61 protein-coding genes, 1 tRNA gene and 1 pseudogene (2 of these 63 running past the window's edge) are annotated in these 55389 nt (G+C 76.0%); 45 read left to right on the top strand and 18 right to left on the bottom strand.

Features of this window, described 5'->3' with window-relative positions; genetic code table 11:
• The 11 genes from BLS82_RS05490 to BLS82_RS05440 all read left to right on the top strand — a co-directional run.
• Window positions 1–744, top strand: partial view of a Gfo/Idh/MocA family protein gene (locus BLS82_RS05490; RefSeq protein WP_092862189.1) — the 3' portion only. It extends 438 nt beyond the left edge of the window; 744 of the gene's 1182 nt are visible here — the last part of the coding sequence; the start codon falls outside the window, past its left edge; the stop codon is at window positions 742–744.
• Window positions 741–1745, top strand: a complete 1005-nt coding sequence (locus BLS82_RS05485) for a sugar phosphate isomerase/epimerase family protein (protein WP_092862187.1) — start codon at window positions 741–743, stop codon at window positions 1743–1745. Before BLS82_RS05490 ends, BLS82_RS05485 begins: the two co-directional genes overlap by 4 nt.
• Before the next feature lie 55 nt (window positions 1746–1800).
• Window positions 1801–2205, top strand: a complete 405-nt coding sequence (locus BLS82_RS05480) for a universal stress protein (RefSeq protein WP_092862185.1) — start codon at window positions 1801–1803, stop codon at window positions 2203–2205.
• 30 nt (window positions 2206–2235) lie between these two features.
• Window positions 2236–3270: a Gfo/Idh/MocA family protein gene (locus BLS82_RS05475; protein ID WP_092862183.1), complete on the top strand. Its 1035-nt coding sequence runs from the start codon at window positions 2236–2238 to the stop codon at window positions 3268–3270.
• Between the two features lie 153 nt (window positions 3271–3423).
• Window positions 3424–4914 (top strand): mannitol dehydrogenase family protein, encoded by a 1491-nt coding sequence (locus BLS82_RS05470; RefSeq protein ID WP_092862181.1) that lies wholly within the window; start codon window positions 3424–3426, stop codon window positions 4912–4914.
• Window positions 4915–4987: 73 nt separating this feature from the next.
• Window positions 4988–6049, top strand: a complete 1062-nt coding sequence (locus BLS82_RS05465) for a LacI family DNA-binding transcriptional regulator (protein WP_369811024.1) — start codon at window positions 4988–4990, stop codon at window positions 6047–6049.
• A gap of 73 nt (window positions 6050–6122) precedes the next feature.
• On the top strand, window positions 6123–7502 hold the full coding sequence (locus BLS82_RS05460) for an ABC transporter substrate-binding protein (RefSeq protein WP_092862177.1): 1380 nt from the start codon (window positions 6123–6125) through the stop codon (window positions 7500–7502).
• Between the two features lie 73 nt (window positions 7503–7575).
• Complete coding sequence (locus BLS82_RS05455) at window positions 7576–8547, top strand: carbohydrate ABC transporter permease (protein ID WP_092862175.1); 972 nt, start codon at window positions 7576–7578, stop codon at window positions 8545–8547.
• Entirely contained in the window at window positions 8547–9482 is a 936-nt protein-coding gene (locus BLS82_RS05450; RefSeq protein WP_092862173.1) for a carbohydrate ABC transporter permease, read from the top strand. Before BLS82_RS05455 ends, BLS82_RS05450 begins: the two co-directional genes overlap by 1 nt.
• Window positions 9483–9515: 33 nt before the next feature.
• Window positions 9516–10346: an HAD family hydrolase gene (locus BLS82_RS05445; protein ID WP_092862171.1), complete on the top strand. Its 831-nt coding sequence runs from the start codon at window positions 9516–9518 to the stop codon at window positions 10344–10346.
• Window positions 10347–10354: 8 nt separating this feature from the next.
• A complete protein-coding gene (locus tag BLS82_RS05440; protein ID WP_092862816.1) occupies window positions 10355–11194 on the top strand; it encodes an HAD family hydrolase in 840 nt (279 codons plus the stop codon).
• A gap of 358 nt (window positions 11195–11552) precedes the next feature.
• On the opposite strand, the pseudogene BLS82_RS16725 reads toward BLS82_RS05440, so the two are convergent.
• Window positions 11553–11651, bottom strand: a pseudogene (locus BLS82_RS16725) (type II toxin-antitoxin system Phd/YefM family antitoxin); the annotation flags it as partial.
• Window positions 11652–11836: 185 nt separating this feature from the next.
• Here BLS82_RS16725 and BLS82_RS16310 point away from each other — a divergent pair.
• Window positions 11837–12166, top strand: a complete 330-nt coding sequence (locus BLS82_RS16310) for a hypothetical protein (protein WP_092862169.1) — start codon at window positions 11837–11839, stop codon at window positions 12164–12166.
• Here BLS82_RS16310 and BLS82_RS05425 read toward each other — a convergent pair.
• Genes BLS82_RS05425 through BLS82_RS05410 form a run of 4 tightly spaced genes read right to left on the bottom strand, consistent with a single transcriptional unit; the run spans window position 12153 to window position 15008 of the window.
• On the bottom strand, window positions 12153–12593 hold the full coding sequence (locus BLS82_RS05425) for a hypothetical protein (protein ID WP_092862813.1): 441 nt from the start codon (window positions 12591–12593) through the stop codon (window positions 12153–12155). The genes BLS82_RS16310 and BLS82_RS05425 overlap by 14 nt on opposite strands.
• A 22-nt stretch (window positions 12594–12615) precedes the next feature.
• Window positions 12616–13209: a bacterial proteasome activator family protein gene (locus tag BLS82_RS05420; RefSeq protein WP_092862167.1), complete on the bottom strand. Its 594-nt coding sequence runs from the start codon at window positions 13207–13209 to the stop codon at window positions 12616–12618.
• A 6-nt stretch (window positions 13210–13215) separates the two neighbouring features.
• Entirely contained in the window at window positions 13216–14196 is a 981-nt protein-coding gene (locus BLS82_RS05415; RefSeq protein ID WP_092862165.1) for an NAD(P)H-quinone oxidoreductase, read from the bottom strand.
• Window positions 14197–14222: 26 nt separating this feature from the next.
• Window positions 14223–15008 carry an NTP transferase domain-containing protein gene (locus tag BLS82_RS05410; RefSeq protein WP_218123583.1) on the bottom strand — a complete coding sequence of 262 codons (786 nt, stop codon included), beginning with the start codon at window positions 15006–15008 and terminating at the stop codon, window positions 14223–14225.
• 69 nt (window positions 15009–15077) lie between these two features.
• Between BLS82_RS05410 and cysE the strand changes: the two genes are divergently transcribed.
• Window positions 15078–15707 carry a serine O-acetyltransferase gene (gene cysE / locus BLS82_RS05405; RefSeq protein WP_176818932.1) on the top strand — a complete coding sequence of 210 codons (630 nt, stop codon included), beginning with the start codon at window positions 15078–15080 and terminating at the stop codon, window positions 15705–15707.
• A gap of 110 nt (window positions 15708–15817) precedes the next feature.
• The gene (locus BLS82_RS05400; protein ID WP_092862163.1) at window positions 15818–16657 is read left to right on the top strand and encodes a helix-turn-helix transcriptional regulator; all 840 of its coding nucleotides are present in this window, start codon (window positions 15818–15820) and stop codon (window positions 16655–16657) included.
• 87 nt (window positions 16658–16744) lie between these two features.
• Here the strand turns inward: BLS82_RS05400 and BLS82_RS05395 are convergent, their stop codons facing one another.
• Window positions 16745–17740, bottom strand: coding sequence for a PAC2 family protein (locus BLS82_RS05395; protein ID WP_092862161.1), 996 nt, complete (start codon window positions 17738–17740; stop codon window positions 16745–16747).
• A gap of 116 nt (window positions 17741–17856) precedes the next feature.
• On the opposite strand from BLS82_RS05395, the gene BLS82_RS05390 reads away from it, so the two are divergent.
• A tRNA-Ser gene (locus tag BLS82_RS05390) sits at window positions 17857–17941 on the top strand.
• A 203-nt stretch (window positions 17942–18144) separates the two neighbouring features.
• Here the strand turns inward: BLS82_RS05390 and BLS82_RS05385 are convergent.
• From BLS82_RS05385 to BLS82_RS15595, 4 genes are all read right to left on the bottom strand, one after another.
• Window positions 18145–18459: a hypothetical protein gene (locus BLS82_RS05385; RefSeq protein WP_092862159.1), complete on the bottom strand. Its 315-nt coding sequence runs from the start codon at window positions 18457–18459 to the stop codon at window positions 18145–18147.
• A complete protein-coding gene (locus BLS82_RS05380; RefSeq protein WP_092862157.1) occupies window positions 18452–18706 on the bottom strand; it encodes a hypothetical protein in 255 nt (84 codons plus the stop codon). The genes BLS82_RS05385 and BLS82_RS05380 overlap by 8 nt, the downstream gene beginning before the upstream one ends.
• Before the next feature lie 82 nt (window positions 18707–18788).
• Complete coding sequence (locus tag BLS82_RS05375; protein WP_092862155.1) at window positions 18789–19103, bottom strand: hypothetical protein; 315 nt, start codon at window positions 19101–19103, stop codon at window positions 18789–18791.
• A 201-nt stretch (window positions 19104–19304) separates the two neighbouring features.
• Window positions 19305–19454 carry a hypothetical protein gene (locus tag BLS82_RS15595; RefSeq protein WP_176818931.1) on the bottom strand — a complete coding sequence of 50 codons (150 nt, stop codon included), beginning with the start codon at window positions 19452–19454 and terminating at the stop codon, window positions 19305–19307.
• A 206-nt stretch (window positions 19455–19660) separates the two neighbouring features.
• On the opposite strand from BLS82_RS15595, the gene BLS82_RS05370 reads away from it, so the two are divergent.
• The 10 genes from BLS82_RS05370 to BLS82_RS05325 all read left to right on the top strand — a co-directional run bounded on the left by BLS82_RS05370 (window position 19661) and on the right by BLS82_RS05325 (window position 29062).
• Window positions 19661–21262 carry a methyl-accepting chemotaxis protein gene (locus BLS82_RS05370; RefSeq protein ID WP_092862153.1) on the top strand — a complete coding sequence of 534 codons (1602 nt, stop codon included), beginning with the start codon at window positions 19661–19663 and terminating at the stop codon, window positions 21260–21262.
• A 27-nt stretch (window positions 21263–21289) separates the two neighbouring features.
• Complete coding sequence (locus BLS82_RS05365; protein WP_092862151.1) at window positions 21290–23623, top strand: chemotaxis protein CheA; 2334 nt, start codon at window positions 21290–21292, stop codon at window positions 23621–23623.
• A 1-nt stretch (window position 23624) separates the two neighbouring features.
• Complete coding sequence (locus BLS82_RS05360) at window positions 23625–24086, top strand: chemotaxis protein CheW (RefSeq protein WP_092862149.1); 462 nt, start codon at window positions 23625–23627, stop codon at window positions 24084–24086.
• 201 nt (window positions 24087–24287) lie between these two features.
• Window positions 24288–25214: a hypothetical protein gene (locus BLS82_RS05355; RefSeq protein ID WP_092862147.1), complete on the top strand. Its 927-nt coding sequence runs from the start codon at window positions 24288–24290 to the stop codon at window positions 25212–25214.
• A 144-nt stretch (window positions 25215–25358) separates the two neighbouring features.
• Window positions 25359–26486, top strand: coding sequence for a protein-glutamate methylesterase/protein-glutamine glutaminase (locus BLS82_RS05350; RefSeq protein WP_092862145.1), 1128 nt, complete (start codon window positions 25359–25361; stop codon window positions 26484–26486).
• Complete coding sequence (locus BLS82_RS05345; protein WP_092862143.1) at window positions 26486–27310, top strand: CheR family methyltransferase; 825 nt, start codon at window positions 26486–26488, stop codon at window positions 27308–27310. The genes BLS82_RS05350 and BLS82_RS05345 overlap by 1 nt, the downstream gene beginning before the upstream one ends.
• Window position 27311: 1 nt before the next feature.
• Window positions 27312–27695 (top strand): response regulator, encoded by a 384-nt coding sequence (locus BLS82_RS05340; protein ID WP_092862141.1) that lies wholly within the window; start codon window positions 27312–27314, stop codon window positions 27693–27695.
• Window positions 27692–28201: a chemotaxis protein CheX gene (locus tag BLS82_RS05335; RefSeq protein WP_092862139.1), complete on the top strand. Its 510-nt coding sequence runs from the start codon at window positions 27692–27694 to the stop codon at window positions 28199–28201. The genes BLS82_RS05340 and BLS82_RS05335 overlap by 4 nt, the downstream gene beginning before the upstream one ends.
• A complete protein-coding gene (locus BLS82_RS05330; protein ID WP_092862137.1) occupies window positions 28198–28560 on the top strand; it encodes a response regulator in 363 nt (120 codons plus the stop codon). Before BLS82_RS05335 ends, BLS82_RS05330 begins: the two co-directional genes overlap by 4 nt.
• Before the next feature lie 22 nt (window positions 28561–28582).
• Window positions 28583–29062, top strand: a complete 480-nt coding sequence (locus BLS82_RS05325; RefSeq protein ID WP_092862135.1) for a hypothetical protein — start codon at window positions 28583–28585, stop codon at window positions 29060–29062.
• 570 nt (window positions 29063–29632) lie between these two features.
• Here BLS82_RS05325 and BLS82_RS05320 read toward each other — a convergent pair.
• Genes BLS82_RS05320 through BLS82_RS05305 form a run of 4 tightly spaced genes read right to left on the bottom strand, consistent with a single transcriptional unit; the run spans window position 29633 to window position 32886 of the window.
• Window positions 29633–30046 carry a flagellar assembly protein FliW gene (locus tag BLS82_RS05320; RefSeq protein ID WP_092862133.1) on the bottom strand — a complete coding sequence of 138 codons (414 nt, stop codon included), beginning with the start codon at window positions 30044–30046 and terminating at the stop codon, window positions 29633–29635.
• A complete protein-coding gene (gene flgL, locus BLS82_RS05315) occupies window positions 30043–30966 on the bottom strand; it encodes a flagellar hook-associated protein FlgL (RefSeq protein WP_092862131.1) in 924 nt (307 codons plus the stop codon). The genes BLS82_RS05320 and flgL overlap by 4 nt, the downstream gene beginning before the upstream one ends.
• A 6-nt stretch (window positions 30967–30972) precedes the next feature.
• Window positions 30973–32394 carry a flagellar hook-associated protein FlgK gene (gene flgK / locus BLS82_RS05310; protein WP_092862129.1) on the bottom strand — a complete coding sequence of 474 codons (1422 nt, stop codon included), beginning with the start codon at window positions 32392–32394 and terminating at the stop codon, window positions 30973–30975.
• 12 nt (window positions 32395–32406) lie between these two features.
• Window positions 32407–32886: a flagellar protein FlgN gene (locus tag BLS82_RS05305; RefSeq protein ID WP_092862810.1), complete on the bottom strand. Its 480-nt coding sequence runs from the start codon at window positions 32884–32886 to the stop codon at window positions 32407–32409.
• Window positions 32887–32906: 20 nt separating this feature from the next.
• Between BLS82_RS05305 and BLS82_RS05300 the strand changes: the two genes are divergently transcribed.
• Window positions 32907–34082, top strand: coding sequence for a sigma-70 family RNA polymerase sigma factor (locus BLS82_RS05300; RefSeq protein ID WP_218123581.1), 1176 nt, complete (start codon window positions 32907–32909; stop codon window positions 34080–34082).
• Window positions 34083–34187: 105 nt separating this feature from the next.
• Here BLS82_RS05300 and BLS82_RS05295 read toward each other — a convergent pair whose 3' ends face one another.
• From BLS82_RS05295 to BLS82_RS05280, 4 genes are read right to left on the bottom strand one after another with little or no spacing between them, the layout of a single operon-like run.
• Window positions 34188–35270 carry a Gfo/Idh/MocA family protein gene (locus BLS82_RS05295; protein WP_092862127.1) on the bottom strand — a complete coding sequence of 361 codons (1083 nt, stop codon included), beginning with the start codon at window positions 35268–35270 and terminating at the stop codon, window positions 34188–34190.
• Window positions 35267–36364, bottom strand: a complete 1098-nt coding sequence (locus tag BLS82_RS05290; RefSeq protein WP_218123580.1) for a DegT/DnrJ/EryC1/StrS family aminotransferase — start codon at window positions 36362–36364, stop codon at window positions 35267–35269. The genes BLS82_RS05295 and BLS82_RS05290 overlap by 4 nt, the downstream gene beginning before the upstream one ends.
• 10 nt (window positions 36365–36374) lie before the next feature.
• Complete coding sequence (locus BLS82_RS05285) at window positions 36375–36977, bottom strand: acyltransferase (RefSeq protein ID WP_092862123.1); 603 nt, start codon at window positions 36975–36977, stop codon at window positions 36375–36377.
• Window positions 36978–36996: 19 nt separating this feature from the next.
• Window positions 36997–38895, bottom strand: a complete 1899-nt coding sequence (locus tag BLS82_RS05280; RefSeq protein ID WP_092862121.1) for a tetratricopeptide repeat-containing glycosyltransferase family 2 protein — start codon at window positions 38893–38895, stop codon at window positions 36997–36999.
• A 184-nt stretch (window positions 38896–39079) separates the two neighbouring features.
• Here BLS82_RS05280 and BLS82_RS05275 point away from each other — a divergent pair, with 184 nt between their 5' ends.
• From BLS82_RS05275 to BLS82_RS05185, 19 genes are all read left to right on the top strand, one after another.
• Window positions 39080–39934, top strand: coding sequence for a flagellin N-terminal helical domain-containing protein (locus BLS82_RS05275; protein WP_092862119.1), 855 nt, complete (start codon window positions 39080–39082; stop codon window positions 39932–39934).
• A gap of 107 nt (window positions 39935–40041) precedes the next feature.
• Entirely contained in the window at window positions 40042–41346 is a 1305-nt protein-coding gene (gene fliD, locus BLS82_RS05270) for a flagellar filament capping protein FliD (RefSeq protein ID WP_092862117.1), read from the top strand.
• Between the two features lie 32 nt (window positions 41347–41378).
• Window positions 41379–41795, top strand: a complete 417-nt coding sequence (gene fliS / locus BLS82_RS05265; protein WP_092862115.1) for a flagellar export chaperone FliS — start codon at window positions 41379–41381, stop codon at window positions 41793–41795.
• Window positions 41792–42133 (top strand): hypothetical protein, encoded by a 342-nt coding sequence (locus BLS82_RS05260; RefSeq protein WP_092862113.1) that lies wholly within the window; start codon window positions 41792–41794, stop codon window positions 42131–42133. The genes fliS and BLS82_RS05260 overlap by 4 nt, the downstream gene beginning before the upstream one ends.
• Before the next feature lie 300 nt (window positions 42134–42433).
• On the top strand, window positions 42434–42775 hold the full coding sequence (flgB, locus tag BLS82_RS05255) for a flagellar basal body rod protein FlgB (protein WP_092862111.1): 342 nt from the start codon (window positions 42434–42436) through the stop codon (window positions 42773–42775).
• Window positions 42775–43194, top strand: coding sequence for a flagellar basal body rod protein FlgC (gene flgC / locus BLS82_RS05250; RefSeq protein WP_092862109.1), 420 nt, complete (start codon window positions 42775–42777; stop codon window positions 43192–43194). The genes flgB and flgC overlap by 1 nt, the downstream gene beginning before the upstream one ends.
• Window positions 43191–43547: a flagellar hook-basal body complex protein FliE gene (gene fliE / locus BLS82_RS05245; RefSeq protein ID WP_218123578.1), complete on the top strand. Its 357-nt coding sequence runs from the start codon at window positions 43191–43193 to the stop codon at window positions 43545–43547. The genes flgC and fliE overlap by 4 nt, the downstream gene beginning before the upstream one ends.
• Window positions 43547–45142, top strand: a complete 1596-nt coding sequence (gene fliF, locus BLS82_RS05240) for a flagellar basal-body MS-ring/collar protein FliF (protein ID WP_092862107.1) — start codon at window positions 43547–43549, stop codon at window positions 45140–45142. Before fliE ends, fliF begins: the two co-directional genes overlap by 1 nt.
• A gap of 10 nt (window positions 45143–45152) precedes the next feature.
• Window positions 45153–46187 (top strand): flagellar motor switch protein FliG, encoded by a 1035-nt coding sequence (gene fliG, locus BLS82_RS05235; RefSeq protein WP_092862105.1) that lies wholly within the window; start codon window positions 45153–45155, stop codon window positions 46185–46187.
• Entirely contained in the window at window positions 46171–46926 is a 756-nt protein-coding gene (locus BLS82_RS05230; protein WP_092862103.1) for a FliH/SctL family protein, read from the top strand. The genes fliG and BLS82_RS05230 overlap by 17 nt, the downstream gene beginning before the upstream one ends.
• Window positions 46923–48308, top strand: coding sequence for a FliI/YscN family ATPase (locus tag BLS82_RS05225; protein WP_092862101.1), 1386 nt, complete (start codon window positions 46923–46925; stop codon window positions 48306–48308). Before BLS82_RS05230 ends, BLS82_RS05225 begins: the two co-directional genes overlap by 4 nt.
• Window positions 48309–48431: 123 nt before the next feature.
• On the top strand, window positions 48432–48926 hold the full coding sequence (locus BLS82_RS05220) for a flagellar FliJ family protein (RefSeq protein WP_092862099.1): 495 nt from the start codon (window positions 48432–48434) through the stop codon (window positions 48924–48926).
• Window positions 48923–49576 (top strand): lytic transglycosylase domain-containing protein, encoded by a 654-nt coding sequence (locus tag BLS82_RS05215; protein ID WP_092862097.1) that lies wholly within the window; start codon window positions 48923–48925, stop codon window positions 49574–49576. Before BLS82_RS05220 ends, BLS82_RS05215 begins: the two co-directional genes overlap by 4 nt.
• Window positions 49573–51315 carry a flagellar hook-length control protein FliK gene (locus BLS82_RS05210; protein WP_092862095.1) on the top strand — a complete coding sequence of 581 codons (1743 nt, stop codon included), beginning with the start codon at window positions 49573–49575 and terminating at the stop codon, window positions 51313–51315. Before BLS82_RS05215 ends, BLS82_RS05210 begins: the two co-directional genes overlap by 4 nt.
• A gap of 119 nt (window positions 51316–51434) precedes the next feature.
• Window positions 51435–51881 (top strand): flagellar hook capping FlgD N-terminal domain-containing protein, encoded by a 447-nt coding sequence (locus tag BLS82_RS05205; RefSeq protein WP_092862093.1) that lies wholly within the window; start codon window positions 51435–51437, stop codon window positions 51879–51881.
• Window positions 51882–51968: 87 nt separating this feature from the next.
• On the top strand, window positions 51969–53210 hold the full coding sequence (locus tag BLS82_RS05200; RefSeq protein WP_092862091.1) for a flagellar hook protein FlgE: 1242 nt from the start codon (window positions 51969–51971) through the stop codon (window positions 53208–53210).
• 266 nt (window positions 53211–53476) lie between these two features.
• On the top strand, window positions 53477–53809 hold the full coding sequence (locus tag BLS82_RS05195) for a flagellar FlbD family protein (RefSeq protein ID WP_092862089.1): 333 nt from the start codon (window positions 53477–53479) through the stop codon (window positions 53807–53809).
• The gene (locus tag BLS82_RS05190; protein ID WP_092862087.1) at window positions 53810–54580 is read left to right on the top strand and encodes a motility protein A; all 771 of its coding nucleotides are present in this window, start codon (window positions 53810–53812) and stop codon (window positions 54578–54580) included.
• Window positions 54580–55389, top strand: the 5' portion of a protein-coding gene (locus tag BLS82_RS05185; RefSeq protein WP_092862085.1) for an OmpA/MotB family protein. Its footprint extends 93 nt past the window's final position; 810 of the gene's 903 nt are visible here — the first part of the coding sequence; its start codon is at window positions 54580–54582; its stop codon lies off the right edge, out of view. Before BLS82_RS05190 ends, BLS82_RS05185 begins: the two co-directional genes overlap by 1 nt.

The following is a 55389-nucleotide window of genomic DNA, read 5'->3' as shown; positions in this document are numbered from 1 at the left end:
CACCTGGCGTCGGGGGCGCTGGGGCGGGTGCGCCACTTCAACGGCCACTACTGGTGCGACTACGCGGTCGACCCCGGGGCGCCGATGAGCTGGCGCTACCGCGGCGGCCCCGGCTCGGGCGCCCTGGCCGACGTCGGCAGCCACGCGGTGGACCTCGGCGAGTTCGTGTGCGGCCCCGTGCGCAGCGTCTCCGGCGCGGTCTTCGCCACCTTCACGCCCCAGCGGCCCGTGCCCCTCGGCGCGGTCGTCGGCCACGCCGGCGCGGCGGTCTCGGACGAGCTGGAGGCCGTGGAGAACGAGGACGTCGCCACCTTCACGGCGCGCTTCGCCGGCGGTGCGGTCGGGACCTTCTCCGTCTCGCGGGCGACCCCCGGGCTGGCCAACGGCCTGGGGTTCGAGGTCACCGCCGAGCACGGCACCGTGGGCTTCGACCTCACCCGCCCCGCCGAGTTCAGCATCTTCGACACCGCCCCCGAGCCTGCCGTCAACGGCTTCCGGCAGGTGCTCGTCGGGCCGCAGCACCCCTACCTCGCCCGCGGCCTGGCGATGGACTTCCCCTCCGTCGGGCACGGTCAGAACGACCTGTTCGTCTTCCAGGCCCGCTGCTGGCTCGACCAGGTGGCCGGGCTGGGCGCGCTGCCGCCGCTGCCGGGCCTGGCGCACGGCCTGCACAACCTGGAGGTCCTCGACGCCGTGGCCCGCTCGGCCGCGGCCGGCGGCGAGTCGGTGGAGGTGGGGTCGTGAAGCTCGGCGTCTACACCGCGGTCCTGCACGACCGCGACCTGCCCGCCGCCCTGGACGTCGTGAAGGACCTCGGCCTGGAGGGCGCGGAGATCAACGCCGGAGGGTTCCTGCCCCCGGTGCACATCCCCATCGACGACGTCCTGACCAGCCAGAGCGCCCGCGACGACTACCTCGGTCTGTTCGCGGACAGGGGCGTGGCGCTCGCCGGCCTGAACTGCAACGGCAACCCGCTGCACCCGAACCCGGCCATCGGGCCGAGGCACGCGGAGGACCTGCGCCGGGCGATCCGCGCCGCCGGCGCCCTCGGCCAGACCCGCGTCGTGACGATGTCCGGCCTGCCCGGCGGCGAGCCGGGGGCCACCGTGCCGAACTGGGTCGTCAACGCGTGGAGCTCCGGGGCCCTCGACGTCCTCGACCACCAGTGGAACTCCGTCGTCGTCCCGTTCTGGCGCGAGATCGACCGCCTCGCCGCCGACTCCGGCGTGCAGGTCGCGATCGAGATGCACCCGCAGAACGTCGTCTTCAACCCCCCGACGCTCCAGCGCCTGGTCGAGCGCACGGGCGCCACGCACGTGGGCGCCGAGATGGACCCGAGCCACCTGTTCTGGCAGGGCATGGACCCCGTCGCCGCCGTGGAGCACCTGGGCGACCTGGTCCTGCACGCCGCCGCCAAGGACGTGCGGATCAACGAGGAGCACGCGAGGGTCTACGGCGTCCTCGACGAGCGGTTCCGCCGCCTGCGCCCCGACGAGGACCGCGTCAACCTCGGCGGGGACGAGTGGGTCAACGAGTGGCCGCAGGACTCCGCGTGGGACTTCGTCGCCGTCGGCCGCGGCCACGACGCCGCGTTCTGGGCCCGGTTCCTGCGCGCGCTGCACGCCGTCGACCCCAACATGGCGGTCAACATCGAGCACGAGGACGTCTCCCTCGGGCGCATCGAGGGCCTGCAGGTCGCGGCGAGCACGCTGACGACCGCACGGGAGGAGGCGGGACTGGGATGACCGTGCTGCACCGCTCGCTCGAGGACGCGACCCCGCGAGCCGGGGCGGGAACCCCGTGACGCTCGTGGTGGGCTACGCGCCCACGCCGCAGGGGGAGGCCGCGCTCGCGGCCGCGGGGGAGGAGGCGATCCTGCGCGGCCGCGCCCTGGTCGTCGTCCGCGCCCACCGGGGCGAGTCGCGGGTGGACCCGGAGTACCCGCCCACCTCCGGGCTCGCGTACGCGCTCGCCTCGCTGCGGAACTCGGGCCTGCACTGCGAGGTGCGCGAGCTCGACCGCGCCGAGGACGTCGCCGAGGCCATCATCGCGGTGGCCGACGAGGTCGGCGCCGAGCTGGTGGTCATCGGCCTCAAGCGGCGCTCGCCCGTGGGCAAGGTGCTGCTGGGCAGCACCGCGCAGCGGGTGCTCCTCGGCGCCCGGTGCCCCGTGCTCGCGGTGCAGGAGGGTCACCGGCGCACCTGAGCGGCTCGTCGGAGGAGAGGAGGGCTGGTCGTGGCGGCAGGGCTGCACCTGGGGCTCGTCGGGGTCGGGCGCATCGGCGCGATGCACGCGCGCCACGCCGCGGCGCTGGACGGCGTCGCGCGCCTGACGCTCGTCGACGCCGTGCCCGGCGCGGCGCAGCGCGTCGCGGCCGACGTCGGCGCCGGGCACGCCCCTGGCGTGGAGGCGCTGCTGGACGCCGGGGTCGACGGCCTGCTCGTGGCGGCCCCGACCGGCGCGCACCCGGACCTGATCCGGGCCGGGGTGGACGCCGGCGTCCCGGTGTTCTGCGAGAAGCCCGTGGCGCCCGACGTCGCGGCGTCGGTGCGGGTGCTCGAGCACGTCGCCGCCGCCGGTGGGACGGTGCAGGTGGGCCACCAGCGGCGCTTCGACGCCGGCTACCTGCAGGTGCGCCGCGCCGTCCTCGGCGGGGAGCTGGGGTGGCTGCACGGCCTGCGGGCGGTCACCTGCGACGCCGCGCCGCCCCCGGTGGCGTTCCTCGCCACCTCCGGGGGGCTCTTCCGCGACGTCAGCGTCCACGACTTCGACGTCCTGCGCTGGGTGACCGGCCGGGAGGTGGTGGAGGTGTGGGCGCGCGGGTCCAACAACGGCGACCCGGACATCGGGCGGGTCGGGGACGTCGACACCGCCCTGGCCGTGTGCACCCTGGACGACGGGACGCTGGCGACCGTGACCGCCTCCCGGTACAACGGCGCCGGCCACGACGTGCGCCTGGAGGTGCAGGGCTCGCGAGGGTCGCTGTGCGCCGGCCTGGACGACCACACCGCCCTGCGCTCGGCCGACCCGGGCGTCGCCTTCCCCGCCGGGGCGCCGCACGCCACGTTCGCCGAGCGGTTCGCGCAGGCCTACCGCGACGAGCTGGCCGCGTTCGTCGACCTCGTGCGCGGGGAGCGGGGCAACCCCTGCCCGCCGCAGGACGCCGTGGCGGCCGCCGTCGTCGCCGACGCGGCCCAGGCCGCGCTGGAGTCCGGCGCCCCGGTGCGCGTGCAGGCCCCTGCGCCGCCCGCGCCCCGTCCCTGCTCGTGATCTCGCTCCTCCGGGCCGACCGGGCGCGGACGAGGCGCGGTGACCCGGACCCGGACCCGGGGGCTGGGGCGCGCGGGTGATCTCTCGTAGGGTCGCCCCAGCCACCGCCGGCGCCCCGCCCGGGAGCGCGCGGTCCGCGTCCCAGGAGGTCCGATGCCCGCCCTGCGCACCGACGCGCTCCCGTCCATCGCCGAGGAGGTGCCGGTCCCGACGTACGACCGCAGCCGGGTCACCGCCGGGATCGTGCACATCGGCGTCGGCGGCTTCCACCGCGCCCACCAGGCGATGTACCTCGACCGCCTGATGCAGCAGGGGCAGGCCCTCGAGTGGGGGATCTGCGGCGTCGGCGTCCTGCCCGGCGACCGGCGCATGAAGGACGCCCTCCTGCCCCAGGACTGCCTGTACACCCTCGTGCTCAAGCACCCGGACGGCGCGCTGGAGCCGCGCGTGGTCGGCTCGGTCGTGGAGTACCTGCTGGCGCCCGACGACCCCGAGGCCGTGGTCGAGAGGATGGCGGACCCGGCCATCCGCATCGTCTCCCTGACGGTGACCGAGGGCGGCTACAGCATCGACCCGGTCACCGGCGTCTTCGACGCCTCGGTCCCGGCGGTGCAGCGCGACCTGGCGCCCGGCGCCGTGATGAGCTCCACCTTCGGCCTCGTCACCGAGGCCCTCGCGCGCCGCCGCGAGCGGGGGATCGCGCCGTTCACGGTGATGTCGTGCGACAACCTGCAGGGCAACGGCGACCTCGCGCGCAAGGCCTTCACCGCCTTCGCCCGCCTGCGCGACCCCGAGCTGGGCGCGTGGGTGGAGGCCGAGGTCGCCTTCCCCAACGCCATGGTCGACCGGATCACCCCGGCCACCACCCCCGAGGACGTCGCGATGGTGCGCGAGCGCTTCGGCGTCGACGACGCGTGGCCGGTGGTGTGCGAGCCCTTCACGCAGTGGGTGGTCGAGGACCGCTTCCCCGCGGGGCGGCCCCCGCTGGAGGACGTCGGCGTCCAGGTGGTGGCCGACGTCGAGCCGTACGAGCTGATGAAGCTGCGGCTGCTCAACGCCGGCCACCAGGGCCTGTGCTACTTCGCGCACCTGGCCGGGTACCGGCTGGTGCACGACGCCGCGCAGGACCCGCTGTGGCGCGCGTTCCTGCGCGCGTACATGGACCGCGAGGCCACCCCCACGCTGCACCCCGTGCCGGGCGTGGACCTCGACGACTACAAGGCCACCCTGATCGAGCGCTTCAGCAACCCGGAGGTCCGCGACACCGTCGCGCGCCTGTGCACGGACAGCTCCGACCGCATCACCAAGTGGCTCCTGCCGGTGGTGCGCGCCCAGCTGGCGCGCGGGGGCGAGGTGCACCGCTCCGCCGCGATCGTGGCCAGCTGGGCCCGCTACGCCGAGGGCGTCGACGAGCAGGGCCGGCCGATCCAGGTGGTGGACCGCCTGGTCGAGCGGATCCAGGCGCTGGCCGAGCGCCAGCGCGAGGACCCCCTGGCCTTCCTCGCCGACCGCAGCCTCTTCGGCGACCTCGTCGACGACGAGCGCTTCACCACCCCCTACCGCGAGGCGCTGGCCTCCCTGCACGAGCGCGGGGCCCGCGCCACGCTGGAGCGCCTGGTCGCCGCGGACGTGACCGGTTCGTGACCTGCTCGCGTTGACAACGATTGCAGGGCCCCACCAGACTCCGTCGCACTGGCCTGACGACGACGTCGAGGAGGTGGCACCGGTGTCCCCGCTCACCCGCGTGACCCTCGCGGACGTCGCAGCCTCCGCCGGCGTGAGCCCCTCCACCGCCTCCCGCGCCCTGCACGGCGGCGCCGGCGTCTCCGACGAGCTCGCCGCCCGGGTGCGCGCGGCCGCCGAGGGCCTGGGCTACCGCGCCAACCGCAACGCCCGCTCGCTGCGGCGCGGGCACGACGAGGCGATCGGCGTCGCGGTGGAGGACTTCACCATTCCCTTCTTCGGGCGCGTCGTGGCCGTGGTCGAGCAGGCGGCCCACGAGCGCGGCTACGGCGTCGTCATCACGTGCGCGGGGTCCGGGCGCTCGGAGGAGGAGGCGGTCGAGCCGCTCCTGTCGCGCAGCGTGGCCGGGCTCGTCGTCGCCACCGGCACCGCCGGCGCGCCGGAGGGCTACCTGGCCGACGTCGCCCGCGAGCTGCCGGTCGTGCAGGTCGACGCCCCCGGCCCGAGCGCGGTCTCCGACGCCGTCGGCATCGACAACGCCGCCGCCGGGGCGCAGCTGACCGAGCACGTGCTCGCCTCCGGCCACGAGCGCGTGCTGTTCGTCGGCAGTGGGCGGGCGGCCAGCACCGTGGTGCTGCGCGCGGAGGGCTACGCGGCGACCATGCGCGCCGCGGGGCTGACCCCGCGCTGCGCCTGGCTCGGCTACCTGCCGGGGCAGGTGCCCGAGCGGGCCGTGCGCGCCCTGCGCGAGGCCGGCGACGTCACGGCCGTGGTCTCCGGCGTCGCCCGCACCACGACGGGCCTGGTCTCGGCGGTGCGCGCCCTCGGGCGCCGCGACCTCGCGGTCGCCGCCGTCGACGACCTCGCCGGCGCCGACGCCTTCGACCCCCCGCTGACCGTGCTGGAGCAGGACGTCGAGGACATGGGCGCCCGCGCGGCGCGGCTGCTCTTCGACCGCATCGGCGGCTACGCCGGGCCGCCGCGCCACGAGCAGGTGGCCCTGCGGCTGATCCAGCGCGGCTCCGGCGAGCTGCCCCCGCCCGGCGCGACCGGCGCGCCCGTCATCCCCGGACGCCGGAGGGCGCCGGTCGCCTGACCGCACCACCGAGCACCACCCACACCGATCGCCGGGGCGCCCGCCCGGGCGAGGACCGAGGAAGGGACCACCCATGGAAGCACGCCGACGTGCCGGCGCTCTGGTCGCCGCCGCCGCTGGGCTCGCCGTCGTCACCTCCGGCTGCGCCGGCGCGGGCGGCGGCGGCGAGAGCGCCGGGGGCGAGAGCGGGGAGGGCGGCGGTCAGTCGATCGACGTCATCATGGTCAACAACCCGCAGATGGAGGACCTCCAGGCCCTGACGGAGGAGCACTTCACCGCGGAGTCCGGCATCACAGTCAACTACACCGTCCTGCCGGAGAACGACGTCCGCGACCGCATCGCCCAGGACTTCGCCGCGCAGGCCGGCCAGTTCGACGTGGCCACGATCTCCAACTACGAGGTGCCGTTCTTCTCCACCAACGGCTGGCTCGCCCCGCTCGACGAGTTCGTCGAGGCGGACGCGGAGTTCGACCAGGAGGACGTCCTCCCGCCGATCCAGGCCGGCCTGACCGGCGAGGACGGGCAGATCTACGCCGAGCCCTTCTACGGCGAGTCCTCCTTCCTCATGTACCGCACGGACGTGTTCGAGCAGGCGGGCCTGACCATGCCGGAGAACCCGACGTGGGAGCAGGTGGCGCAGCTGGCCGCCCAGGTCGACGGCGCGCAGCCGAACATGCGCGGCATCTGCCTGCGCGGCCTGCCCGGCTGGGGCCAGGTCTTCGCCCCGCTGACCACCGTGGTCAACACCTTCGGCGGCACCTGGTGGGACGAGGACTGGAACACCCAGGTCACCTCCCCGGAGTTCACCGAGGCCACGCAGTTCTACGTCGACCTGGTGCAGGAGCACGGGGAGTCCGGCGCGGCGCAGGCCGGCTTCACCGAGTGCCTCAACGCCTTCTCCCAGGGCGGCACGGCCATGTGGTACGACGCCACGTCCGCGGCCGGCTCCCTCGAGGCCGAGGGCTCCCCGGTCGCCGGCAAGGTCGGCTACGTGGCGGCGCCGGTGAAGGAGACGGAGTCCTCCGGGTGGCTGTACAGCTGGGCCTTCGGCGTCCAGGAGGCCAGCGACGACAAGGAGGCGGCGTGGGAGTTCATCTCCTGGGCCTCCAGCCAGGAGTACGAGGAGCTCGTCGGTGAGCAGCTCGGCTGGCCGCAGGTGCCCGCCGGCAAGCGCGCCTCCACCTACGACAACGAGCAGTACCGGGAGTCCGCTGGCCCGTTCTGGGAGGCCACGCAGGAGGCGATCAGCACCGCCGACCCGACGAACCCCGGCGTCCAGCCGCGCCCGGCCCCGGGCATCCAGTTCGTCGCCATCCCCGAGTTCGCCGACGTCGGCACCCGGTGCTCCGAGCTCGTGAGCGCCGCCATCGCCGGCCAGTCCACGGTCGCCGACGCCCTCGCCCAGTGCGAGCCGATCGCCCAGACCGTCACCGAGCAGTACCAGAACCAGTAACGGTCCCAGCGCTCCACGGCGGGTCCCGCCACCCCGCGCCGGGGTGGCGGGACCCTCGGGAAGGAAGGCCCTGATGAGCTCTGCCACGGACGCGGCCACAGGCACCACCGCCGCGCAGCGCACCGTGTACCAGCCGCCGCAGGGCGCGGCGGCCCGCACGAGGAAGAAGGCCTGGCAGCGCAGGCTGCCCCTGCTGCCGGCGCTGGTCTTCCTCGTCGTCGTCACCCAGCTGCCGTTCGTGGTGACGCTCGTCGTCTCCTTCATGGAGTGGGAGGCGCTCTACCCGAACCAGCGCGGCTTCACCGGCCTGGACAACTACGTGGAGATCTTCTCCAACGCCCGGCTGCGCGACTCCGTCATCACCACGATCGTCCTCACCGCCGCGGTGGTCATCGCCAGCCTCGTGCTCGGCCTCGTTCTCGCCCTGCTGCTGGACCGCAGGTTCTTCGGCCGCGGCGCCGTGCGCACCATGCTCATCGCGCCGTTCCTCGTGGTGCCCGTGGCCGCCGCGCTGCTGTGGAAGCACGCGCTGCTCAACCCGGCCTACGGGCTGTTCAACGGCGTGCTGACGTGGATCTGGGGGCTGTTCGGCAGCAGCGACCCGCCGCAGATCGCGTGGATGACGCAGTACCCGCTGCTCTCGATCGAGCTTGCCCTGATCTGGCAGTGGACGCCGTTCATGATGCTGATCCTGCTGGCCGGGCTGCAGAGCCGGCCGCTGGACGCCGTGGAGGCGGCGCGCATGGACGGCGCCGGGGCGGTGCAGATCTTCCGCTACATCACCCTGCCGCACCTGCGCCGCTACCTCGAGCTCGGCGCCCTGCTGGGCAGCATCTACATCGTCCAGAACTTCGACCACGTCTTCACCATGACGTCGGGCGCGCTGGGGACGGCGAACCTGCCCTACACGATCTACCAGACCTTCTTCTCCGCGCAGGACTACGGCCTGGCCTCCGCGCAGGGCGTGGTCGTGGTGATCGGGACCATCATCATCGCGACGTTCGCGCTGCGCGTGGTGTCGTCGCTCTTCGACGAGGAGGACTGATGTCCGCGACCAGTGCACGAGCGGGCGAGGGAGCCCGCGTCCCCGACCGCGCCACCGTCGACCCGGGGGCGACCCGCAGCTCGCTGAAGGCCCACCGGCGCGGGCGGGGCGTGGAGCGCAAGGACAACCCGGTCTGGGGCCTGCTCGCCTGGGCCCTGGCGCTGCTCTTCGCGGCCCCCGTGCTGTGGATGGTGCTCACCTCCTTCCACAGCGAGACCGACGCCGCCACCAACCCGCCGTCGGTGCTCGCCCCGCTCACCCTCGACGGCTACCGCTCCTTCTTCGGGGCCGAGAGCGGCGCCAGCCCGTGGCCCCCGCTGATCAACTCCCTGACCGCCTCGGTCGTCTCCACGGCCCTGGTGCTGCTGCTGGCCTTCCCGGCGGCGTACGCGCTGTCCATCAAGCCGGTGGAGAAGTGGCGGGACGTGATGTTCTTCTTCCTCTCCACGAGGTTCCTGCCGGTCGTGGCGGCCCTGCTGCCGCTGTACCTGTTCGCCAGCCGCACGGGCACCCTGGACAACATCAACCTGCTGATCGTGCTCTACACGGCGATGAACCTGCCGATCGCGCTGTGGATGATGCGCTCGTTCCTCGCCGAGGTGCCCACCGAGATGCTCGAGGCCGCGGCCCTGGACGGCGCGGGGCTGATCACCACCCTGCGCCGGGTCGTCGCCCCGGTGGCGCTGCCGGGCCTGGCCGCGACCGCGCTGATCTGCTTCATCTTCAGCTGGAACGAGCTGCTGCTGGCCCGCACCCTGACCGCCACGGTGGCCGGGACGGCGCCGGTGTTCCTCACCAGCTTCGTCACCAGCCAGGGCCTGTTCCTCGCGCAGGTGTGCGCGGCGGCCACCGCGATCTCCCTGCCCGTCCTCGCCGCCGGGTTCGCGGCGCAGGACAAGCTGGTGCAGGGCCTGTCCATGGGCGCCGTCAAGTGAGGGCGCCCGCGGCCTGCGGCTAGGGTCGCGGGGGTGACCGCCCGTGACTGCCGACCCCTGCTCGTGGCCCTGGACGTCGACGGCACGATCGTCGACCACGACCTGCGGCTCTCGCCGCGGGTGGCGGACGCCGTCCGCGGCCTGGTCGACGCCGGCCACCACGTCGTCCTCGCCACCGGCCGCACGCTGGCGGCCACCCGCCCCGTGCTCGACGCCCTGGGCCTGGACACCGGCTACGCGGTGTGCAGCAACGGGTCGCTGACGGTGCGCCTGGACCCGGCCCTGCCGGGCGGCCACGAGGTCGTCGACCTCGCCACCTTCGACCCCTCGCCCGCGCTGGCGCTGCTGCGCGCGGAGCTGCCCGGGGCCGCCTTCGCCGTGGAGGTGGAGGGCGAGGGCATCCTCGTCGCGGGGCCCTTCCCCGAGGGGGAGCTGGAGGGGGACCTGCGGGCCGTGGAGTTCGCCGACCTGGCCGGTGCCTCCGCGACGCGCGTGGTGGTGCGCAGCCCCGACCACACGTCGCAGCAGTTCCTGGAGATGACCGAGCGCGTGGGCCTCAAGGGCGTCAGCTACGCGGTCGGCTGGACGGCGTGGCTCGACATCGCCCCCGAGGGCGTGAGCAAGGCCAGCGCCCTGGAGCAGGTGCGCGAGCGCCTCGGCGTCCCGCCGACGGCGACCGTGGCCGCGGGCGACGGGCGCAACGACCTGGAGATGCTCGCGTGGGCGCACCGCTCGGTGGCCATGGGGCAGGCGCCGCCGGAGGTGCTGGCCGCCGCGGGGGAGGTCACGGCCCCCGTGGAGGAGGACGGCCTCGCCGACGTCCTCGAGGACGTGCTCGCCCTGCACCCGGCGGCGGCCGGGTGAGCGGCGGGGTGAGCGGCGAGGGAGGCGGCGGGGGAGGTGCGCCCTCCCCGGTGCGGCTGGTCGCCACCGACCTCGACGGCACGCTGGTGCGCCGCGACGGCAGCGTCTCGGCGCGCACGGTCGCCGCCCTGGACGCCTGCCGGCGCGCGGGCGTCGACGTCGTCGCCGTGACCGGCCGCCCCCCGCGCTGGCTGGCCGACCTCGCCGACGTGGTCGGGCGCGCCACCGCCATCTGCGCCAACGGCGCGATCGTCTACGACATCGCGCGCCGGCGCGTGGTCGAGGCGCGGGTGCTCGCCCCGGACGACGTGCTGGCGGCCGTGGCGGCGGTGCGCGCGGCGGTGCCCGGCACGACGGCGGCCGTGGAGACGCTGCAGGGGTTCCGCCGCGAGCCGGACTACCGCCCGCGCCACCACGCCGGCGACGACCGGGTCGCGGCGCCGCTGCCGCAGCTGCTCGCCGACGACCCCGGCGTGGTCAAGCTGCTGCTGCGCTGCGAGGGGGTGCCCTCCGACCGGGCGCTGGCCCTGGCGGAGGAGGCGCTGTGCGGGCTGGCCGAGCCGACGCACTCGGGCCTGGGCGGGCTCGTGGAGGTCTCGGCGCGCGGGGTGAGCAAGGCCGCGACCCTGGCGCGGCTGGCGACGCAGCGGGGCGTCGACGCGGCGGAGGTCGCCGCCTTCGGCGACATGCCCAACGACCTGGCGATGCTGGCGTGGGCGGGCCACTCCTACGCCGTGGCCGACGGGCACCCCGACGTCCTCGCCGCCGCGTCGGCGGTCGCGCCGCCGTGCGAGGAGGACGGCGTGGCGCAGGTGCTCGAGCGGCTGGTGCTGGCCCGCTGTCGCTGAGCGCCGTCCCCCCCCCCCCCGGCGCTGCCGGCAGGAGGGGGACGGCGCTCACGCCACCACGCGGACGGCGTCCCCGTACGCGGCCAGGGCGGGGTCGGCGGTCAGGAGCACGGCTCCTTCCGCGACGGCCTGCGCCACGAGGACGCGGTCGAAGGGGTCGCGGTGGAGCAGCGGCAGCTGCTCCGCGCCGGCCGCTTGATCGCCAGCTCCCAGGTGCTCGCCGCGGACAGCAGGCGCTGGTCGGCGTCGAGGAGCAGGCCGCCTGCACGTCGTCCGGCAGGGGTGCGTCGGAGTCGTCGGCCACCTGGACGCGGCCGCGGTCGAAGCCGAGGTTCGGCGGGCCGGGCTCAGGACCCACCAGGCGGGCCACGACTCGCCCGCGATCGGTGATCTCCACGGTCTCGCCGTCGGCGACCCTCTCCAGCAGGCGGGACAGGTGGGTCTTGGCCTCGTGCACGCCGACGGATGTAGTCACCTCACTCAGTCTGCTCAAGAGCGAGGGACGCTGCTCGAGCGCGCGACGGCGTCCTGCGGCGTGTCGCACGCACCGCTGCTCATCCACCCAGTAACTTTCTTCACACCAGCCACAGCAGCACCAGCACGGCGACGCCGCCGCGCTGTCCACGGGAAGACAGGTGTGCCATGACCGTCCGCCTCCGCAGCACCGTCGGCCTCGTCCGCGACCTCTCCCGCCGCACCCGGCCCCCGGCGCCCGTGCCCGCGCCGCAGGACCAGTCCCTCGTGCGCACGCAGCCCCTGCCGGTGATCGACCTGCGGACGCTCCCGGCCCCGGGCGCGGCGCCGCCACCCGCGCCCCGGCGCCCGGTCGACCTCGGGCCCGCCGAGCCGCAGGCGACGGCCAGACCCGTGCCCGCCCTCACCGGCTCCCCGCGCGTCGACCCCAGCACCTGGTGGGGCTGGGGCGCGGAGGGCGCCTCGGGCACCGCTGACCAGCGCCTCAGGCGCCGCTGACCAGCCGCTCCACCTGGCTCACGGCCCGCTGCACCGCCGCCGCGCCGGCCGAGGACCCCGCCGGGGCGGGACCGGTGCGCGCCATGGCCGCGGCCTGGGCGGCCTGGGCGGCGAGGGTGCCGGCGCGCGAGAGGCGCCGGTGCAGGTCGACGCCGCCGCCGGGCACCTCCAGCGCCTCGCTCGGCCACGCCGCCTGCGCCTCGCCGCACGTCGCGCGGACGGCGTCGAGGCAGGCGGCCAGGCGAGCGCCGCAGACCTCCAGGTCGTCGCGCAGCACGCCGTCCGGAACGCCCTCGAGGACCTGGTGGTAGCGGTCGACGGCCCGGCGGAACCGGTCGTGGGCGCGCCGCCACACCCCCCGCCCGAGGTCGCGGTCCTCGCGGGAGCGCCCCGGGAGCAGACCGCGCAGACCGGACCGGAGCTGCATGATCACGACGAGGGAGGAGCCGTCACAGGTACTGGCCGGGCGCCGGCGCGTCCGGGCTCACCGGCAGGCGGCCGGCAGCCCCCGGGACGCCGGGAGCGCCACCGGCGCCGGCGGGCAGCGCGCGGCGCATCTGCTCCAGCTGGGCGCGGGCGGCCATCTGCTGCGCGAACAGCGCCGTCTGGATGCCGTGGAAGAGGCCCTCGAGCCACCCGACGAGCTGGGCCTGCGCGATCCGCAGCTCGGCGTCCGTCGGCGTCGTCCCCTCGGAGAAGGGCAGCGTGATGCGCCGCAGCTCGGCCACGAGCTCGGGGGACAGGCCCTCCTCGAGCTCGGCGAGGGAGCGCTCGTGCACCTGCGCCAGCCGGGCGCGGCCCGCCTCGTCGAGCGGCGCGCCGCGCACCTCCTCGAGCAGCTGCTTGACCATGCTGCCGATGCGCATGACCTTCGCCGGCTGCTCGACGCTGCCGACGGCGGTGGCGGCGTCGGAGCCCTCGCCCCCGGCCACCGACATCGCGCTGCCGGTGACGACCACCACGGGCTCGGGCTCGCGCTGCTCCCCGCGCTCCTCCGAGCGCGGGTCGGGACGCCGTCCGGGCTGCTCGCTCATGCGCTCCATCCTCGCTCAGGGCACCACGAGCAGCACCTTGCCCACGTGCTCACCCGCCTCGAGGAGGCGGTGCGCGCGGGCGACGTCGCCCAGCGGCAGGCGCGCGTGCACGACGGGGCGCACGCGGCCCTCGGCCACCAGCGGCCACACGTGCTCGACGGCGCTGGTGCAGATCGCGGCCTTCTCCGCGGGCGGGCGGGCCCGCAGCGTCGTGCCGAGCACCGAGGCGCGCTTGGCCATCAGCGCCGCCAGGTCGATCTCGGCGCGCGCGCCGCCCTGCACGGCGATGACCACCAGCCGGCCGCCGGTGGCCAGCACGTCGAGGTTGCGGGCGAGGTAGGAGCCGCCCACGACGTCGAGGACGACGTCCGCGCCGCGCCCGCCGGTGGCCTCGCGCACCCGCTCGACGAAGTCCTCGCGGGTGTGGTCCACGAGCACCGACGCGCCCAGCTCGGCGCAGCGCTGCAGCTTCTCGCGGCTGCGCGCGGTGACGGCGACCCTCGCGCCCACATGCGCGCCCAGCTGCACGGCCATCGTGCCGACGCCGCTGGCGCCGCCGTGCACGAGCAGCACCTCGCCCGGGCGCAGGCCGGCGGCCATGAACACGGTGGACCACGCCGTGGCCACCACCTCGGGCAGGGCCGCGGCGTCGACGAGGTCGAGCCCGGCCGGCACGGGCATCACCTGCCCCTCGGGCACGGCCACGCGCTCGGCGCAGCCGCCGCCGGCCAGCAGCGCGCAGACGGGCTCGCCGACCCCCCAGCCGTCCACGCCCTCCCCGAGCGCCGCCACGGTGCCGGAGACCTCCAGCCCGAGCACCTCGCTCGCCCCGGGCGGCGGCGGGTAGCGCCCAGCGCGCTGCAGCAGGTCCGCGCGGTTGACCCCGGCCGCAGCGACCTGCACGAGCACCTCACCAGGGCCGGCCACCGGGTCGGGGACGTCGAGCACCTCGAGCACCTCGGGTCCGCCGGGGGTGCGCGCCACGACCGCTCTCACCCGGCCGACCCTACGGCCGCCCGCTCCTACCGCCGCCCGCCCTGCGGCCGCTCGCCCCGCCTGCGGGCGCGCTCGCGCTCCAGGTCCTCCGGGGTGTCGACGTCCGCGACGGCGTCGTCCGCGACGGGGACCTGCACCACGCCGGGCACGGCCAGCAGCCAGGACGCCGAGCGCCCGGCCGCGCCGTCCGCGCCGTCCGCGCCGTCCGCGCCGTCCGCGGCGTCCGCGGCGGCGCGCACCCGCTCGCGCAGCGCCGCGGCGCGGTGGACGGCGAGCAGGGGCTGGCGCCGTCCCGCGGCGTCGACGGCGACGGCCGCGGGAGCGTGCGGCGCCGCCCGCAGCGCGGCCGCGAGCGGCGGCACGGCGGCCGCCGCGCGGGGGGCGTCGCCGGCGAGCACCGCCACGAGGTCGGCGGGCGGCACCGACCCGGCGCGGGCGGCGGCGGCCAGCGCCGCGGCCCCGGCCGCCACGGCCGCGGCCGGGCCCGCCCCGGGAGGCTGCTCGCGGGTCAGCAGCACCGGCCGGGACGCCCGGCGCGGCGGGCCCACGAGCACCACGGGCACGCGCGCGGGCACGCCCGCGAGCAGCGCGTCGAGCACGGAGGTGCCGCCGAGGTCGGCCGCCAGCTTGTCCGCGCCGCCCATGCGCCGCGCCGTCCCGCCCGCGGGCACCACGACGGCGCAGCCGCGCCACGGGTCGTCGGCGCGCTCGTCGGTTGGGTGGTCGGCGGGGTCGGTGGCGGTGTCGTCGGCGGTGTCGTCGGCGGTGTCGTCGGCGGTGTCGTCGGCGGGGTCGTCGGGGGTGTCCGGCACGCAGTGGATCATCCCCCACCCGGGCGGTGCGGGTGCGCCCGCGGCGCGCGGACCTGCTGCACTTGTCCCGTGAGGACGGCAGGCCGGTGGGTGGAGCGGGCGCTCGAGGACGTCGACGCCGCCCTGGCGCGCGACCCCGCCGCGCGCTCGCGGCTGGAGGTGGTGCTCGCCTACCCCGGCGTGCACGCCGTCTGGGCGCACCGCGCGGCCCACGCGCTGTGGCAGGTGCCCCGCGGGCGCCTGGCGGCGCGGGTGCTCTCGAACCTGGCGCGGGCGGTGACGGGCGTGGAGATCCACCCGGGCGCCGTCCTGGGGCGCCGGGTGTTCATCGACCACGGCGCCGGCGTCGTGGTCGGCGAGACCGCCGTCGTGGGCGACGACGTCCTGCTCTACCACGGCGCCACCCTCGGGGGCCGCAGCGGCACTCGGGGCCCCCGCCACCCCGTCGTGGGGGACGGCGCCGTCATCGGTGCCGGCGCCAAGGTCGTCGGACGCGTCCGCGTCGGCGCCGGCGCGCAGGTGGGGGCCAACGCGGTCGTCGTGCGCGACGTCCCGCCGGGGGCCGTGGCCGTCGGGGTGCCCGCCGTCGTCCGCTCGGGCGACGGTCAGGGCGACGGTCAGGGCGACGGCCAGGGCGATGGGCAGGGCGAGCGGGCGGGACGCCGGTCGGCGGCGGCGGGCGGCGACCCCGCCGGGTGACGGGCCGTGCGACGCAGCGTGGCGCTGCATCTACGCTGTGGTGCGACCGCCGTCCGCGCACGAGGTGCGGGCGAGGCACGCGTGCGCAGGGCGCACGAGGAGGGCCGGTCATGGGAGCGCAGCCGATCGCGGGGACCACCGGCGCGACGACGCCCCGGGCGCTGACCCGCGAGGAGGTCCTGGCCCTGCTCGGGGAGGCGCTGCGCCGGCAGGACGAGGTGGCCGCCGAGCTGGCCGGGCGCTGCGCCCTGCACCACGGCGCCTCCCTGCTGACCGTCTTCGAGGCGGTGCTCGCCGACGCCGCGGCGCTGCGCACCGCGGGCGCGGGGCTGCTCGACGTCAGCGACGCCGACGTGCGGGCGCGGCGCATCTTCTGCCGGCTGGGCAGCACGGCGCCCCGCACCGCGGAGCAGGGACTGCTCTTCGTCGACCGCGTCGACGCGACGACCGTGGCCCTGCTGCGCCTGCTCGAGGACGGCGGCCTGCGGGTGCGCACCGCCGTCACGAGCGACGCCGCGCTCGTGCTGGACCTCACGGCCGAGCAGACGTGGTCCGCCGTCGTCGTGGACCACTCGGGCCTGCGGCGCGACCCCCGGGCCGCCGCGCAGCTGCTCGCGCCGCTGGCCGGCCCGGGCGCCCCGCGGGTCGTCGTCACCACCGAGCGGTGGGACGCCGTGCCCGCCGCGCGCGGGAGCGCCCTGACCTGGACCGGCCGCGACCTGCGCTCCCTGGCGGGCGCCAGCGGCGTCGTCGCGGACAACCCGCTCACCGAGCGGGAGCGCGAGGTGCTCACCGCCGTCGCCGCGGGGCGCTCGAACGAGCAGGTCGGCCGCCAGCTGCGGCTGTCGCTGAGCACGGTGAAGACCTACCTGGAGCGCATCCACGCCAAGCTCGGCTCCGTCGACCGCGCCTCCGCGGTGGCGGCGGCCCTGCGCCGCGGCTGGATCTGAGGAGCCCCCGGCAGGGGCGCCCCGGTCAGGGCCCTCGCGGTCGGGGCGACGCGGACAGGGGCGACGCGGGCAGGGGCGCCGCGGGCGTCAGCCGACCGCGCCGCCCGCGCCCGGCCCCTCGGCGCCGCCCTCGTGCTGGCGCAGGTACCGCTCCAGCTCGGCGGCCAGCTCGTCGCCGTCCGCGACCTCCTCCTCGGGCAGCCGGGGCGCCATCAGGGACGGCCCCTCGAGGCCGCGCCCGGCGAGCACGGCGTCGTACTGGTGCTCCAGGGAGGCCACGGCCGTGCTGGTCTCGGGGGAGGCCGCCACCTGCGCGTCGACCTCGCCGAGGACGACGCTGCCCGCGGCCGCCAGGGCCTGCACCGGCAGGGACAGGCCGGTCGCCGCCGCGAGCGCGTCGAGCAGCGCCACCGCGGCCGGGGGGAACTCCGCGCTCGCCAGGTAGTGGGGCACGTGCGCGGAGAAGCCCATCGAGGGGACGCCGGAGCGCGCCAGGTGCAGCTCGAGGAAGGCCCCGGCGTGGCCGGGCACGGTGATCTCGCCGATCCACCGCGGCCGCCCGGCGATGAGGGAGCGCTCGGAGGCGTGGGCGGTCAGCGCGATCGGGCGCGTGTGCGGCGCCGCCCACGGGATGCCCTGCAGGCTGACGGCCAGGTCGACGCCGAAGCGGCCCACCAGCTGGCCGACCGCGGCGGCGAACCGCTGCCACTGCACGTCCGGCTCCGGGCCGACCAGCAGCAGGAACGTGCGGTCCTCGCGGTCGTGCACCTCGTGGAGCACGAGCTCGGGCAGGTCGACGTCGGTGAACCGGTCGCCGCTGAAGGACATCGGTGGCCGGCGGGCGCGGTAGTCGTAGAGCTGGTCGAGGTCGAAGCGCGCGAGCGGGCGCGAGGGCAGCTCCGCCAGCAGGTGGCGCACCGCCAGGCTCGAGGCGGCGCCGGCGTCGACGAAGCCCGTCAGGGCGTGCACGAGCACGAGCCCGCCGGCGGGGCCGGACCCGGTGCGGGCGGGGGTGAGCGCGGTGGTCGCGGCGCCGTCGGACAGGTCGCCGACGACCTCGTACAGGTCCTCGGGTGCGAGCACGTCTTCCTCCAGGTCGTGGTCCCACCCGGTGCAACGCCCGCCGCGCCCGCCGCCATCCCCGCGCTCCGGTGCGCTCCGCCGTCCGGGTGCGCCGGCCTCGCTACGCTCGCGCCCCTGGAGGGCTGCCGGAGCGGCCGAACGGGGCGGTCTTGAAAACCGCTGACTGGAGACAGTCCGTGGGTTCGAATCCCACGCCCTCCGCCCTCGACCTGCGGTGTCGCAGCCAGCCAGGGTCGCCGCGCCTGACGGCGGCGACCGCGACCTTCACGGAGCCCCGGTGGACGCGCCTCCTTTGCGCCCGCCCGGCGGACCACGGCCGCAATCAGGCGCTCCAGGTAGTCCTGGTCACCCGACGCTGCTGCCGCACCCTCGCCCGGTGTCTTGTCCGGTCTGTCAACGAGGGGCTAGGGCGCGGAAGCGACCCTTGCCTCGAGCGCCTCGCGAGCGAGCTGGGAGATCGTCTTCCCCTCGCGCGCGGCGACCCGGGCGGCGCGCTCCCGGACCGCAGGTGTCACCCGGAACGCGATCTGCGGCGAGGTCGCGGGCTGGCCTGACAGTGACGGGCGCCCCGAGGACCGCCGGACCTGGTCGATGATGCCGGTGGCGACGTCCTCGGTCAGCCGCGTCCCGTCAGCGAGGCGGATGTCCTCGCGCTCGAGATCGACGTCCGGGCCGATGTGGGTGTTGGCGGTGATGCGGGGCGGCTCTGGACTACTCATCGGTGCTCGCTCCTCGGAGTGCGGTCGGCATGACGTGGATGACCAGCAGGACGGTGGTGTCGTCCTGGGTGACCTCAACCGCGACGATCTCCAGCTCGCGTCCCCGCTCGTCGTCGCCGACGTACGACCACGCCGCGTTGCCCTGGATGGTCGTCGTGCGAGTCGGCGTGGCGGTGACCAGGACGTGACGAGCGGACGCTCGGCCGATGCGGTGTCGACGTGCGGCCTGGGTGAAGCGGACCTCCACTCCCTCATACTGTCAGACACAACGCAGTCAGGTCCAGGGATGCGGTCGGGCGACATCTGGGCCGGAGGAAGCGGAGCGCGTGTCACCGCGGCGACGGCCTGCCGGCCCGGTGCACGAGCGCGAGCCCTCCCGCCGCCAGCGCGAGGGTGACCGGCACGATCCTGAGGGCGGCCGTCAGCGAGGTCGCGTCCGCCAGCGCCCCGACCGCCAGGGGCGCGACCAGCACCGCGAAGGACGTCATCAGCACCGCCTGCCGGCTCGCCCGCATCGCCCGCCCGGGTGCCAGCACGACGACCACGGACATGCCCGTGGGGAACAGGTCGCCCAGCCCGAGCCCGAGCTCGAGCAGCGACAGGCCGGCCAGCGCCTGGGCCGGCGTCGTGGCCGGCCACAGCACCGCGAACCCGCGGCGGTGACGGCGAGCGCGACCGCGAGCAGCCGCTCCGGGTCGTACCGGCGCGCCGGCCGGCTGCCGATGACCTGCCCGGCCACCGCGCCGCCGAAGCAGCCGGCCATCGGCGCGACCGCGGTGTCCGTCGACACGCGGTCTGCTCGACGAAGGTCGCGCCCCAGGCGGCGACGCACCACTCGGCCGCCACTACGCAGAAGAGCGCCAGCCCACGTGCAGCGCCGCCGCCAGCGACAGCGCACCGACCAGCTCGACGCAGGCGTCGCCCAGTCGCTGCGGGAGCAGGGCGGCGACTGCGCGCGCCTCGCCCTGGGCCAGGCGCCAGGACGCCCGGAGCACAGATGCACCTGCAGCAGGTCCTCAGCGGCTTCCCGCTCCTCGACGGCTCCTCCCCAGCCGCCCGCTGAGGTGCCTGCGCCGGAGGGAGCCGCCTGCCGCAGCCCCTCCGCGCTGAGGCGGCTCAAGGCGAGCGCGCCGCCCGCCGATGGGACCGGAGAAGAACTCCGCACCGGTCCCCGACGACCGGCCGTCTCCTGGAGAAGCCCATGGGTGCACCGCCGCGCACCGCTCCGAGCCCGACCTCGTGGTACGCCGACCGCTCGCTGCGGTCGAAGTTCCTCGTCCTCACGGCGGCCGTCCTCGTCGTCCTCGCCGTCCTCACGGGCGTGGTGCAGGTGTCGAACGCGCACGTGCGCGAGGAGAGCCAGCGCGTCGCCGAGGTCGACCACGCCCAGGCGCTGGTGCTGCAGCTGGACACGCGCGCCAGCGAGCTGAAGGTCGACGGCTTCAAGGCTCTCGTGCGCGAGGACCCGTCGGAGCAGCTCGCGGAGCTCGCCGAGGACGTCGAGACGCCCACGGCCCTGCTCGAGGAGCTCGCCGCCGTCCCGCTGGACGGCGAGGCGGCCGCGGCGGCCGCGGCGGTGCAGGAGACCTACGGCGGGTACCTGAGCGCGATCACCACCTTCGTCGACGACGCCGTCGCCGACCAGGAGGGCACGCGCTCCCGCTACGAGGAGATCCAGGCGGCGAACGACATCACCGACGGCGCCGTGAGCGAGGCCAAGGACGTGCTCGCGGCGACCGCCGAGGCCGAGCGCGCCGACCTCGCGGCGGGCACGGCCCGCGCCTCCGTCGTGGCGCTGGCCACCGCCGGCGTCGGTGCCCTCGTCGTGGCACTGCTGTGCGTCCTGACGATGCTGTCGCTCACCCGGCCGCTGCGGAAGGTGCAGGCCTCCCTCGCGGCGCTCGCGGACGGCGACCTCGGCCGGCCCACCGGCGTGGTGCAGCGGGACGAGGTCGGGCAGACCGCCGCCTCCCTCGACCGCGCGCTGGAGTCGCTGCTCGCGGTGATCGGGTCGGTCGCGGCCTCCGCCGACGCGGTGGCGGCCTCCAGCGAGGAGCTGTCGGCCTCGGCCGCGCAGATCTCCGCCTCGGCGGCGGAGACCGGCGTGCAGTCGGGCGTGGTCTCGGCGTCGGCCTCGGAGGTCTCGCACTCGGTGCAGACGGTGGCGGCGGGCGCCGAGGAGATGGGTGCTTCGATCCGGGAGATCTCCTCCAACGCCTCGGAGGCGGCGCAGGTGGCCGCCCGGGCGGTGGGGGCGGCGGAGCAGGCCACCAGCACGGTGTCGAAGCTGGGGAGTTCCTCCAGGAAGATCGGGGACGTGGTGAAGGTGATCACCTCGATCGCGGAGCAGACGAACCTGCTCGCGCTGAACGCCACCATCGAGGCGGCGCGGGCGGGGGAGGCGGGCAAGGGCTTCGCGGTGGTGGCGAACGAGGTCAAGGAGCTGGCCCAGGAGACCGCGCGGGCGACGGAGGACATCGCGACGCGGGTGGAGACGATCCAGGCCGACACCGCCGGCGCAGTGGCCTCCATCGAGCAGATCTCGACGATCATCGGCCAGATCAGCGACTTCCAGACCACCATCGCCTCCGCGGTGGAGGAGCAGACCGCCACCACCGCGGAGATGTCCCGCTCGGTCACCGAGGCCGCCGGCGGGGTGAGCACCATCGCCGACACCATCACCGGCGTCGCCAGCGGCGCGGACGCGACCACGCAGGCGCTGACGCAGACGCGCACCGCGGTGGACGAGCTGTCCCGCATGGCCGCCGACCTGCGCGCCACCGTCTCCCGCTTCACCCGCTGAACGCCCAGACCCGGAAACGAGGACCCCATGGACGGCATCGACGAGATCGTCGGCGAGTTCCTGGTCGAGAGCTACGAGAACCTCGACCAGCTCGACCGCGACCTGGTCGCGCTCGAGCAGCAGCCCGACGCGCGCGACCTGCTCGCCAGCGTCTTCCGCACCATCCACACCATCAAGGGCACCAGCGGGTTCCTGGCCTTCAACAAGCTGGAGTCGGTCGCCCACGTCGGCGAGAACCTGCTCGCCAAGCTGCGCGACGGCGTCATGGCGATGACCCCCGGGGTCGCCGACGTCCTGCTCGAGATGGTCGACACCATCCGCACCCTGCTGACGACGATCGAGTCGGAGGGGGCCGAGGGCAGCATCGACGTCGAGCCGACCGTCGTGCACATCAAGGCGGTCCTCGAGGGCGGCGCCGCGCCCGCGGCAGCGCCCGAGCCGGCGCCCGCGGCAGCGTCCGAGCCGGCGCCCGAGCCGGTGGCCGAGCCCGTCGTCGAGGCGGCCGCGGTCCCGACCCCGGCACCGGCTCCGGCACCCGCTCCGACACCGGCTCCGGCACCCGCCTCCGCTCCAGCCCCGGCTCCCGCTCCGGCACCGGCTCCGGCGGCGCCCGCGGCGAACCGGCCCGCGGCCGCCGACGGCGAGCTGCCCACGTCGCGGCGCACCGCCGCGGACTCCTCGATCCGCGTGGACGTCGACGTCCTGGACACCCTCATGCGCCTGACGGGCGAGCTCGTGCTCACCCGCAACCAGATCGTGCAGAAGGTCGCCGACGGCGCCGACATGGAGCTCCTGCGCGCCTCCCAGCGGCTCAACCTCATCGCGGGTGAGCTGCAGGAGGGCGTCATGAAGACGCGCATGCAGCCCATCGACACGCTGTGGTCCAAGCTGCCCCGCGTCGTGCGCGACCTCGGCGCCCAGTGCGGCCGCCAGGTGCGCCTGGAGATGGTCGGCCGCGACACCGAGCTCGACCGCACCCTGCTCGAGGCGGTCAAGGACCCGCTGACGCACCTGGTGCGCAACGCCGTCGACCACGGCATCGAGGCCCCCGACGTGCGCGTGGCCGCCGGCAAGGCCGCCGAGGGCGTCCTGACCCTGCGCGCCCGCCACGAGAGCGGCCAGGTGCTCGTCGAGGTCTGCGACGACGGCGGCGGCATCGACCCCGCCCGGGTCGGCGCGAAGGCCGTCGAGCGCGGCCTCGTCACGGCCGAGGCCCTGGCGCGCATGGCGCCCCAGGAGGTCCTGCAGATGATCTTCCTGCCGGGCTTCTCGACCGCCGCGGCGGTCACCAACGTCTCCGGGCGCGGCGTCGGCATGGACGTCGTCAAGACGAACATCGAGGCCATCGGCGGCACCATCGAGGTCGAGTCGACCGCGGGCAGCGGCACCACCTGCCGCCTGCGGATCCCGCTGACCCTGGCGATCGTCCCGGCGCTGACCGTCGAGTGCGCCGGCGACCGGTACGCGATCCCGCAGGTCAGCCTGCAGGAGCTCGTCTCCCTGGACGCCGAGAAGGCCGCCGCGAGCGTCGAGGACGTCGGCGGCGCACCGGTGTACCGCCTGCGCGGGGAGCTGCTGCCGCTGGTCACCCTCGCCGACGTGCTGAACCTGACCTCCGACCGGCACGACGGCCACGTCGTGATCGCCGTCCTGCGCTCGGAGGGGCGCCGCTTCGGGCTCATCGTCGACCGCGTCATCAACACCGAGGAGATCGTCGTCAAGGCGGTGGGCAACCAGCTGAAGGCCGTCGGGCTGTACTCCGGCGCCACGATCCTCGGCGACGGCACCGTGGCGCTGATCCTCGACGTCCAGGCCCTGGCCCGGCGCGCGCTGCGCGGCGAGGCCGGCGAGCGGCAGGAGAGCAGCTCCGCCGCCGCGGCCGCCACCGCGGCCAGCGAGCAGCGGATGCTGCTGGCCTCGATCGGCGGCGGGCGCCGCGTGGCGATCCCGCTGGAGACGGTCACGCGCCTGGAGCAGGTGAAGACCGCCCAGGTGGAGACCGTCGGCTCGCGCGAGGTGGTGCAGTACCGCGGCGCGATCCTGCCGATCGTGCGCCTCGACCGGCACCTGGGCGCCTACGGCGACGCCGAGCACGAGGAGCTGGAGGTCGTCGTCTACTCCGACCACGGCCGCTCCGTCGCGATCGTCGTCGAGGAGATCCTCGACATCGTCGAGGGCGAGGCCGCCGTGCGCAGCGACATCGACGACATCGGCCTCGTGGGCTCCGCCGTCTTCGGCGACCGCGTGACCGAGCTGCTCGACGTCCGCGCGGCGATCCTGGCCGCCGACCCCGCCTTCTACACGTCCGTCGCCGGGGCCGACCCGCTCGACGGCGTCCCGTCCGACCTGCTGGAGGTCTGAGATGAGCGCACCGACCCTGGGGAGGGCCGCCGCGGCGGCGTCCCGGACCTCGCAGCTGGCCACGTTCTGGCTGGACGGCGACCTGTACGGCGTCGAGGTCGAGCACGTGCAGGAGGTGCTGCGCTTCCAGGGGCTGACCCGGGTGCCGCTGGCGCCCACCGCCGTCGCCGGCCTGATCAACCTGCGCGGCCAGGTCGTCACGGCGGTCGAGCTGCGCGAGCGGCTCGCGCTACCCCCGCGCCCGGAGGGCAACGACGCCATCGTCATCGTCGTCCGCCTGCACGGGGAGGCTGTCAGCCTGCTCGTCGACGGCATCGCAGACGTGGTCGACGTCGACGTCCGCGACTTCGAGGCGCCGCCGGACACCATGGACGGCGCGGCGCGCGAGCTGATCCGCGGCGCGTACAAGCTCGACGGGCGGCTGCTGCTCGCCCTCGACGTCTACAAGGCGGTCAACGCCTGATCCCCACCCCGCGGTGATCCTGCACGCTCGGTCACCACACCCCCTCCGCCCCGCGTGGTCTTGCGCGTCCGGTCGCTGCCCGTGACCGGAGGTGCAAGATTACGCGGGGCGGAGGGGGTTCTGCGTCATCTGGGTGACGCTCAGTAGCGGGACGGCGGGTGCGGCGGGCAGCATGGCGAGCCCGTCGACCTGGAGGCGCCCGTGCCCTACACCCTCGTCAGCGCCGCCACGATCGGCTTCGACCTGGTGCGCCTGCCCGCCGGGCGCCAGGTCGCCGAGGTCCTGCTCACCGGTCTGGGGGCCGCGGCCGCGGACCTGCACCGCCTCGCCGCCGCCCACCCCCGCCGCGCCCTGGCGCCGGCCGAGCGCGCCGGCCTGGCCGGGCGGGGACGGCGCGCCCGCGAGCTCGCGGCCGCCGGCGTCCCCCGCCTCAGCGCCGTCGGCGGCGCCGCGCAGCCCTCCGCCGCGCAGCCCTCCGCCGGGCGCCTCGACGGGCGGCTGGCGGCCCTCGCCAGCGCGCTGGAGCGCAGCACGATCGGGGACGCCGCCGCCGTGGAGCGCCTGGTGCGCACCGACGTCGTCGACGTCCCGGACGTCGACGCGGACGTGCGGGACCTCGCCGTCGACGTCCTGGCCGACGCCGCGGTCGCCGCCTTCGCCGCCGGGGCGCTGCCGGCGGACCTGCGCCGCACGCTCGCGGCCCCCTGGCACCGCGCCGCCGCCGCGGGCGTGCCGCCCGAGCACGACCTCGGCCCCCAGGCGCCGGCGCTGCGGGCCCTGCTCGCCGCCGTGCGCGACACCGGGGCCGAGGGCCGCCGGCGCTGGCGCGCCGCCGTGGACGCCGTGCGCGCCGAGCGGCGCCCGTGGGCCGCGGCCATGCACGACGCCTCGTGGGCCGCGCACGTGTCCGGGCGGGTGCGCGCGGCCGCCGCCGCCCAGCTGCTCGCCGTCCCGGCCTTCGACGACGCGGGCTTCGACGCCGCCGACGGCGCCCAGGGGGTGTGGAACGCGCTCGCCGGCTGCGTGCAGGGCGTCGTGCTGGCGGACCTGCTCGACGCGTCCTCGGCCGCCGTCCTCACCCGCCCGTGGGCGCTCGTGACGGGGCAGGACCTGCTGCTGCCCGGCTGACGCACCGCCCACCCCACCGCCCACCCCACCGCCCACCGCACCGCCCGCCGCGAGCGCGAGGACGTCGCTCAACCCGGCTCCCCCCGCTGCCGATAGACCCGTGACGGCCCACCGGCCGGCGACACGGCAGCGGTAGGGGGACGAGTGGACCCGATCAGGGTGATGGTGGTGGACGACTCCGTCGTCGTTCGGCGCATCGTGACCGACGTCCTGTCCGAGGACCCCGGCATCGAGGTCGTGGGCACGGCGGTCAACGGCAAGGTCGCGCTCGCCAAGGTCGACCAGCTCAAGCCCGAGCTGATCACCATGGACATCGAGATGCCGGAGATGGACGGCATCGCGGCCGTGCGCGCGCTGCGCGCCAAGGGCGTGCGGGCGCCGGTGGTCATGTTCAGCACCCTGACCGAGCGGGGCGCGTCCGCGACGCTGGACGCCCTGTCGGCCGGCGCCGACGACTACGTGACCAAGCCCGCCAACGTCGGCAGCGTCGCGCAGTCGATGGACAGCGTGCGCGAGCAGCTCGTCCCGAAGATCAAGGCCCTGACCGGCCGGCCCGTCGGCCTCCCGGCGGCCCGCGCCGGCGCGGGTGCCGGCACCGGGCTCGGTGCCGGGCTCGGTGCCGGGCTCGGGACCGCGTCCGTGCGCATCCCGAGCGTCCCGGCGCCCGCGGTGCGCAAGAAGCCCGCCGTCCTGGCGATCGGCTCGTCCACCGGCGGCCCGGAGGCGCTGGCGAGGGTGCTGCCCGCGCTGCCCGCCTCGCTGCCCGTGCCGGTGGTCATCGTCCAGCACATGCCGCCCGTCTTCACGCGCCAGTTCGCGCAGCGGCTGGACCGCCTGTGCGCGCTCGACGTCGTGGAGGCCGTGGCCGGCGTCCCGCTGGAGCCCGGCACCGTGCACCTCGCGCCCGGCGACCACCACCTGACCGTGCGCTCCTCGGGCGGCGTGCTGCGCACCGCGCTCGACCAGGGCGCGCCCGAGAACTTCTGCCGGCCCGCCGTCGACGTGCTCTTCCGCTCCGTCGTGCAGGCGTACGCCGGCGCCGTCCTGGCCGTCGTCCTGACCGGCATGGGCGCGGACGGGCGCATCGGCGCCGGCCAGGTGCGCGCCGCCGGCGGGCGGGTCCTCGCGCAGGACCAGGCCACCTCCGTCGTGTGGGGCATGCCCGGCGCCGTCACCCAGGCCGGCTTCGCCGACGAGGTGCTGCCCCTGGGCGAGGTCGCCACCGCCGTCCAGCGCCACCTGCCCGTCCCGAGCCTGCGAGTGGGTGCCTGATGCCTCTGAACGCCGCCACCTTCGACTGGGTGCGCCAGCTGGTGCACCGCGAGAGCGCGATCGTGCTCCAGCCCGGCAAGGAGTACCTCGTCGAGGCCCGCCTGCTGCCGGTGGCCCAGAAGATGGGCCTGTCCGGCGTCCCCGAGCTCGTCGAGAAGGTGCGCTCGCGCCCCGACCCGGCCGCCATGCGGCGCATCGTCGAGGCGCTGACCACCAACGAGACGTCCTGGTTCCGCGACGGCGACCCGTTCACGGCGCTGACCTCCACCGTGCTGCCGAGCCTGGTCGCCGCGCGCGGGCCCGCGGAGCGGCTGCGGATCTGGTCCGCGGCCTGCTCCTCCGGCCAGGAGCCCTACACCATCGCGATGCTCCTGCAGGACGCGCTGCCGAGCGCCGCCACCCGCGTGCAGATCACCGCGACCGACCTGTCGAGCCAGATGGTCGAGCGCACGCGGGCGGGCCGCTTCAGCCAGCTGGAGGTCAACCGCGGGCTGCCCGCCCCGATGCTCGTGCGCCACTTCACCCGGGCCGGCAGCGAGTGGGAGATCGCTCCCGCGCTCCGGCGGATGGTCACCGCCTCGCAGGCGAACCTCGCGGCCCCGCTGGCGGTCCTCGGGCCGTTCGACGTGGTCTACCTGCGCAACGTGCTCATCTACTTCGACCTGCCCACCAAGCAGGCGATCCTGCGGCGCGTCGCCAAGGTGATGCGACCGGACGGCTGGCTCTTCCTCGGAGCCGCCGAGACGACCCTCGGGGTCGACGACAGCTGGGAGCGGGTCGTCCTCGGCCGCAGCTCCGCCTACCGCCCGCTGAAGGGGGCCTGACGTGCGTGCACTGGTGATCGACGACTCGCGCGCGATGCGTCGCATCGTCGGAGGGATCCTGGGGGGCCTCGGCTACGAGGTCGCCCAGGCCGGGGACGGCCGCGAGGCCCTCGACGTCCTGGGCGGCGGGTTCGTGCCCGACCTCGCGACGGTCGACTGGAACATGCCCGTGATGGACGGCCTGCAGTTCGTCTCGGCCGTGCGCGCCAACCCGGCGTGGCGCTCGGTGACGCTGATGATGGTCACCACCGAGTCCGAGCACGGCCAGATCGTGCGGGCCCTGGCCGCCGGCGCGCACGAGTACCTCATCAAGCCGTTCACCGCCGACGCCCTCGAGACGAAGCTCTCGCTGCTCGGCCTGCTTCCCGCTGGAGAGCCCGCATGAGCACGCCGGTCCACGACGTCGTCGACCCCGAGGTCGTCCTCGCCATCACCGACGAGGTGTGGCAGGCCCTGCTCGGGGAGGACGAGGTGCTCGCGATGATCGGCGTGCCCCTGCCGGAGCGGACGCTCAGCGCCTGGGTGGGCATCACCGGCCCCTGGTCCGGCACCGTCGTGCTGACCGTGGGCGCCGGCACCGCCGAGGAGCTCACCCGCTGCCTGCTGCTGCGCCACACCCCGCTGCCGCCCGTCGTCGAGGCCGAGGACGTCGAGGACGGCCTCGGGGAGCTGGCGAACGTCGTCGGCGGGGGCATCAAGGGCACGCTGCCCGGCCCGTCCGTCCTGAGCCTGCCGGAGGTCGGCCCCGTGCCGCCCGCCGGAGCACCGGTCTGCCGCGTCGACGCCCTGTGGCGCGGCCAGCCGGTGTCCATCGCTGTGATCGACCACGTGCAGGACCCCGCCACCGGGGCGGAGCCGCACGACGCGAAGAAGAGTGGGGTGTCGCTGTGAAGATCCTCGTCGCCGACGACAGCCGCGTCATGCGGCAGATCGTCATCCGCACGCTGCGCCAGGCCGGCTACGACGGCCACGACGTCGTCGAGGCCGAGAACGGCCGCGAGGCGCTGGAGCTGGTCGGCTCCGAGGCGCCCGACCTGGTGCTCTCGGACTGGAACATGCCCGAGATGACCGGCATCGAGTGCCTGCGCGCGCTGCGCTCCTCCGGCTCCGACGTCCCGTTCGGGTTCGTCACCTCCGAGGGCAGCGACGAGATGCGCTCGACCGCCGCCGCGGCCGGCGCGCTGTTCCTCATCGCCAAGCCCTTCACCCCCGAGGCCTTCGACGCGGCGCTCGCGCCCGTCATCGGCTGACCGCACCCTCCAGGAGCTGACCGTGACCACTGCTGTGACCGAGCTGCCCCCCGCCAAGGACGTCCGCGACCTGGTCGAGGGCCTGCTGGGCAAGGACTGCGCCTTCAGCGACGGCAGGCGCATCACCGCCGGTCCCGCGCTCGTCGGCGTCTACGTGAGCGACGACCTGCGCATGCGCGCCATCGCCGCGATGGACCTGCCGCTGGCCGCCTACGTCGGTGCGGCCATCGGCCTCGTGCCCCCCGGCGGCGCCGCGGCCGCCGTCGAGGACGGGGAGCTGTTCCCCAACCTGCGCGACAACGCCTGCGAGGTGCTCAACGTGATGGCCGCGCTGTTCAACGTCGGGGACGCGCCGCACCTGCGCCTGTACTCGACCTCCGCGCCGGAGGAGGCGCTGCCCGCGGACGTGGCCGGCCACCTGGCCGCCCTCGGCGGCCGCGCGGACTGGACCGTCGCGGTCAAGGGGTACGGCGAGGGGCAGCTGTCCATCTGCCTGACCTGAGCCCCCGCTCCCTCGGAGCGCCCCAGCGGCCCGCCTGCTCGATCGCGAGCAGGCGGGCCGTTCGCTGTGCGTGCGGTGGCTGTGCGTGCGGTGGCTGTGCGTGCGGCGTCCTCGCGCCGGTCCTGATGAGCACGGGGCGCCCCCGTGCTCGTCCTACGGGCACGGGGCCACCCAGTGCCCGTCGTCCGTGGGCGTGATCCCGCCCACGGGCGCCCTCGGACCGGTGCGGGGGGTGCGGTCGTGCGCGCCGCCGGCCGGTCGGGGTCGTCGGTCGACGCTCTGCTGCTGCCGTGCCGCGTTGCGCCTGGGACGCCGAGCCGGGGGCCCTCCGGAGGCCCGATCCAGCGGCGTCCGAGGCGCAACGCGATACCCACGAGGAGCCGCGACACCCACGCAGAGCCGTCCGCCAGGACGCCGGACGGCGCGCTGGGCGGCCCGTGGTAGGTGTCGCGGCTCCTCGTGGGTACGCGCAACGGCCCGGCCCGGCCCGGCCCGGCGGCCCGGCACGGCGGCCCGGCACGGCGCAGGCCCCGCCCACCAGGGGTGGACGGGGCCTGCGGAGCGCGGGTCTCAGGCGGCCAGCGGCGCCTGCAGCGGGTGGTCGCTGCCGGTCAGCACGACCTGGCCGGCCCGGCGGTTGCTGGTGTTGACGACGATCGGGGCGAGCAGGTTCGCGGTGCTGTCCGCGAGCGAGCGCCCGCTGCGGACGACGACGAGCAGCAGCGCGTCCTCGGCGCGGGTGAGCTCGAGCGCGTCCTGGCTGGGCACGTCGAGCTCGGGGGAGTAGTCGGGGAAGACGGCACCGGGCGCGAGCACGAGCAGGCTCACGGTGCCGTCCTCGAGGCTCTGCAGGGAGAACAGCGGGCTGTCCTCCTCGAGCTGGACGAGCGCGAAGCGGGTCAGGTGCTCGAAGCCCGGCAGCGGCAGCACGAAGCTCAGCTCGGGCAGGTCGGCGGCGGGGGCGGGGGCGGCAGGAGTGCTCATCGGATGAAGTCCAGGAGGCTGGGCTGCAGCACCTTCGCGGTGGCGCCGAGGGCCGCCTTGTAGGCGACCTCCTGCATCTGCAGGTTGACGATGGTCTTGGGCAGGTCGATCGACTCCACGTCGGCCAGGGACGTCTGCAGCTTCAGCACGGCGTCGTCCGCCGCCTGCTTGGCGCCCTGCACCCGACCATAGCGAGCCCCGACGCTCGACACCTCGTCCGTGACGGCGGTCATGCGCCCCTGCAGCTTCCCGAGCAGGTCCGCCAGCGGCAGGCTGCCCGGCTTCTGCACGACGGCGTCGGCGATGTCGTCCAGGAGCGTGAAGACCGAGCCGTCCCCCTGGCCGAAGACGGCCCGCCCGTCGGAGTCGACCTGCACGACGGCCTCGGCGGCGACGCGGCGCTCGACGGTGCCGCCGGTGCCCACGGGCGCGTCGCTGCCTGCGCCGGTGTCGGCGTACGCGTACGGCGGTGCCGTGGCGAAGGCGCGGGCGTCACCGCTGGTGCCGGCGAAGACCGACCGGCCGAGGTACTTGGTGTTCGCCTGTCCCAGCAGGTCGTCCTTGATGCCGCGCACCTCCGCGGCGATCGCCGTGCGGCTGCTCTCGCCCATGGCGCCGGAGTTCAGGGCCCGCAGCGTCAGCTCCTGGGCGCGCTGCAGCCGGGAGGAGGTGTTCTGCAGGGCGCCGTCGATCGTGCCCAGCCACCCGACGCCGTCGTCCGCGGCGCGGGAGTACTGCTCCGAGGTCCGCAGGTCCGAGCGCACCTGCAGCACGCTGACGGCGCCGGTGGGGTCGTCGGACGCCCGGTTGATCTTCTTGCCCGTGGACAGCTGCTCCTGCAGGCCGCTCATCGCCGCGAGGTTGCGCTGCAGGTTGGCCATGGTGCTGTCCTGGACCGTGCGGTGCGTGATGCGGGTCACGGCTCACTACCTCCCGACGAGACCGGTGCGGTTGATCAGGGTGTCCAGCGCCTGGTCGACGGCGGTGAGCACCCGCGCGGCGCCCTCGTAGGCGCGCTGGATGACGAGCAGGTTGGCCGTCTCCTCGTCGAGGGAGACCCCGGCGGCGGAGACCTGGTCGCCGACCGCGGCCGCCATGGACTGCTGCGCGACGTCGGCCCGCCGCTGCGCGGCCTGCACGTCCACGCCGGTGGCGACGACGCTGGCGCGCCAGACGGCGTCCGGCCCGTCGAGCGCGACGCCGACCCGGGCGATGGCGGCGGCGTTCTTGCCGTCCTGGGCGCCCTGGCCGGGCACGGCCGCGGCGAGCTCGCCCGGCGACGTCACGGCCAGCCGCAGGTTCTCGGCGGTCACCGCGGTGCTCGGCGAGGGCGAGAGGAACGGGCGCAGGGCCGGCGCGTCGGGGTCGTTCGGGCCCCGGCCCTGCTCGTGCACCGCGTTCACCCGGCCGGCCAGCGCCCGCGCGACCCGGTCGTACTCGCCCGCCGCGCCGGGCAGCACGGTGTTGAGGGCGTCGACGCTCGCCTTCAGGGAGCCGCCGCTGACCGTGGCCGCGCCACCGCTCGCCCACGCGAAGCCGGCGACCGCCGGCGGGGTGGCGGAGGCGTCGACGCCGCTCATCTGGGTCGGCGCGGTCAGGACGACGGCGTCCGCCGTCGTCCCGCGCACCAGCGCCGAGCCGCCGAGGTAGACGTCGACGACGCCGTCCCGGCCCGCCAGCACGGAGGCGCCCGTCAGCTCGACGAGGCGGGTGACCAGCTGGTCGCGCTGGTCCATCAGCTCGTTCGCGGAGCCGCCGTTGGTCACGGCCGCGCGGACCTGCTCGTTCAGGTCCGCGACCGAGGCTGCCGTCTCGTTGACCTCGGTGACCGTCGCACCGGCCTGGTCGCGCTGCTGGCCCCACAGCGAGGCCACCGCCGCGTGCCCGGAGCGGATCCGGTCGACGACGGCCTGGGAGGTCTGCAGGACGACGCGGCGCGCGGAGTCCTGCTCGGGGTGGGCGGCGACGTCCGACCACGCGGCCCACATCTTCTGCAGCTGCGCGCCCAGCCCCTGCTCGCCGGGCTCGGCCATCAGGTCCTCGACGGCCGCGAGCGTCTGCGCGCGGCCGGTCAGCTCCGCGGACAGCGACGTCTGGCTGCGCACCCGCGCGTCCAGGAAGGCGTCGCCGAGGCGGGAGGTGCCGGTGACCTCGACGCCGTTGCCGGTCAGCCGGGACGCCGCGTGCAGGGACTGCACGCCGGGCGCGACCCGGGAGGTCAGCTCGGCGCGCTGGCGGGTGTAGCCGGCGGTGTTGGCGTTGGCGATGTTGTTGCCCGTGACGTCCAGGGCGCGGCGGTGCGCCTGCAGGGCCGTCAGGGCGGTGGAGATGCTGCCGAAGCTGCTCATGGCTCGGGGTCCTCAGAGGGCTCGGTCGACGAGGCGGGCGGGGGCGGCGGACGTCGTCCGGCCGCCGGGGGCGTAGGTCTGCACGCCGCCGCCCAGGCTGAGCAGCGTCTCGTGCGTGGCGCGCTGCGCCACGGCCAGGACGTCGCGGTTGGCGTCGGCGACGGCGGAGATCTCGTGGGTCAGCTCCACGAGGGCGTCGCGGTGGGAGAGCAGCAGCTCGCGCCACGGCTCGGGGGAGGCCTCGGCCAGCGCCTGCAGGCTGGGGCCGGGCGGCAGGCCGAGGGCGCCGGCGCAGGCGTCGACCTCGACGGCGCGCAGCAGCTCGCTCTCGCGCAGCTGGGCGAGGACGACCTCGACCTCGCGGGTGGCGTGGGCCAGCCACCGCGTGCGGCCGCTGGCCAGCACCATCTGCTCCTCGTCCAGCTTGAACAGCAGCAGCTCCAGCTGCTCGCGCTCGCGCCAGAGCACGTTGGAGACCTCGGCGACCCCCATGCCCACCCCCTCGCTCCGTCGTGCACACCTCGGACGCAGTCGTCCTCGGGGTCTCCATCGGCACGCGGGTGCTCCGGTTGAGCGGTTCCGCGGCGCCGTCCGGCGTCGGGCGGCCGGGAACCGCGCGTCCGGGCGAGCGCGCGCCGCTCGTCCGGCTCAAGGACGGCGGCCCCCGCGCCGACACCTCCTGCGTGCCCACCGCGACGCCCGCCCCGACGTCCGCCTCGACGTCCGCCTCGACGTCCGCCCCGACGTCCCTCCCCCGCCCCGCGCGCGACCGCGCCGGCGTGGAGGACCTCGTCCGCACCCACCTGCCGATCGTCGGCTACCAGGTGAGCGAGACGATGGCCCGCCTGCCCGGCCACGTGCAGCGCGACGAGCTGGTCTCCGCCGGCCTCGCGGCGCTCGCGGCGGCCGCCACCAGCTACGACGAGGCGACGAACGTGCCGTTCGCGCGCTACGCGTCGCTGCGCGTGCGCGGGGCCCTGCTGGACGAGCTGCGCGCCATGGACTGGGCGCCGCGCGGCACCCGCACCCGCGCCCGGGCCCTCGCGGGCGCCGAGGAGGCGCTGACCACCCGCCTCGGGCGGCGCCCGACCCGCGACGAGCTGGCGGCGGCGATGGGCTGCTCGCCCGGGGACGTCGACGCGGTGCGCGCGGAGTCCGAGCGCAGCCTGCTCAGCCTCGACGCCCACGACGGCACGCTGTCCGACGTCCTGCCGCAGAACGGGCCCGGCCCGGAGGAGCAGCTGCTGCAGAAGGAGCAGGTGCGCTACCTGCACGCGGCGGTGACCACGCTGCCCGAGCGGCTGCGCGCCGTCGTCGAGGGCCTGTTCCTGCACGACCGGCCGGCCACCGAGATCGCCGCCGAGCTGGGCGTGACCGAGTCGCGCGTCAGCCAGCTGCGCGCCGAGGCGCTGGGGCTGCTGCGCGACGGCATGAACGCCTCCCTGGCCCCCGAGCTGCTCGCGCGGCCCGAGCGCCCGGACGGCGCGGTCGCCCGGCGCCGTCAGGCCTACTACGCGGCCGTGGCCGCACAGGCCGCGGCGCGCCCGGCGGCCGAGGCTCCGGCCGCCGCGCCGGCTGCCACGCCGGCTGCCACGCCGGCTGCCACCGCACCCGCTGCCACCGCACCCGCTGCCCCGCAGACCAGCGCCGCCCAGCGACGGCGCTTCCCCCAGGCCGTCACGGCCTGACCCGGGCGGCAGGCGGTCCCTGCCGTCCGGGAACGACAGCCCTCCCGCTGCTGCAGCGGGAGGGCTGTCGTGCACCCGGCGTCCCGTCCGCGGCGCCGCGGCCGCTCACCCGCGGGGCAGCGACGGCGAGCGGCGCGGACGCAGCGGCCACGGCCCCGGGACCGGACCCCGCGCTCGCGCGAGGTCCTCGGTCGGGGGCAGCCGCACGCTCTGCCCGGTGGCCGCCGCCTCCAGCACGGCCGCGGCGACGCGGACCGTCCTCACCCCCTCGTCCATGGTCACGACCCCGTGGGCGCCCGGGCGTCCGGCCACCGCCGCGCAGAACGCGGACAGCTCGCTGACCAGGGGCTCCGGCTTGGGGATCGCGAAGCGGACGACGTCCCCCTCGCTGACCCCGCGGAACGTGGCGACGGCGTCCCACGTGGCTTCGACGGACCCGTTGGCGTGGAAGGTCAGGTCGCCGGTCAGGGTGTTCGCGAGGAGCGCCCCGCGCTCGCCGAGCACGTACGTCGTGCGCTCCTTGACCGGCGAGAGCCAGTCGACGACGTGGCTCGTGATCGTCCCGTCCGCGAGGTCCCCCACGGCCAGGACCACGTCCTCGTGCTCGCGGCCGCTGCGGTGCGCCGTGCGGGCGGAGACGCTGCGGAAGGCGCTCCCCGCCACCCAGCCGGTCAGGTCGATGTCGTGGGTCGCCAGGTCCATCACCACCCCGACGTCCGAGATCCGTCCCGGGAAGGGGCCCTGCCGGCGGGTGGAGATCTGGTGCAGGGCGCCGAGGTGGCCGTCGTCGAGCCGGGCGCGCAGCGCCAGGAGCGCGGGGTTGTAGCGCTCCAGGTGTCCCACCGCGCCGACGAGGCCGCGGGCGCTGAAGGCCCGGGCGATGCGCTGGGCGCTCTCGACGTCCGGGGCCAGGGGCTTCTCCACCAGCGCGTGCACGCCGGCGCGCGCGAGCGCGAGCGCCACGGGCTCGTGGTGCGCCGTGGGGACGGCGACCACCGCGAGGTCGACGCCGGTCGCGCACAGGGCGTCGACGTCGGGCAGCACCGGCAGGCCCTGGGCGACGCCGGAGGGGTCGCCGCCGGCGTCGGCGACGGCGACCAGCTCGACGCCGGGCAGCGAGCGCAGCACCCGCACGTGGTGGCGGCCGATGGAGCCCAGCCCGACGACGCCGGCCCGCAGCGCGCTCACCGCCCCGCCCCCAGCACGCTCACCAGGGCGTCCGCGATCCGGTCGGCGTCCCCCGCGCTGATCCCCGGGTGCACGGGGAGGGAGAGGACCTCCCGGGAGGCCCGCAGCGTCTGCGGCAGGTCCAGCTCCAGGTCGTAGGCCGGCAGGCGGTGGATCGGGGTCGGGTAGTACACGCCCGTGCCGATGCCGTGCTCCTCGCGCAGCGCTCGGGCCACGCCGTCGCGGTCCTCCGCCACGCGGACGGTGTACTGGTGCCACACCGGCTCCGCCGACGGGTGCACCGCCGGGGTGGTCAGGCCGCAGGTGCCGGCGAGCCGTTCGGTGAGGGCGCGCGCCACCGACCTGCGCGCTGCGGTGAAGCCCGGCAGGCGGCGCAGCTGCACCCGTCCCAGGGCCGCGTGCAGGTCCGTCATCCGCGCGTTGAAGCCGACGACCTCGTTGGCGTACTGGCGCTCCATGCCCTGGTTGCGCAGCAGCCGGACGGCGCGCGCCAGGTCGGCGTCCTCGACGCAGACCACGCCGCCCTCGCCGGAGGTCATGTTCTTCGTGGGGTAGAGGCTGAACACCGCGATCCGGCCGAAGGTGCCGACCGGGCGCTCCTGCCACGCCGCTCCGTGGGCCTGCGCCGCGTCCTCGAACAGCGCGAGGCCGCGCCGGGCGGCCAGCGCGCACAGCGCCGTCATGTCCGCCGGGTGGCCGTACAGGTGCACGGGCATGATCGCCGCGGTGCGCGTCGTGATCACGGCGTCCACCGCGGCCGGGTCCAGGCAGGAGGTGGACGGGTCGATGTCGGCGAAGACGGGCGTCGCGCCGGTCAGGGCGACGGCGTTCGCCGTCGCGGCGAAGGAGAAGGACGGGACGACGACCTCGTCGCCCGGGCCCACGCCGGCGGCGAGCAGCCCGAGGTGCAGGCCGGCGGTGCCGGAGCTGACCGCGACGCAGGTCCGGCCCGGGACGAGCGCCCGGGAGAAGTCCTCCTCGAAGGCGGCGACCTCGGGACCCTGGGCGAGGGACCCGCTGCGGAGGACCCGCAGGACGGCCCGCTCCTCCTCCGGGCCGACCTGCGGCGCGGCCACGGTCAGGGGGCGCTGCACCCCGGACACGCTAGCCAGCGGCGAGCGGCCGCAGGCCGTTTTCGCCGAGCTCGTACCGCTCCCCGGTGCGCGGGCACACCCAGTGCTCGCCGTCGGCGGCGAGGGAGGACCCGGAGCGGCCCACCCACCCGACCTGGCGTGCGGGCACCCCGACCACGAGCGCGTGGTCGGGGACGTCGCGGGTCACCACGGCACCCGCGGCCACCATGGCCCAGCGCCCCACGGTGACCGGTGCCACGCACACCGCCCGGGCGCCGATCGAGGCCCCGGTGCGGACGGCGACACCCACCGGGTCCCAGTCCGCGGCGCCCTTCAGCGCTCCGCCCGGGGTGATCGCGCGAGGGCGGACGTCGTTGGTGAGCACCGCGGCCGGACCGACGAAGACGCCGTCCTCGACGACGGCCGGCTCGTACACCTGGGCCAGGTTCTGCACCTTCACCCGAGCGCCGAGGCGGACCCCCGCACCGATGTAGGCGCCGCGGCCGATGGTGCACTCGGGGCCGACGACGGCGTCCTCGCGGACCTGGGCGAGGTGCCAGACGACGGCCCCGTCGCCGATGGTGGCGCGGTCGTCGACGTCCGCCGTCGCGGCGATGCGGGCGCTGCTGGTCATCCCGGCCACGCTAGGGCTCTCAGGTCGCGACGAGCAGCCCCGGTGCCAGCTCCTCCAGGAGCGCACCCAGGAGCGGGAGCTCGTCGTCGGGGACGGCGGGCAGCAGGGCGAGCCACTCGGCCCGTGCGTCCTCCTCCCCGCAGGCGTCGGCGAGGACGGCCCAGGCGAGGCAGCGCGAGGCGGGGGGCGCCTGCTCGTCCGTGGCGTGCAGGCGCAGCGGGCAGGGGTCGGTGATGCCGGCCTCGCGCGCGACGACGCTCCACCGCAGGCGCGCCTCGAGCGTGTGCCGTGCGGCCACGACGCAGCCGGCGACGATCGGGCCGAGGTCCGCGGGGCGGGTCTCGTGCAGGGCGGTCAGCCAGCGGTCCGCGGTGTCGCCGTCCATGAGGACGGCCTCCCGCAGGGAGCGCTCGACCAGGGACGCCGGGCAGCCGGCCAGGTAGCCCGCCAGGGGCCGGCCCGTCTCGCTCGCGTGCTGCACCAGCAGGCGGAGGTGGACGTGGTCGGGTGCCGTGGCGATCTGGTGGCGCAGCGTGCGCTCGGCCGCCTCGTGGTCACCGGCCTCGACGTCGATGAGGACCGCGGTCGTGGTCGCCGTCGCCGGGTCGAAGCGCACCCCCCACGGGTCCGTCCCGCTCACGGCGTCGCGCAGGGCGCTGCGGGCGCCGGGCAGGTCGCCGCGGCCGAGGGCGACGCGGGCGCGCCACAGGGCGAGGGCTCCCGAGGACTCCGCCCCCTCCAGGGCGGCGATCCACCGCTCCGCGTCGTCGTACCGCTGCAGCTGCAGGAGGGTGAGGACGGCGGACCTGCCGGCGATGACCGAGGTGTGGGGCCCCGCGCCGAGCTGGAGCACGTTCTCGAAGGCGTCGACGGCCTCGTCGAGCATCCCGGCCTGCACCAGGGACCGCCCGCAGTCGCCCCACACGTCCGCCGCGCGGGGGTCCCCCGGTGCCAGCGCCTCCGCGGCGGCACGGGCGATCCTCAGGTTGCGCTCCGCCTTGCCGCGCTCGTGCATGGTCGTGACCTGGTACCCGGAGTGCAGGAGGCGGACGGGCGCCTGCTCGGGAGCGAGGACGAGGCGGTGCCCGGGCCGGGCGACCAGCTGCTCGTGCAGCGACCCCGACCACATCACCTCCGAGCGCCGGTACACCCGGCTGGAGACGGTCTCCGCGCCGACCGCGGTGCCCCTGTGGGCGGTGGAGACCACGACGGCCCTGACGACGTTCGCGCTGGTGCGGGCGAGCAGGGCGCGCAGCGCCGCCGGGTCCCCCGTGACGACCTCGTCGGCGTCGACGCACAGCACCCAGTCGTGGGTGCAGTGGGCCAGGGAGCGGTTGCGGGCGGCGCCGAAGTCGTCGTCCCAGTGCCCCTCGACCACCCGCGCGCCCGCGGCCCGCGCCAGCGCGACCGTGGCGTCGGTGCTGCCGGTGTCGTAGACGACGACCTCGTCCACGAACCGCGCGAGCGCCGCCAGGCACTCGCCGATCACCTCCTCCTCGTCCTTGACGATGAGGGACGCGGAGACGGGGACCGGGCGGCGTGCGGTCGGGATGACGCCCACGGGGTGGACGAGCACGCGGGCGGCGCCCTCGCCGAGGTCCGTCACGGCGGTGGGGCGGCCGTGCGCGGCGTCCTCCGCGTCGGCCCACCAGGTGGGGGAGAGGTGGCAGCCCGCGCCCAGCACGGCGGTGAGCCGGTCGGTGCGGACCTCGGCCAGCGCCGCGTCCTGGACCTCGCTGCGCCCGCGCACGCGCACCCTTCGCACGCGGCGCGCGAGCGCGCCGTCCAGCTTCAGCGAGCGCGGGGAGACGACGACCACCTCCGTGGTGCCCGGCACCGTGCGGACGACGAACCCGAGCGTCTGCTGGAGGGCGCGGGGGCTGGACGTGTCCGTCACGACGACGGTGCTCTGGGCCATGGGGGTCCTCACAGGAGCGCGGAACGGGCTCCCTGTACCTCGGACGGAGCAGCGCCGGGCTTGAGGCGCCCCGATCGGCCGAACCCGCGGCGGAAAACCCTCAAGCCCTGGCGGCAGGCACCGATGGACCTCGTGATGGCCCACGGACGGGCATCAGCACCACCCACCTCACGGAGGAACGACCATGGCTCTGTCGATCAACCAGAACATCGCCGCGTTCAACGCGTACCGGAACCTCTCGGTCACGCAGGGCGACCTCTCCAAGTCCCTGGAGAAGCTGTCCAGCGGCTTCCGGATCAACCGCGCTGCGGACGACGCGGCTGGTCTGGCCATCTCCGAGGGCCTGCGCGCGCAGGTCGGCGGGCTCAAGCAGGCCTCCCGCAACGCTCAGGACGGCGTCTCCGTCGTCCAGACCGCCGAGGGCGCGCTGACCGAGTCCCACGCGATCCTGCAGCGCATGCGCACCCTGTCCGTGCAGGCGGCGAACGACGGCGGCCTCAACACGGACGCCAAGAAGAACATCCAGTCCGAGATCGGCGAGCTCAAGAGCGAGCTGACCCGGATCGCCGACACCACCCAGTACAACGGCACCAAGCTGCTCGACGGCAGCTACGCCGGCAAGTTCCAGGTGGGCGCCAACGTCGGTGAGGTCATCACCGTCACCGTCAACAACGGGACCGCCGGCACCGGCCTGGGCGCCGTCGGCCTCGGGGTGAACACCGTGGACGTCACGACCGCCGCGGCCGGCACCGCCCCGAGCGGCGCCGACCAGGCGATCACCGCGATCGACGCCGCCATCAAGACGGTCTCGACGGTGCGGGCCGACCTGGGTGCGAAGCAGAACCGCTTCGAGCACACCATCAAGAACCTCAACGTCGCGGTGGAGAACCTCTCCGCGTCGGAGAGCCGGATCCGCGACACGGACATGGCTGCTGAGATGTCCAAGTTCACCCGCGCGCAGATCCTGTCCCAGGCCGGCACCTCGATGCTGGCCCAGGCCAACCAGATCCCGCAGGGCGTGCTGTCCCTCCTGCGCTGATCCGACCCGCCCGGCGGGGGAGCCCCCTCCCCCGCCGGGCGGTTCCGCGCCCTCCTCGCGGGGGCTTCTCGCACTTGCCGACCGGCACCGATCACGAGGAGGCTCGGATGGCGGGCATGTCCATCGGGGGGATCGCCAGCGGTCTCGACACCGAGACGATCATCAACCAGCTGATCAGCGTCGAGCGCAACTCCCAGACGCTGCTGAAGCAGAAGCTGACGCAGCAGAACGAGGTCGTCTCCGCCCTCCAGGGCCTCAACGCCCGCGCCGCCTCGCTGCTGACCGGCGCGGCCGCTCTCGCGGACCCGCAGGCGTGGACGAAGGTGGGCGCGACGTCGAGCTCCAGCTCCGTCGCCGTCTCGACCTCGAACGCCACGGGCTCCGGCTCCCTGACCTTCACCGTCGTGCAGACCGCCTCGAAGGCGAGCTACACCACGGCCCCCGTCCTCGCCGCCGACGCCCCGCAGGGCGAGCAGCGGTTCACCATCACGAGCGCGAAGCCCGGCGCCACGCCCGTCGACGTCGTCGCCACCAGCGGCGCGCCGGCCGACCTCGCCAAGGCCATCAACGCCGCCGGCGCGGGCGTCGTCGCGACGACCATCCAGGACGCGAGCGGTGCGCAGCGACTCCTCGTCACCTCCGCGACGAGCGGCGAGCAGGGCGACTTCTCCTTCGGCGGCGCCCAGCCGCCCGCGCTGGCGGCGCAGCTGACGCCGCCGCGCGACGCCGCCCTCGACCTCGGCGCCGGCACCTTCGTCAGGAGCGCCACCAACACCTTCCCCGACCTCATGGCCGGCGTCTCGGTGACCATCAGCAAGGTCGAGGACGCGCCCGTCACCGTCACGGCCGCCCCGGACACCGCGGCCGTCGCCAAGCGGGTCGGCGGCATGGTCGCCTCCCTCGGCGTGGTGCTCAGCGAGATCGCCGACCAGACCCGCTCCTCGGTCGACGACCCCGGCCTCCTCGCCGGCAACAGCCTGCTGCGGGGGCTCCAGCAGCAGCTGGTGAGCGCGGTCTCCACGGCCGTGCCGGGCGCCACGCTGAAGGACGTCGGCATCGAGCTCACTCGCCAGGGCACCGTGACCTTCGACGAGGCGGCCTTCAGCGCGTACGCCGCGAAGGAGCCGGACAGGGCGAAGGCCCTGACCACCGCGTTCAGCTCCGCGCTGGCCGGCGTGGCGAGGCGCGCGAGCGACAGCACCACCGGGACGATCTCGCTGGCCGTCACGAGCGGCCAGTCCACCGCCCGCGACCTCACGACCCGGATCGAGGCGTGGGACACCCGCCTGGAGCTGCGCCGCGCCTCCCTCGAGCGCACCTACGCCGCCCTGGAGGTGGCCTTGCAGAAGAACCAGTCCCAGTCCAGCTGGCTCGCCGGAGCGCTCGCCGGCCTCCCGACGTACTCGTCCTGACGCCGCACGAGCGGTCCGACCGAGGAGCACCGATGTCCGCCATCGCCGCCCAGCGCGCACGCTTCGCCGCGACCGCCATGACCACGGCGACGCCGCAGGCCCTGCTGGTCATGCTCTACGACCGCCTGGTCCTCGACCTCCAGCGAGCCGAGCACGCCCAGCGCGGCGTCGACCTCGCCGCGGCCAACGCCCAGCTCCAGCACGCCCAGGACATCGTCACCGCCCTGTCCGACGCCCTCGACGTCGACGCCTGGGACGGCGGCCCCGGCCTGGCGTCCCTCTACGCATGGCTGGGCACCGAGCTCGTGCAGGCCAACGTCACCCGTGACGCCGACCGCACCGCGGCCTGCCGCGCCCTCGTCGAGCCGCTGCGCGACGCGTGGCGCGAGGTGGTCTCCGGCGGCGGCACCCCGGGCCCCGCGCGCGACGGCGTCCAGGTGCTGGCGTGAGCCCGCGGCCGGGCGACGACGGCGGCTGGGCGAGGTCCTGGCACGACGCCCTGACGGCCGCGGAGCTCGACCTCGACGAGACCGAGGCGATGCTGGCCCGCCTGCACGCCAGCGGGGACGCCGCCCTCGACCCGCCGGCGCCCTGGCGGCCCCCGACGGGGCTGGGCCCGCTGCCGGTCGGCGAGGCCGACCGCGCCCGCGCGATCCTCGCCCGCCACCACCAGGTGGCCCTGGGGCTGACCGCCGCGATGAGCGGCAACCGCCAGCACCGCCGCGTGACCGCCTCGGCCGCGCAGCGCCCCGCCGCCTCGCCGGTCTACATCGACACCGCCGTCTAGCCGACCGCGCCTGACCGCTGCGGCGCGCTCCCCTCCTCCCGCGCTCCTCCCGCGCTCCTCCCGCGCTGTTGTGCGCCCGATTGCGCTTCAGGGGCTGCCCGGACCGCTCTTGGGCGCACAACAGCGCGGACGCGCGGGGGACCCGCCCGGGCGGAGCACCGCCGATCGGGTGGACCGCGGGCTCAAGGAAACGGCCGGCGCGCCGATACCCCTCGTGAGCGATGGACCGCTCACCGCACGACAGGCCACGGACACGGCCGCCCCGCACGAAGACGCACCCCATCTCGTGGAGGCCCCGCCGTGTTCGACTCCGTCAGTGCCGTCGCGCTGCGCAGCGCCCTGGACGGCCTCGCCGCCCGCCAGCGCGCGACCGCCGACAACATCGCGAACATCAACACGCCGCACTACCTGGCCGCCCGGGTGGACTTCGAGGACGCCCTGCGCTCGGCCGTCTCCTCCGGCAGCGGCTCCGCCGCCGCGACGCTCTCGCGCTCCGTCGCGCCGACGCGCGAGGACGGCAACAACGTCAACCTGGACGCCGAGACGCTGAGCAACATCGACACGCAGCTGCGCTACCAGCTGATGACGCAGGCGATGGACGGCAAGCTGACGTCCATCACCACGGCGCTGAGGACGAGCTGATGGCGATCTTCGGAGCGATCGGCGTCGCCGGGTCCGGCATGACCGTGGCCCGCAAGTGGATGGACGCGGTCAGCGACAACCTCGCGAACATGAACACCGCCACCCGCACCGACGGTGAGGCGTTCCGCCAGCGCTACGTCGTGGCGGAGGCGGAGGAGTACGGCAGCGACTACTCCGGCGACACCGGCGGCGTGCGCATCGCCGGCGTCGCGTTCGGCAGCGCCGAGGGTCGCCTGGTGTACGAGCCGACCAACCCCCTCGCCGACGAGGAGGGCTACGTCCGCTACCCGGACATCGACCTGGCCAGCCAGATGGGCCAGCTGATCATCTCCCAGCGCGCCTACCAGGCCAACGCCGCCGTCGTCGACCGCGCCCGCGGCTCCTACGAGGCCGCCCTGCAGATCGGCCGCGGCGCGTGAGCCCGCCGATCGAGGCCCTCGGCGCCGTCGGCGCCGTCGGGGGCGCGGGGGCCGCCCAGGCGCTCGGCGCGGCCTCGCCCGTCGCCGGGGTCGCGGGAACCTCGGCGGCCGGCAGCGTGTCGCCGGCCGGATCGGGCGGCTTCGCTGCCACCCTGGCCACCAGCCTGGACCAGGTCCAGGCGCTGCAGAGCGAGTCCGCTCGCCTCGCGGTGGCCGCGGCCACCGGTGACCTGACCGACGTCCACGACTACACCATCGCCGCCACCCAGGCGAAGGTCGCCACCGAGGTGACCGTCGCCGTCCGCAACAAGGCCCTCGACGCCTTCTCCGAGATCATGAGGATGCAGGTCTGATGCAGCGCGCGATCAGAGGTCGCCTCCAGGAGGCGGGCAGGGGCCTGAGCGCCTTCACCCCGGCGCAGCGCGTGATCGCCGTCCTCGGCGTCGCCCTGCTCGTGCTCGGCGGCGTGGCCTTCACCCGCTGGGCCACCGCGCCCACCTACGCCCCGCTGTTCCACAACCTCGCGGGCGAGGACGCCGCCGCGATCACCGAGCAGCTGGACGCCGAGGGCGTCCTGTACGAGCTCGAGGACGGCGGCAGCACGATCCTGGTGCCGCGCGAGGAGGTCAACGACCAGCGCCTGAAGGCGTCGGCGGCCGGGCTGCCCGCGGCGTCCGACACCGGCTACGCCCTCCTGGACGAGCAGGGCGTGACCGCCTCGCAGTTCCAGCAGCAGGTGACCTACCAGCGCGCCCTGGAGGGCGAGCTGGCCACCACCGTGCAGTCGATCGACGGCGTGCGCACGGCCGTGGTGCACCTGGCCATCCCCGAGGAGAGCGTCTTCCTCGACGAGGCCGCCGCGCCCACCGCCTCCGTGCTCGTCGACACCGCCGGCGGCCGCGACCTGTCCGTGGACCAGGTGCAGTCGATCGTGCACCTGGTCGCCTCCAGCGTCGACGGCATGGAGCCGGACGGCGTCACGGTCGTCGGGGCGGACGGCGCGCTGCTGTCCGCGGCCGGGGAGTCCGCCGCCGGCGTCGGCGGCGGCGTGCGCGACCAGCAGACCACCGAGTACGAGAAGCGCACCGAGGCCGCCGTGCAGGCGATGCTCGAGAAGGTGCTCGGCCCGGGCAAGGCGGTCGCCACCGTGACCGCCGACCTGGACTACGACCAGACCCAGCGCACGACCGAGACCTTCACCTCCGAGGACGGCGTCCCGCCGCTGTCGGAGAGCAGCACCACCGAGTCCTACGTCGGCGACGGCGCGGGCGTCGGCGGCGCGCTCGGCGACAACGGCGTCCTCGGGATGGACGCCACCGAGCTCGCCGAGGTCGACGCCGAGGGTGGCAGCGGGTACACCAAGGAGTCCGTCACCCGCAACAACGCGGTCAACAAGGTCACCGAGCAGACCACCGCCGCCCCCGGCTCGGTGCGGCGCCAGTCCGTGGCCGTCGTCGTGGACGCGCAGGCGGCCGCCGGCACCGGCATCGCGCAGCTGACCGACATGGTCAACGCCGCGGCAGGCGTGGACGCCGCCCGCGGGGACGTCGTCTCCGTCACCCAGGCGCCCTTCGACACCACCGCCGCCGACCAGGCGGCCGCCGACCTGGCCGCCGCCGCGGCCGCCGAGGCGGCCGAGCGCACCCAGCGCCTCATCGCCTACGGCGCGGGCGGCCTGCTGCTGCTCATCGTGCTCGCGGTCGTCCTGCTCCTGGCCCGCCGCGCGGCCAAGAAGCGCAAGCGCGAGGTGATCGACCTCGGCGAGCTCGACGTCCTCTACGACCCCGCCCCCGCGCCCGAGGCGATCGAGGGCCCGCGCGCGCCCATGCTCACCCCCGCCGGCCCGGACGACATCGCGCTGCGGCGCGAAGAGTTCGCCGAGCTCGTCGACCAGCAGCCGGCCGAGGTGGCCGACCTGCTGCGCGGCTGGCTCGCGGAGAAGAAGTGAGGAGGCTCTGATGCCGACCGCCACCCCGACGCCCGCCAGCGCCGCCGCGCTCACGGGCCCGCAGAAGGCCGCCGTCATGCTCATCCAGATGGGCCGCGAGCGCTCCGCCAAGGTGCTCGCGGCGATGGAGGAGCACGAGATCGAGGAGCTGACCTCCGAGATCGTCAAGCTCGGGGAGCTCAAGCCCGAGCTCGCGGACGCCGTCCTGCTGGAGTTCTACGGGCAGCTGACCGGCTCCGGGCCGGCCGGCTCCGGCGGCATGGGCTTCGCCCGCGCGCTGCTGGAGTCCTCCCTGGGTCGGGAGAAGGCCTCGAGCATGCTCGACCGGGTCGCCTCCTCCCAGCAGGGGCAGCCGTTCGACTTCCTCCAGGAGGCCGACGCCCGCCAGATCGTCTCCTTCGTCAACGGCGAGCACCCGCAGACCGTCGCGCTCGTGCTGGCGCACCTGCGCCCGGAGCAGGCCTCCGGGGCGCTGGCGGGCCTGCCCTCGGACCTGCAGGCGGAGGTCGCGCACCGCATCGCCACCATGGAGCGCACCAGCCCGGACGTGATCTCCGTGGTGGCCGAGACCATCTCGCGCAAGGCCTCGACGGTGCTGACGCCGCAGGCCGTCTCCGTCGTCGGGGGCGTCCAGCCCCTCGTGGAGATCATCAACCGGGCCGACCCCGGCACGGAGAAGCACCTGCTGGAGGAGCTCGCCAAGCGCGACGCCGCCCTCGCCGAGCTGGTGCGCAGCCAGATGTTCACCTTCGAGGACATCCTCGGGCTCGAGGACCGCGCGCTGCAGCTGGTGCTGCGCGAGGTGCAGGCCGCCGACCTGGCCCTGGCGCTCAAGGGCGTGCGCACCGAGGTGCGCGACAAGATCCTCGGCAACGTCTCCGAGCGCGCCCGCGAGAACCTCCTCGAGGAGATCGAGCTGCTCGGCCAGGTGCGCATGTCGCAGGTCGAGGAGGCCCGCGCCGTCGTCGTGACCGCCATCCGCAAGCTGGAGGAGACCGGCCAGATCACCATCCGCCGGGACTCCGACGATGAGTACGTCGCCTGACGCCGCGGCGCTCGCCGAGCGCCCCGTCGTCCAGCCCGTCGCCCAGCCCGTGGTGCAACCCGTCGTGCTCGCGCCCGTCGCTGGCCGCGCCGCGCGCCCGGCCGCGGACCCCGCCGCGGCCCCCGCCGCGTTCGTGCCCGTGCCCGCCGCCGCGCCGTCAGCCGGGGCGGAGGCCGAGCGCGCCGCCGCCCGCGCCGTCGGGTACGCGGCCGGCTGGGGCGAGGGCCGCGCGGCCGCGGCCGTGCGCGAGCGCGAGGAGCGGGCCCGGCTGCAGGCGGAGGCCGCCGCGGCGCGCGCCGCCCTGACCGAGCGCGTCGAGCGCGCGCTCGCCGCGCTGGAGACCGCCGCGGCCGCGATGCGCGCGCGCACCGCGCCCGGCGTGCAGGAGTCGGCCGACGTCCTCGCCCGCGCCGCCGCCGACCTGGCCGAGGTCGTCGTCGGCCGCGAGCTCGCCGACGCCGCCGGCCGCGGCCGCGACGCCCTGCGCCGGGCGCTGGCCGCCGCGCCCGAGCACGAGGAGGTGCGTGTGCGCCTGGCGCCCGAGGACCTCGACGAGCTCGGGGACGTCGCGGCGCTGGTGCGCGGACGCACCGTGGAGCTGCTCCCCGACGCCGCCCTGGCCCCCGGGGACGCCGTGTGCGAGTTCCCCGGCGGTCGCGTCGACGCCCGCGTCGCCACGGCCCTGGCCCGCCTGCGCGGCGCCCTGCGCGCGGAGGCCCGCACGGAGGCCCGCGCGTGAGCCCCGCGACCGGCGCGGCCCTCGACGCCGTCCTCGCCCGCGCCGCGGCCGCCGCGGCGCCCGAGGTCAGCGGCACCGTCAGCTCCGTGCTGGGCCTGTCGGTGGAGGTCGCCGGCCTGCCCGCGGCGGTGGGGGACCTGCTGCGCGTCGTCGACGACGCCGCCGGGCCCGCCGCTGGCGGCGCCGGTGACACCGGCGGCGGCGCCGCGACGGACGCCGAGGTCGTCGCCGTGAGCCGGGGTTCCGTGCACTGCATGCCGCTCGGGCGCGCCACCGGCCTGCGCGCCGGCCAGCGCGTGCTCGCCCTCGGCCGCTCGCTGCGCGCGCCGGTGGGCGCGGGCCTGCTGGGGCGCGTGCTCGACGGCCTCGGCCGCCCGCTCGACGGCAGGGGGCCCCTGGTGCCCGACGGCTGGCGCCCCGTGGACGCCGCCCCGCCGAACGCCCTGGAGCGCCAGCGCGTCGCCGTCCCGCTCGGCCTCGGCGTGCGCGCCCTGGACACCCTCGTGCCCGCCGGCCGCGGCCAGCGCTTCGGCCTCTTCGCCGGCTCCGGCGTCGGCAAGTCGACGCTGCTGTCGATGATCGCGCGCGGCACCAGCGCCGACGTCTCCGTGATCGCCCTGATCGGCGAGCGCGGCCGCGAGGTGCGCGAGTTCCTCGAGGACGACCTCGGGCCCGAGGGCCTGGCCCGCTCCGTCGTCGTGGTCGCCACCTCCGACGAGCCGCCGCTGGTGCGCCTGCGCGCGGCGATGGTCGCCACCACCATCGCCGAGGCGTTCCGCGACGCCGGGCGCGACGCCGTCCTGATGATGGACTCCCTGACCCGCTTCGCGACGGCGCAGCGGGAGATCGGCCTGTCGGTGGGGGAGCCGCCCGCCACGCGCGGGTACCCGCCGTCCGTCTTCGCGCTGCTGCCCCGGCTGCTCGAGCGCGCCGGCACGGGCCCGACCGGGTCGATCACCGGCATCTACACCGTGCTCGTCGACGGCGACGACCACGACGAGCCGATCGCCGACGCGGCGCGCTCGATCCTCGACGGGCACGTCGTGCTCGACCGCCGGCTCGCCACCGCCGGGCACTTCCCGAGCATCGACGTCCTCGGCTCCGTCTCGCGCGTCGCCTCCCGCGTGACCACGCGCGAGCAGCGCGCCGACGCCGCGCACGTGCGCCGCCTGCTCGCCGCGCGCCGCGACGCGCAGGACCTCGTCGACGTCGGCGCCTACGCGCGCGGCTCCAACCCCGTCGTGGACGCCGCGCTCGCCGCCGGGCCCGCGATCGACGCCTTCCTGCGCCAGGACGTCGAGGACGTCGTCGCCCCGGCCACCGCCTGGGCGCGGCTGCGCGCCATCGCCGCGGCCAGCCCCGTCGCCGGGAGCGTCGCGTGAGCGAGCGGACCGTCGAGCGCAGGGCGGCGCTTCCGGCGACGACGGAGGAGGAGGCGTGAGCGAGCGGAGCGAGCGAACCGTCGAGCGCAGGGCGGCGCTCACGGCGACGACGGAGGAGGAGGCGTGAGCCGGTTCAGGCTCGCGGCGCTGCTGCGCGTGCGCCGCCTGCAGGAGGACGTCGCCGCGGGGCGCGCCAGCGCCGCCGCCGCGCAGGCGCGCGCGGCCGAGGCCCTCGTCGTCGAGCGGGTCACCGCGCTCGGCTCGTGCGCGCCGCCGGCCGCGGCCGACGAGGCCACCTGGCGCGCGGCTGTCGCCGCGCGCACAGCGCTGACCAGCCTGCTCACGGAGAGCCGGGGCGTGGCCGCCGCGCGCCAGCAGGAGGCCGCCGCCGCCCGCGCCGAGTGGGCCGCCGCCCGAGCCCGCGTGACGCCGGTCGAGCGGCTCGCGGAGCGGGCCGCGGCGCAGGCCGCCGCCGAGGCCCAGCGCGCCGAGCAGCTCGCGCTCGACGAGCACGCCACCCGCGCCGCCTTCCGCTCCGCCTCGCGCTCGGCCGCGCGCTCGACCTCCGGCTCGGCCTCCCGCTCAGCCTCGCGGCGCCCGCCGGAGGGACCGCGGTGATCGCCGTTCCCGAGGGCCTCGGCGACGTCCAGGCCCGGGTCCAGGCGCTGCAGGCTCGCCTGGCCGCGCTCGGCGGCACGGCCCCGGCGCGCGCGGCCGTCGGCGCCTCCGCGCTGACCGCCTCCAGCGGGGCCGCGTTCGAGCAGGTGCTCGCGCAGGCTGCCGAGGAGCCGGCGAGCGGCGCCGCCGCAGCGAGCGGGACGGCGTCCTGGGCGCGCCCGGCCGCGCTGCGCACCGCGGGCGCGTCGGGCGCCTCGGGGGTCGACGGCGCCTCGCCGTACGCGTCGCTGTTCGCCGCGGCCACCGAGCGCTACCACCTGCCGGCCGGCCTGCTGGGCGCGGTCGCGCAGGTGGAGTCGGGCGGCCGCGCCGACGCCGTCAGCCCCGCCGGCGCCCAGGGGCTGATGCAGATCATGCCCGGCACGGCGTCCGAGCTGGGGGTGGACCCGATGGTGCCGGCGCAGGCCGTCGACGGCGCCGCACGCCTGCTGGCCCGCCACCTGGACTCCTTCGGGTCCGTGCCGCTGGCCCTCGCCGCGTACAACGCCGGCCCCGGGGCCGTGCGCCGCCACGACGGCGTGCCCCCCTACGCCGAGACCCAGGCCTACGTCCGCAAGGTCACCGACCTGATGAGCAGGAGCACCGCATGACGTCGATGAGCACCTCCGGCCCGCCCTCGCCGGTCGCCGGGCCCGGCCCGCGCGCCGGCGGCGGCCGCACCGGCGAGCGCGGCGACGCGGGCGGGTTCGCCGAGCTGCTCGCCGGCCAGCTCGCGGACGCCGAGCGCCCGGCCGGCGAGCGCCCCGAGGCGTCGGCACGCGGGCGCGCCGGGGAGCGCCGTCGTCCTGACGCCGCCGCGGAGCGCACCGGGGTGCCAGCACGCGAGCGCGCCCCGGGTCGCCCTCGTGCTGACAGGCCGGCCGAGCCCGCGGACGCGGCGCCGGCGGCCCGGGACGCCGGGCCGGCCGACCCGCAGGACGCCGGGCGGGACGCGGCGGAGGGCGCACCGGCCTCCGGGGACGCCGGGCAGGACGGCCGTCAGGACGCCGGGCGGGACGCCGGGCAGGAGGCGGAGCGCGACGCCGGTTCCGACATCGGGCAGGACGCCGGGCGCGACGCCGGTGCGGAGGCCGTTCCGGCCGTGCCCGGTGAGCCGGCGCTGCGGGCCGCCGCGGCCGAGGTCGCTGCCCTCGCGGCGGCTCCCGCCCTCGACCGGTCGGCCGCCGCGGCGAGCGGCGAGCCGCAGGACGTCACCGCCCCGGCCGCCGCGTCCGGCGTCCCGTCCGTCGTCGCTGCTGCGCCGAGTCGGACGAACGCGGGTGCACTGGTGCTCGGTGCGCCCGCCTTCGTCCGACTCGGCGGCCAGGGCTCGGCCGCTGCGCCGGCAGCAGGCGCTGCCGCTGCGGCGATCCCTGCGGCGAACGGCTCCGCGACCGCCCTCGCTGCCCCCGGTGCCGTGGCCGCGGCCCTCGCCGTCACCGCCGTCCCCGGTGTCCCCGGTGCCCCCACCTCGGCCCCCGGCACCGCGGACCCGGGAACGGGCGCCGCCGGGTCCGCCGCGGCGCCCGGCACCGCGCTCCCGGACGGCGCCACCACCGCCACGGCGGTCCCGGCGGCCGCACCGACGGTCCCGGCTGGCTCGCCCGTCGAGCCCTCTGCCGCGGTCGGTCCCGACGGCGCGACGGCGTCCTCCGACCAGGGCGCGAGCACCAGCCCGACGGCCCCGTCCGCCGCGACCTCGACGACCTCGGCCACCTCAGCGACCTCGACCGCCCCGACCGCCCCGGCGTCCGCCACGCCCTCGAGCGCCGCCGCGACCGGCGTCCCCCCGCTCGCGGCGCCCCTCGCGCCGGCGCCCGTCGCGACCGCACCCCCGGCGACACCCCCGGCCGCGCCTGCGGCGCCGGCCGCGGCCCCGACCCTGCCCTCGCAGCTGGTGCCGCGGCTGGCCGAGGTGCCCCACCTGGGCGCCGGGGTGCACCGGCTCACGCTCTCGGTGCAGCCGGAGGCCATCGGGCACGTGCGCGTGGTCGCCGAGATCCGCCCCGACGCCGTGCGCATCGAGCTCGTCGGCGGCACCGAGGCGGCGCGCGACGCGCTGCGCCAGGCGCTGCCCGACCTGCGCCGCGACCTGGCCGCCACCGGCCTGCAGGCCTCCCTGGACCTGGGCAGCGGCACCGGCACCGGCGGCGGCAGCGGCGGCGGCAGCGGCGGCGGCAGCACCGGCACCGGTCCCTGGTCCGGTGCCGGCGCGTCGTCCGGCGGCCCGGGCGGCGACGGGCGCGGCGGCGCCGGCCGCGCTCCGGGCCGCGCTCCCGTGCGCCTGCCGGAGGAGGCCCGCCCGGCCGGCACCGCCGCGGGCGGCGGCCTCCTCGACGTCCGCGTCTGACCGCCCGACCGTCTGACCGTCCGACCGCCCGACCGCCCGATCGGGGCACCGACCCGCTCTTGAGCCGAACGGGCCGAGGACCGCTCAAGCAGAGCAGCACCGCGACCGAAGGAACCTCCATGACGTCCATCACCACGGGCCAGAGCGCGCCGGCCGGCACGACCGTCGTCGCCGAGAGCATGGTCTCGGCCAAGGCCGCCGCCGAGGACAGGACCACGCTCGGCAAGGACGCCTTCCTCCAGCTCCTCGTGACGCAGATGCGCTACCAGGACCCGTCCTCGCCCATGGACTCCAGCCAGTTCATGGCGCAGACGGCGCAGCTGACCACCGTCGAGAAGCTCACCGAGATGACGACGACGAGCCGCGAGGCGTTCGGGCTGCAGATGCGCCTGTCCGCCTCCTCCCTCCTCGGGCGCCAGGTGAGCTGGACCGAGGGCGAGGGCACCGCCGCCGTGACCCGCACCGGGCTCGTCGAGGGCGCGTCCTTCGCCGGCTCCGTGCCGGTGGTGCGCGTCGGTGGGAAGGACGTCGCCCTGGACGCCGTCTCGGAGGTCCGCCCCGGCTGACGCGCGCCGCCCGGCGCACCCCGCCCGGCGCGCGCGGCGCGCCCCGGCCCACGACCGCCCCCGCCCCCGCACCCAGGAGGACCCCGCATGCTGCGCTCCCTCTACTCCGGCATCTCAGGCCTGCGCTCGCACCAGACGATGATGGACGTCACCGGCAACAACATCGCCAACGTCAACACGACGGGCTTCAAGTCGTCGTCCACGCAGTTCCAGGACACCCTCAGCCAGCTCGTGCAGGCCGCCAGCGCCCCCCAGGGCGACCAGGGCGGCACCAACCCCGCGCAGGTCGGCCTCGGCGTGCGCGTGGCGGGCATCACCACCAGCTTCACGCAGGGCGCCGCGCAGGTCACCGGCCGCAGCACCGACCTGATGATCTCCGGCGACGGCTTCTTCGTCGTCCAGGACGGCGGCGAGCAGCTGTACACCCGCGCGGGCGCCTTCAACTTCGACGCCACGGGCAAGCTCGTGACGACGGACGGCGCCGTGCTGCAGGGCTGGATGGGCACCAACGGGGTCGTCGACGCCAACGGCCCCATCGGGGACATCCAGCTGCCGGTCGGCACCCTGATGCAGCCGCGCGCCACGCAGGACGTCGGCACGGCGCCGAACGTCGAGCGCGGCATCACCTTCGCCGGCAACCTCGCCTCCGACGCCCCCGCGGGCCCCCTCGCCCCCCTGAAGATCACCGTCTTCGACGACCTCGGCACGGAGGTCGCCGTCCAGGTGGTGCTGACCAAGCAGGCCGACGGCAGCTGGCAGGCGGCCGAGCCGGCCACCACGCCCCCCGCACCCGCCTACCCCGACGTCAACGGCACCGTCCGCTTCACCGCGACCGGCCAGCTCGACCCGACCAGCGCGATCAGCGTGGTCGTGGGCACCCGCACCGTCACCGTCGACCTCGACGGCGTGACGGGGTACGCCGGCGACGGGACCAGCACCGTCAAGGCCACCGAGCAGAACGGGTACGCCTCCGGGACGCTGACCTCCTTCACGCTCAACCCCGACGGCACCCTGAACGGCACCTTCAGCAACGGCCTCAAGCAGGACATCGGCCGCGTGGCCATGTCGGTGTTCGCGAATCCGACGGGCCTGGAGAAGGCCGGCGGCTCCACCTACCGGACGACGGCGAACTCCGGCAACCCGGAGGTCGGCACGGCCGGCACGGGCGGGCGCGGCACGCTGTCCGGCGGCGCGCTGGAGATGTCGAACGTCGACCTGTCGGCCGAGTTCACGAACCTCATCGTCGCGCAGCGCGGCTTCCAGTCGAGCTCGCGCGTCATCACCACCTCCGACGAGCTGCTGCAGGAGCTGGTGAACCTCAAGCGCTGACCCGTGCGCCCGGACCCGGGCGCACGCACCCGCGGGGCGGCCCCGTGCTCGTTCCCATGGGCACGGGGCCGCCCCGTGCTCGCTGCACGGGCACGGGGCCGCCCGGTGCCCACCACCGCTGGGCACCGCGCCGCCGGCAGTACCCCGTTCGGGGGGTGCGAGGCTCCAACGTCCCCCGGCCTGCTCAACACCCTCGGCGCACTGCCGATGAGCACTCTCGACAGGGACCACGGACGGTTCCCGCAGCACCCCCAAGGACGGACATCGTGATCATCGTGACGCGCCTGAACGGCCCGCCGTTCGCGGTGAACCCCGACCTGCTCGAGCGGGTCGAGAGCACGCCGGACACCATCCTCACGCTCATCGACGGCACCAAGTACGTCGTCACCGAGCCGGTCGAGGAGGTCGTGCGCCTCGTGCGCGAGTTCCGCGCCGCCGTCATCGCCACCGCGCACCGCCTCGAGGTCGCCCCCAGCGCCCAGGCCGCCGGCGAGGTCGCGGACGCCGGCGACGCCGAGGACGCCGGCCGACCCAGCCCCGACGCCGAGCGGCCGCACCTCGCCGTCGCCGTCCCCCTGCGCGCCTCCCGGAGGAGCTGAATGGACCCGGCGACGATCATCGGGATCGGCCTCGCCCTCGGCGGCATCCTGCTCGCGATCATCCTCGAGGGCTCGAGCCCGATGTCGGTGATCCTGCCCGCGCCGATGGTGCTCGTCATCGTCGGCACCCTGGGCGCAGCGCTCGCCGGCAGCCGCATGGCGGACATGGGCGCCGTGGTCCAGGCCCTGATCAAGGCGTTCACCGGCAAGGCCGTGAAGCCGGGCGCGACCATCGACGTGGTCGTGTCCCTGGCCGAGCGCGCCCGCCGCGAGGGCCTGCTGGCCCTGGAGGACGCCGCCAAGGACGTCGAGGACCAGTTCCTGCGCGACGGCCTGCAGGCCGCCATCGACGGCACGGACCCCGAGGACCTGCGGGAGATGCTGCTGGCCAAGATCGAGGTGAAGAAGGGCACCGACAAGGTCGGCGCCAAGTTCTTCAACGACGCCGGCGGCTTCGCGCCGACGGTCGGCATCATCGGCACCGTCGTCAGCCTCGTGCACGTGCTGGAGAACCTCTCCGAGCCGGACAAGCTGGGCCACATGATCGCCGCCGCGTTCGTGGCGACCCTGTGGGGCCTCCTGGCCGCGAACATCATCTGCCTGCCGATCGCGAACCGGCTCAAGCGCCTGTCCGAGACCGAGTGCGCGCAGATGGAGCTGGTCGTCGAGGGCCTCATGGCCGTGCAGGCCGGCGCGAACCCGCGCCTGGTCGCCCAGCGCCTGCGCAGCCTCGTGCCCGAGGAGAAGGCCAAGGCCGGGGCGGCCGCCTGATGTCCGGAGGGAAGGGCTCGAAGGGCCGCGCCAGGCGCGGCGGCCACGAGGAGGAGCACGAGAACCACGAGCGCTGGGCCGTCAGCTACGGGGACATGATGACCGTGCTGATGGCGCTGTTCCTCGTGCTGTTCGCGATGAGCAACGTGGACCAGGCCAAGTACGAGGCCCTCAAGGCCAGCCTGGCCGTCGGCTTCGGCAACGCGGCGCTGCCCGTCGCCGGGGGCGACTCGGTCATCGAGGCCTCCTCGGGCGAGCCGAACCCGGTGGAGATCGTCCGCTCGGCCTCCGGCATCGAGGTCGGCGCGGCGCCGGAGCAGGCGTCCGGCGCCGGCTCCGGCGCGCCGGAGAGCGCGGAGATCGCCGCGCGCGCCGAGGCGTCGAGGCTCGTGGAGATCCGCGAGCAGCTGGAGGAGGCGCTCGCCGCGCAGAGCCTCAGCGACCGCGCGTCGCTGACCATCACCGAGCGCGGCCTGGTGGTCACGGTCGTCGCCGACGAGATCTTCTTCGCCGACGCCAGCGCCGCCATCCAGCCGACGGGCCTGCGCGTCGTGGACGCCGTCGCGCCCGTCCTCGCCGGCCTGCCCGAGGACGTCGCGGTCGAGGGCCACGCCAACCACCTGGCGCTCACCCCGAGCGCCGCCTACCCCACCAACTGGGAGCTGTCCGCGGCCCGGGCCACCGCCGTCCTGCGGCGCCTGGAGTCCCCCGGCGGCGTCGTGGGCGAGCGCCTGGAGGCCGTGGGCCTGGGCCAGACCCACCCCCTGTACGACCCCGCCGACCCGCGCGCCATCGAGGGCAACCGCCGG

The sequence above is a fragment of the Quadrisphaera sp. DSM 44207 genome (assembly GCF_900101335.1).
GTDB lineage: Bacteria > Actinomycetota > Actinomycetes > Actinomycetales > Quadrisphaeraceae > DSM-44207.
Note: the sequence above shows the minus strand (reverse complement) of the source record. Positions and strands in the feature narration are given on the sequence as shown.

Coding starts and splice junctions, on each gene's coding strand:
- BLS82_RS05320 (WP_092862133.1), bottom strand. CDS start 30,046: ATGAGCACTCCTGCCGCCCCCGCCCCCGCCGCCGACCTGCCCGAGCTG.
- BLS82_RS05200 (WP_092862091.1), top strand. CDS start 51,969: ATGCTGCGCTCCCTCTACTCCGGCATCTCAGGCCTGCGCTCGCACCAG.
- BLS82_RS05425 (WP_092862813.1), bottom strand. CDS start 12,593: ATGCAGCTCCGGTCCGGTCTGCGCGGTCTGCTCCCGGGGCGCTCCCGC.
- BLS82_RS05275 (WP_092862119.1), top strand. CDS start 39,080: ATGGCTCTGTCGATCAACCAGAACATCGCCGCGTTCAACGCGTACCGG.
- BLS82_RS05230 (WP_092862103.1), top strand. CDS start 46,171: ATGAGTACGTCGCCTGACGCCGCGGCGCTCGCCGAGCGCCCCGTCGTC.
- fliG (WP_092862105.1), top strand. CDS start 45,153: ATGCCGACCGCCACCCCGACGCCCGCCAGCGCCGCCGCGCTCACGGGC.
- fliF (WP_092862107.1), top strand. CDS start 43,547: ATGCAGCGCGCGATCAGAGGTCGCCTCCAGGAGGCGGGCAGGGGCCTG.
- BLS82_RS05450 (WP_092862173.1), top strand. CDS start 8,547: ATGTCCGCGACCAGTGCACGAGCGGGCGAGGGAGCCCGCGTCCCCGAC.
- BLS82_RS05190 (WP_092862087.1), top strand. CDS start 53,810: ATGGACCCGGCGACGATCATCGGGATCGGCCTCGCCCTCGGCGGCATC.
- BLS82_RS05335 (WP_092862139.1), top strand. CDS start 27,692: ATGAGCACGCCGGTCCACGACGTCGTCGACCCCGAGGTCGTCCTCGCC.
- BLS82_RS05305 (WP_092862810.1), bottom strand. CDS start 32,886: ATGGGGGTCGCCGAGGTCTCCAACGTGCTCTGGCGCGAGCGCGAGCAG.
- BLS82_RS05460 (WP_092862177.1), top strand. CDS start 6,123: ATGGAAGCACGCCGACGTGCCGGCGCTCTGGTCGCCGCCGCCGCTGGG.
- flgC (WP_092862109.1), top strand. CDS start 42,775: ATGGCGATCTTCGGAGCGATCGGCGTCGCCGGGTCCGGCATGACCGTG.
- BLS82_RS05455 (WP_092862175.1), top strand. CDS start 7,576: ATGAGCTCTGCCACGGACGCGGCCACAGGCACCACCGCCGCGCAGCGC.
- BLS82_RS16310 (WP_092862169.1), top strand. CDS start 11,837: ATGACCGTCCGCCTCCGCAGCACCGTCGGCCTCGTCCGCGACCTCTCC.
- BLS82_RS05470 (WP_092862181.1), top strand. CDS start 3,424: ATGCCCGCCCTGCGCACCGACGCGCTCCCGTCCATCGCCGAGGAGGTG.
- BLS82_RS05205 (WP_092862093.1), top strand. CDS start 51,435: ATGACGTCCATCACCACGGGCCAGAGCGCGCCGGCCGGCACGACCGTC.
- BLS82_RS05360 (WP_092862149.1), top strand. CDS start 23,625: ATGAGCGCACCGACCCTGGGGAGGGCCGCCGCGGCGGCGTCCCGGACC.
- BLS82_RS05400 (WP_092862163.1), top strand. CDS start 15,818: ATGGGAGCGCAGCCGATCGCGGGGACCACCGGCGCGACGACGCCCCGG.
- fliD (WP_092862117.1), top strand. CDS start 40,042: ATGGCGGGCATGTCCATCGGGGGGATCGCCAGCGGTCTCGACACCGAG.
- BLS82_RS05385 (WP_092862159.1), bottom strand. CDS start 18,459: ATGAGTAGTCCAGAGCCGCCCCGCATCACCGCCAACACCCACATCGGC.
- BLS82_RS05210 (WP_092862095.1), top strand. CDS start 49,573: ATGACGTCGATGAGCACCTCCGGCCCGCCCTCGCCGGTCGCCGGGCCC.
- BLS82_RS05420 (WP_092862167.1), bottom strand. CDS start 13,209: ATGGAGCGCATGAGCGAGCAGCCCGGACGGCGTCCCGACCCGCGCTCG.
- BLS82_RS05365 (WP_092862151.1), top strand. CDS start 21,290: ATGGACGGCATCGACGAGATCGTCGGCGAGTTCCTGGTCGAGAGCTAC.
- BLS82_RS05370 (WP_092862153.1), top strand. CDS start 19,661: ATGGGTGCACCGCCGCGCACCGCTCCGAGCCCGACCTCGTGGTACGCC.
- BLS82_RS05345 (WP_092862143.1), top strand. CDS start 26,486: ATGCCTCTGAACGCCGCCACCTTCGACTGGGTGCGCCAGCTGGTGCAC.
- BLS82_RS05280 (WP_092862121.1), bottom strand. CDS start 38,895: ATGGCCCAGAGCACCGTCGTCGTGACGGACACGTCCAGCCCCCGCGCC.
- fliS (WP_092862115.1), top strand. CDS start 41,379: ATGTCCGCCATCGCCGCCCAGCGCGCACGCTTCGCCGCGACCGCCATG.
- flgK (WP_092862129.1), bottom strand. CDS start 32,394: ATGAGCAGCTTCGGCAGCATCTCCACCGCCCTGACGGCCCTGCAGGCG.
- BLS82_RS05285 (WP_092862123.1), bottom strand. CDS start 36,977: ATGACCAGCAGCGCCCGCATCGCCGCGACGGCGGACGTCGACGACCGC.